Source organism: Thermococcus sp. JCM 11816 (assembly GCF_055396515.1).
Genome location: NZ_AP043741.1, coordinates 1,523,340 through 1,581,010, shown reverse-complemented (window position 1 = coordinate 1,581,010; position 57,671 = coordinate 1,523,340). Strand labels below are relative to the sequence as shown.

53 protein-coding genes and 1 other RNA gene (2 of these 54 cut by a window edge) are annotated in these 57,671 nt (G+C 47.5%); 21 read left to right on the top strand and 33 right to left on the bottom strand.

Annotation, left to right across the window (positions count from 1 at the left end; translation table 11 throughout):
* Nucleotides 1-34, top strand: partial view of a UPF0146 family protein gene (locus ACZ5TN_RS08865; RefSeq protein WP_464916536.1) — the end only. It extends 368 nt beyond the left edge of the window; 34 of the gene's 402 nt are visible here — the last part of the coding sequence; the start codon falls outside the window, past its left edge; the stop codon is at nucleotides 32-34.
* A 29-nt stretch (nucleotides 35-63) separates the two neighbouring features.
* Complete coding sequence (gene glmM, locus ACZ5TN_RS08860; RefSeq protein ID WP_464916535.1) at nucleotides 64-1,416, top strand: phosphoglucosamine mutase; 1,353 nt, start codon at nucleotides 64-66, stop codon at nucleotides 1,414-1,416.
* Between the two features lie 4 nt (nucleotides 1,417-1,420).
* Here the strand turns inward: glmM and ACZ5TN_RS08855 are convergent, their stop codons facing one another.
* A complete protein-coding gene (locus ACZ5TN_RS08855) occupies nucleotides 1,421-2,236 on the bottom strand; it encodes an MBL fold metallo-hydrolase (RefSeq protein WP_464916534.1) in 816 nt (271 codons plus the stop codon).
* Between the two features lie 211 nt (nucleotides 2,237-2,447).
* Between ACZ5TN_RS08855 and ACZ5TN_RS08850 the strand changes: the two genes are divergently transcribed.
* The 4 genes from ACZ5TN_RS08850 (at nucleotide 2,448) to ACZ5TN_RS08835 (ending at nucleotide 7,356) form a co-directional block, all read left to right on the top strand.
* Entirely contained in the window at nucleotides 2,448-4,322 is a 1,875-nt protein-coding gene (locus tag ACZ5TN_RS08850; protein ID WP_011250730.1) for an OPT family oligopeptide transporter, read from the top strand.
* A 52-nt stretch (nucleotides 4,323-4,374) separates the two neighbouring features.
* Nucleotides 4,375-4,740, top strand: a complete 366-nt coding sequence (locus ACZ5TN_RS08845) for a PqqD family protein (RefSeq protein ID WP_011250731.1) — start codon at nucleotides 4,375-4,377, stop codon at nucleotides 4,738-4,740.
* Nucleotides 4,724-5,992, top strand: a complete 1,269-nt coding sequence (locus tag ACZ5TN_RS08840; RefSeq protein WP_464916533.1) for a M20 family metallo-hydrolase — start codon at nucleotides 4,724-4,726, stop codon at nucleotides 5,990-5,992. The genes ACZ5TN_RS08845 and ACZ5TN_RS08840 overlap by 17 nt, the downstream gene beginning before the upstream one ends.
* Nucleotides 5,993-6,075: 83 nt before the next feature.
* Nucleotides 6,076-7,356, top strand: a complete 1,281-nt coding sequence (locus tag ACZ5TN_RS08835; protein ID WP_464916532.1) for a serpin family protein — start codon at nucleotides 6,076-6,078, stop codon at nucleotides 7,354-7,356.
* A gap of 183 nt (nucleotides 7,357-7,539) precedes the next feature.
* Here the strand turns inward: ACZ5TN_RS08835 and ACZ5TN_RS08830 are convergent, their stop codons facing one another.
* The gene (locus ACZ5TN_RS08830; RefSeq protein ID WP_464916531.1) at nucleotides 7,540-8,364 is read right to left on the bottom strand and encodes a hypothetical protein; all 825 of its coding nucleotides are present in this window, start codon (nucleotides 8,362-8,364) and stop codon (nucleotides 7,540-7,542) included.
* A gap of 192 nt (nucleotides 8,365-8,556) precedes the next feature.
* Here ACZ5TN_RS08830 and ACZ5TN_RS08825 point away from each other — a divergent pair, with 192 nt between their 5' ends.
* Nucleotides 8,557-9,303: a methyltransferase domain-containing protein gene (locus tag ACZ5TN_RS08825; protein WP_464916530.1), complete on the top strand. Its 747-nt coding sequence runs from the start codon at nucleotides 8,557-8,559 to the stop codon at nucleotides 9,301-9,303.
* A gap of 422 nt (nucleotides 9,304-9,725) precedes the next feature.
* On the opposite strand, the gene ACZ5TN_RS08820 is transcribed toward ACZ5TN_RS08825, so the two are convergent.
* The 9 genes from ACZ5TN_RS08820 to ACZ5TN_RS08780 all read right to left on the bottom strand — a co-directional run bounded on the left by ACZ5TN_RS08820 (nucleotide 9,726) and on the right by ACZ5TN_RS08780 (nucleotide 20,905).
* Nucleotides 9,726-10,136, bottom strand: coding sequence for a hypothetical protein (locus tag ACZ5TN_RS08820; protein WP_367884810.1), 411 nt, complete (start codon nucleotides 10,134-10,136; stop codon nucleotides 9,726-9,728).
* A gap of 218 nt (nucleotides 10,137-10,354) precedes the next feature.
* A complete protein-coding gene (locus ACZ5TN_RS08815; RefSeq protein WP_367884809.1) occupies nucleotides 10,355-10,651 on the bottom strand; it encodes a hypothetical protein in 297 nt (98 codons plus the stop codon).
* A gap of 46 nt (nucleotides 10,652-10,697) precedes the next feature.
* A complete protein-coding gene (locus ACZ5TN_RS08810; protein WP_464916529.1) occupies nucleotides 10,698-11,411 on the bottom strand; it encodes a M48 family metallopeptidase in 714 nt (237 codons plus the stop codon).
* Nucleotides 11,408-14,443: a type I restriction endonuclease subunit R gene (locus tag ACZ5TN_RS08805; RefSeq protein WP_464916528.1), complete on the bottom strand. Its 3,036-nt coding sequence runs from the start codon at nucleotides 14,441-14,443 to the stop codon at nucleotides 11,408-11,410. The genes ACZ5TN_RS08810 and ACZ5TN_RS08805 overlap by 4 nt, the downstream gene beginning before the upstream one ends.
* Nucleotides 14,400-16,277: a GmrSD restriction endonuclease domain-containing protein gene (locus ACZ5TN_RS08800; RefSeq protein WP_464916527.1), complete on the bottom strand. Its 1,878-nt coding sequence runs from the start codon at nucleotides 16,275-16,277 to the stop codon at nucleotides 14,400-14,402. The genes ACZ5TN_RS08805 and ACZ5TN_RS08800 overlap by 44 nt, the downstream gene beginning before the upstream one ends.
* Nucleotides 16,270-17,460: a restriction endonuclease subunit S gene (locus tag ACZ5TN_RS08795; protein ID WP_464916526.1), complete on the bottom strand. Its 1,191-nt coding sequence runs from the start codon at nucleotides 17,458-17,460 to the stop codon at nucleotides 16,270-16,272. Before ACZ5TN_RS08795 ends, ACZ5TN_RS08800 begins: the two co-directional genes overlap by 8 nt.
* Nucleotides 17,457-18,617 (bottom strand): Kiwa anti-phage protein KwaB-like domain-containing protein, encoded by a 1,161-nt coding sequence (locus tag ACZ5TN_RS08790; protein WP_464916525.1) that lies wholly within the window; start codon nucleotides 18,615-18,617, stop codon nucleotides 17,457-17,459. The genes ACZ5TN_RS08795 and ACZ5TN_RS08790 overlap by 4 nt, the downstream gene beginning before the upstream one ends.
* A complete protein-coding gene (locus ACZ5TN_RS08785) occupies nucleotides 18,617-19,195 on the bottom strand; it encodes a hypothetical protein (RefSeq protein ID WP_464916524.1) in 579 nt (192 codons plus the stop codon). Before ACZ5TN_RS08785 ends, ACZ5TN_RS08790 begins: the two co-directional genes overlap by 1 nt.
* A gap of 84 nt (nucleotides 19,196-19,279) precedes the next feature.
* A complete protein-coding gene (locus ACZ5TN_RS08780) occupies nucleotides 19,280-20,905 on the bottom strand; it encodes a class I SAM-dependent DNA methyltransferase (RefSeq protein ID WP_464916523.1) in 1,626 nt (541 codons plus the stop codon).
* Nucleotides 20,906-21,002: 97 nt separating this feature from the next.
* On the opposite strand from ACZ5TN_RS08780, the gene ACZ5TN_RS08775 reads away from it, so the two are divergent.
* Complete coding sequence (locus tag ACZ5TN_RS08775) at nucleotides 21,003-21,335, top strand: hypothetical protein (RefSeq protein WP_464916522.1); 333 nt, start codon at nucleotides 21,003-21,005, stop codon at nucleotides 21,333-21,335.
* A gap of 511 nt (nucleotides 21,336-21,846) precedes the next feature.
* Here the strand turns inward: ACZ5TN_RS08775 and ACZ5TN_RS08770 are convergent.
* The 4 genes from ACZ5TN_RS08770 to ACZ5TN_RS08755 form a co-directional block, all read right to left on the bottom strand.
* Nucleotides 21,847-25,014, bottom strand: a complete 3,168-nt coding sequence (locus ACZ5TN_RS08770; protein WP_464916521.1) for a hypothetical protein — start codon at nucleotides 25,012-25,014, stop codon at nucleotides 21,847-21,849.
* Nucleotides 25,015-25,035: 21 nt separating this feature from the next.
* Nucleotides 25,036-25,452, bottom strand: coding sequence for a hypothetical protein (locus ACZ5TN_RS08765; RefSeq protein ID WP_464916520.1), 417 nt, complete (start codon nucleotides 25,450-25,452; stop codon nucleotides 25,036-25,038).
* 273 nt (nucleotides 25,453-25,725) lie between these two features.
* Nucleotides 25,726-26,928, bottom strand: a complete 1,203-nt coding sequence (locus ACZ5TN_RS08760) for a tyrosine-type recombinase/integrase (protein ID WP_054840348.1) — start codon at nucleotides 26,926-26,928, stop codon at nucleotides 25,726-25,728.
* 214 nt (nucleotides 26,929-27,142) lie between these two features.
* The gene (locus ACZ5TN_RS08755; protein ID WP_464917594.1) at nucleotides 27,143-28,333 is read right to left on the bottom strand and encodes a class I SAM-dependent rRNA methyltransferase; all 1,191 of its coding nucleotides are present in this window, start codon (nucleotides 28,331-28,333) and stop codon (nucleotides 27,143-27,145) included.
* A 144-nt stretch (nucleotides 28,334-28,477) separates the two neighbouring features.
* Here ACZ5TN_RS08755 and ACZ5TN_RS08750 point away from each other — a divergent pair, with 144 nt between their 5' ends.
* On the top strand, nucleotides 28,478-28,786 hold the full coding sequence (locus tag ACZ5TN_RS08750) for a DUF5748 family protein (protein WP_011250737.1): 309 nt from the start codon (nucleotides 28,478-28,480) through the stop codon (nucleotides 28,784-28,786).
* A 36-nt stretch (nucleotides 28,787-28,822) separates the two neighbouring features.
* On the opposite strand, the gene ACZ5TN_RS08745 is transcribed toward ACZ5TN_RS08750, so the two are convergent.
* The 3 genes from ACZ5TN_RS08745 to ACZ5TN_RS08735 form a co-directional block, all read right to left on the bottom strand.
* Nucleotides 28,823-29,947 (bottom strand): tripartite tricarboxylate transporter permease, encoded by a 1,125-nt coding sequence (locus tag ACZ5TN_RS08745; RefSeq protein WP_464916519.1) that lies wholly within the window; start codon nucleotides 29,945-29,947, stop codon nucleotides 28,823-28,825.
* Nucleotides 29,926-31,056, bottom strand: coding sequence for a hypothetical protein (locus ACZ5TN_RS08740; protein ID WP_464916518.1), 1,131 nt, complete (start codon nucleotides 31,054-31,056; stop codon nucleotides 29,926-29,928). Before ACZ5TN_RS08740 ends, ACZ5TN_RS08745 begins: the two co-directional genes overlap by 22 nt.
* A gap of 155 nt (nucleotides 31,057-31,211) precedes the next feature.
* Nucleotides 31,212-31,961, bottom strand: coding sequence for an ATPase domain-containing protein (locus ACZ5TN_RS08735; protein WP_464916517.1), 750 nt, complete (start codon nucleotides 31,959-31,961; stop codon nucleotides 31,212-31,214).
* 199 nt (nucleotides 31,962-32,160) lie between these two features.
* On the opposite strand from ACZ5TN_RS08735, the gene priL reads away from it, so the two are divergent.
* From priL to ACZ5TN_RS08720, 3 genes are read left to right on the top strand one after another with little or no spacing between them, the layout of a single operon-like run.
* On the top strand, nucleotides 32,161-33,363 hold the full coding sequence (gene priL / locus ACZ5TN_RS08730) for a DNA primase large subunit PriL (RefSeq protein WP_464916516.1): 1,203 nt from the start codon (nucleotides 32,161-32,163) through the stop codon (nucleotides 33,361-33,363).
* Entirely contained in the window at nucleotides 33,356-34,396 is a 1,041-nt protein-coding gene (priS, locus tag ACZ5TN_RS08725; RefSeq protein WP_464916515.1) for a DNA primase catalytic subunit PriS, read from the top strand. Before priL ends, priS begins: the two co-directional genes overlap by 8 nt.
* A complete protein-coding gene (locus ACZ5TN_RS08720; RefSeq protein WP_464916514.1) occupies nucleotides 34,393-35,238 on the top strand; it encodes a DMT family transporter in 846 nt (281 codons plus the stop codon). The genes priS and ACZ5TN_RS08720 overlap by 4 nt, the downstream gene beginning before the upstream one ends.
* Before the next feature lies 1 nt (nucleotide 35,239).
* Here the strand turns inward: ACZ5TN_RS08720 and rnpB are convergent.
* The 4 genes from rnpB to ACZ5TN_RS08700 form a co-directional block, all read right to left on the bottom strand.
* An RNA gene (gene rnpB, locus ACZ5TN_RS08715) (RNase P RNA component) lies at nucleotides 35,240-35,561 on the bottom strand.
* A gap of 38 nt (nucleotides 35,562-35,599) precedes the next feature.
* Nucleotides 35,600-37,234, bottom strand: coding sequence for a hypothetical protein (locus ACZ5TN_RS08710; RefSeq protein WP_464916513.1), 1,635 nt, complete (start codon nucleotides 37,232-37,234; stop codon nucleotides 35,600-35,602).
* A gap of 32 nt (nucleotides 37,235-37,266) precedes the next feature.
* The gene (locus ACZ5TN_RS08705; RefSeq protein ID WP_464916512.1) at nucleotides 37,267-37,548 is read right to left on the bottom strand and encodes a hypothetical protein; all 282 of its coding nucleotides are present in this window, start codon (nucleotides 37,546-37,548) and stop codon (nucleotides 37,267-37,269) included.
* On the bottom strand, nucleotides 37,548-37,955 hold the full coding sequence (locus tag ACZ5TN_RS08700) for a DUF61 family protein (RefSeq protein WP_464916511.1): 408 nt from the start codon (nucleotides 37,953-37,955) through the stop codon (nucleotides 37,548-37,550). The genes ACZ5TN_RS08705 and ACZ5TN_RS08700 overlap by 1 nt, the downstream gene beginning before the upstream one ends.
* A 221-nt stretch (nucleotides 37,956-38,176) precedes the next feature.
* On the opposite strand from ACZ5TN_RS08700, the gene glnA reads away from it, so the two are divergent.
* Entirely contained in the window at nucleotides 38,177-39,508 is a 1,332-nt protein-coding gene (gene glnA, locus ACZ5TN_RS08695; protein ID WP_464916510.1) for a type I glutamate--ammonia ligase, read from the top strand.
* On the opposite strand, the gene ACZ5TN_RS08690 is transcribed toward glnA, so the two are convergent.
* The 8 genes from ACZ5TN_RS08690 to ACZ5TN_RS08655 form a co-directional block, all read right to left on the bottom strand.
* The gene (locus ACZ5TN_RS08690) at nucleotides 39,499-40,362 is read right to left on the bottom strand and encodes a DMT family transporter (protein WP_464916509.1); all 864 of its coding nucleotides are present in this window, start codon (nucleotides 40,360-40,362) and stop codon (nucleotides 39,499-39,501) included. The genes glnA and ACZ5TN_RS08690 overlap by 10 nt on opposite strands.
* 9 nt (nucleotides 40,363-40,371) lie before the next feature.
* The gene (locus ACZ5TN_RS08685) at nucleotides 40,372-41,136 is read right to left on the bottom strand and encodes an NAD+ synthase (protein ID WP_464916508.1); all 765 of its coding nucleotides are present in this window, start codon (nucleotides 41,134-41,136) and stop codon (nucleotides 40,372-40,374) included.
* Entirely contained in the window at nucleotides 41,133-41,639 is a 507-nt protein-coding gene (locus ACZ5TN_RS08680) for a hypothetical protein (protein ID WP_464916507.1), read from the bottom strand. The genes ACZ5TN_RS08685 and ACZ5TN_RS08680 overlap by 4 nt, the downstream gene beginning before the upstream one ends.
* A 34-nt stretch (nucleotides 41,640-41,673) precedes the next feature.
* Nucleotides 41,674-42,681, bottom strand: a complete 1,008-nt coding sequence (locus ACZ5TN_RS08675; protein WP_011250751.1) for an ABC transporter ATP-binding protein — start codon at nucleotides 42,679-42,681, stop codon at nucleotides 41,674-41,676.
* A 10-nt stretch (nucleotides 42,682-42,691) separates the two neighbouring features.
* Nucleotides 42,692-43,651, bottom strand: a complete 960-nt coding sequence (locus ACZ5TN_RS08670; protein WP_011250752.1) for an ABC transporter ATP-binding protein — start codon at nucleotides 43,649-43,651, stop codon at nucleotides 42,692-42,694.
* Nucleotides 43,652-43,662: 11 nt separating this feature from the next.
* Nucleotides 43,663-45,084, bottom strand: a complete 1,422-nt coding sequence (locus tag ACZ5TN_RS08665; RefSeq protein WP_011250753.1) for an ABC transporter permease — start codon at nucleotides 45,082-45,084, stop codon at nucleotides 43,663-43,665.
* 11 nt (nucleotides 45,085-45,095) lie between these two features.
* A complete protein-coding gene (locus tag ACZ5TN_RS08660; protein ID WP_011250754.1) occupies nucleotides 45,096-46,145 on the bottom strand; it encodes an ABC transporter permease in 1,050 nt (349 codons plus the stop codon).
* 185 nt (nucleotides 46,146-46,330) lie between these two features.
* Nucleotides 46,331-48,778, bottom strand: a complete 2,448-nt coding sequence (locus ACZ5TN_RS08655; protein ID WP_464916506.1) for an ABC transporter substrate-binding protein — start codon at nucleotides 48,776-48,778, stop codon at nucleotides 46,331-46,333.
* A gap of 340 nt (nucleotides 48,779-49,118) precedes the next feature.
* Between ACZ5TN_RS08655 and ACZ5TN_RS08650 the strand changes: the two genes are divergently transcribed.
* From ACZ5TN_RS08650 to ACZ5TN_RS08630, 5 genes are all read left to right on the top strand, one after another.
* A complete protein-coding gene (locus ACZ5TN_RS08650; protein WP_464916505.1) occupies nucleotides 49,119-50,348 on the top strand; it encodes a dihydroorotase in 1,230 nt (409 codons plus the stop codon).
* A complete protein-coding gene (locus tag ACZ5TN_RS08645; protein WP_464916504.1) occupies nucleotides 50,326-51,027 on the top strand; it encodes a dihydroorotate dehydrogenase electron transfer subunit in 702 nt (233 codons plus the stop codon). Before ACZ5TN_RS08650 ends, ACZ5TN_RS08645 begins: the two co-directional genes overlap by 23 nt.
* 47 nt (nucleotides 51,028-51,074) lie before the next feature.
* The gene (locus tag ACZ5TN_RS08640) at nucleotides 51,075-51,983 is read left to right on the top strand and encodes a radical SAM protein (protein ID WP_011250758.1); all 909 of its coding nucleotides are present in this window, start codon (nucleotides 51,075-51,077) and stop codon (nucleotides 51,981-51,983) included.
* Between the two features lie 242 nt (nucleotides 51,984-52,225).
* Entirely contained in the window at nucleotides 52,226-52,615 is a 390-nt protein-coding gene (locus ACZ5TN_RS08635) for a hypothetical protein (RefSeq protein WP_464916503.1), read from the top strand.
* A complete protein-coding gene (locus ACZ5TN_RS08630; protein WP_464916502.1) occupies nucleotides 52,612-52,740 on the top strand; it encodes a hypothetical protein in 129 nt (42 codons plus the stop codon). The genes ACZ5TN_RS08635 and ACZ5TN_RS08630 overlap by 4 nt, the downstream gene beginning before the upstream one ends.
* Here ACZ5TN_RS08630 and ACZ5TN_RS08625 read toward each other — a convergent pair.
* The 3 genes from ACZ5TN_RS08625 to ACZ5TN_RS08615 form a co-directional block, all read right to left on the bottom strand.
* Nucleotides 52,727-54,688, bottom strand: coding sequence for an alpha-amylase/4-alpha-glucanotransferase domain-containing protein (locus ACZ5TN_RS08625; RefSeq protein WP_011250760.1), 1,962 nt, complete (start codon nucleotides 54,686-54,688; stop codon nucleotides 52,727-52,729). The genes ACZ5TN_RS08630 and ACZ5TN_RS08625 overlap by 14 nt on opposite strands.
* A gap of 80 nt (nucleotides 54,689-54,768) precedes the next feature.
* On the bottom strand, nucleotides 54,769-55,398 hold the full coding sequence (locus ACZ5TN_RS08620) for a diacylglycerol/polyprenol kinase family protein (protein ID WP_011250761.1): 630 nt from the start codon (nucleotides 55,396-55,398) through the stop codon (nucleotides 54,769-54,771).
* On the bottom strand, nucleotides 55,370-56,065 hold the full coding sequence (locus ACZ5TN_RS08615) for an HAD family hydrolase (RefSeq protein ID WP_464916501.1): 696 nt from the start codon (nucleotides 56,063-56,065) through the stop codon (nucleotides 55,370-55,372). The genes ACZ5TN_RS08620 and ACZ5TN_RS08615 overlap by 29 nt, the downstream gene beginning before the upstream one ends.
* A 74-nt stretch (nucleotides 56,066-56,139) precedes the next feature.
* Here ACZ5TN_RS08615 and ACZ5TN_RS08610 point away from each other — a divergent pair, with 74 nt between their 5' ends.
* The 3 genes in view from ACZ5TN_RS08610 to mfnA are tightly spaced (at most 20 nt apart) and all read left to right on the top strand, a layout consistent with a single transcriptional unit that may run on beyond the window.
* Nucleotides 56,140-56,385, top strand: a complete 246-nt coding sequence (locus ACZ5TN_RS08610; RefSeq protein ID WP_011250763.1) for a TIGR00304 family membrane protein — start codon at nucleotides 56,140-56,142, stop codon at nucleotides 56,383-56,385.
* A 1-nt stretch (nucleotide 56,386) separates the two neighbouring features.
* A complete protein-coding gene (locus ACZ5TN_RS08605; protein WP_464916500.1) occupies nucleotides 56,387-57,577 on the top strand; it encodes a cation:proton antiporter in 1,191 nt (396 codons plus the stop codon).
* A 20-nt stretch (nucleotides 57,578-57,597) separates the two neighbouring features.
* Nucleotides 57,598-57,671 carry the 5' portion of a tyrosine decarboxylase MfnA gene (gene mfnA, locus ACZ5TN_RS08600; protein ID WP_464916499.1) on the top strand. It continues 1,081 nt past the right edge of the window, so the window shows 74 of its 1,155 coding nt (coding positions 1-74); the start codon lies at nucleotides 57,598-57,600; its stop codon lies off the right edge, out of view.

Below are 57,671 nucleotides of genomic sequence, written 5' to 3'. Positions count from 1 at the left end.
CCGAGGCCTGGCCATATACGTGAAAGATATTTAAGGTTCGTCTCAACTCCCTACGGTGGTGGTATGAGGCTCTTTGGAACAGCGGGGATACGCGGAACCCTCTGGGAGAAAGTTACGCCAGAGCTCGCCATGAAGGTTGGAATGGCAGTCGGGACCTACAAGAGCGGGAAGGCCCTCGTCGGGAGGGACGGAAGAACTTCTAGTGTGATGCTGAAAAACGCCATGGTCTCTGGTCTTCTGAGCACTGGGATGGAAGTCCTCGACGCGGACTTGATTCCCACTCCCGCACTAGCGTGGGGAACGAGGAAGCTCGCGGATGCTGGGGTTATGATAACGGCCAGCCACAACCCTCCTACGGACAACGGGGTAAAGGTCTTCAACGGCGATGGGACGGAGTTCTACGTCGAGCAGGAGAGGGAGCTTGAGGAGATAATCTTCTCCGGGAACTTCAGAAAGGCAAGGTGGGACGAGATAAAGCCCGTTAGGAATGTGGAGGTTATCCCTGACTACATAAACGCGGTTCTGGACTTTGTTGGCCATGAAACGAACCTTAAAGTCCTCTACGACGGTGCCAACGGCGCTGGAAGTCTCGTAGCTCCCTACCTCCTGCGCGAGATGGGGGCAAAGGTCTTCAGCGTCAACGCCCACGTGGACGGCCACTTCCCGGGCAGGAAGCCGGAGCCGAGGTACGAGAACATAGCCTACCTCGGAAAGCTGGTGAGGGAGCTGGGCGTTGACCTCGCGATAGCCCAGGACGGGGACGCTGATAGAATAGCCGTCTTCGACGAGAAGGGGAACTACGTTGACGAGGACACCGTTATAGCGCTCTTCGCCAAGCTCTACGTTGAGGAGCACGGCGGCGGAACGGTAGTCGTCTCCATAGACACGGGCTCAAGGATAGACGCGGTAGTTGAAAGGGCAGGGGGAAGGGTCGTGAGGATTCCACTCGGACAGCCCCACGACGGCATAAAGCGATATAAAGCCATCTTCGCCGCCGAGCCCTGGAAGCTCGTCCACCCGAAGTTCGGCCCGTGGATAGACCCGTTCGTAACTATGGGCCTCCTCATAAAGCTCATAGACGAGAACGGCCCGCTGAGCGAGCTCGTCAAGGAGATTCCAACCTACTACCTGAAAAAGGCTAACGTCCTCTGCCCCGATGAATACAAGGCCGAGGTCGTTAGAAAGGCCTCCGAAGAGGTCGAGAAGAAGCTTTCCGGCGAGATAAAGGAAGTTTTAACTATATCGGGCTTCAGGATTGCCCTCACTGACGGCTCGTGGATTCTGATAAGGCCGAGCGGAACTGAGCCGAAGATAAGGGTCGTGGCTGAGGCTCCAACCGAGAAGAGAAAGGACGAGCTGTTCGAGATGGCTTATTCAACAGTTTCTAGGATTGTAAAGGAAGCCGAAAAGAAATAAAGACTCAGACGAACCTCGCGGGCCTCAAGGTTCTCACCGCTATTTCCTTTTTGTTAACAGTTATCCTGAAGCCTTCCTTGGCGACGTACGTCTTTACGCCGGTTACGTTCTCGATGTACTTTGCCTCCTTGTAGGGGTTGGCGAAGTGCATCTTCATCCCGATGTGGCTCATCACGAGGACTTCCGGCTTTTTCTCCATGCTCTTGAGCATCTCAACGGCGTCGTCAGTGCTCAGGTGGTAAGGAATGCCCATGTCCCTAGGTCTCGTTATTGCCGCTATCAGGACCCTAGCCCCATCATGCCAGCGGACGAGGTCGTCGAAGTACGCCGTGTCTGGAATGTAGGAGATATCACCGAGGGCCGTCCTCATCCTGAAGCCTATTGTTGTTGGGTCGGAGTGCTTGCTCGGGGTTATCAGTAGCTCCTCGTCTCCGATCGAAATCTTGCTTCCAGGTTCCGGAATGTGCACGCTCTCAAGGACGTTTATGTGATACTGGCTTATCGCCGGCGTGTGTTCCTCGTCGCCGTAGACAACGCTCTTCGATGCTATCAAAACACCCCTCTTCTTCAGCGCTCCGCCGGTCATTGCCTCGACCATGACCTCAAGGTCGTTGCAGTGGTCGACGTGCCTGTGGGAGACGAAGATTGCATCCAGCTTCCTGGGGTCGAGCTTGTAGCGCCAGCTCCTGACCAGTGCTCCTGGCCCTGGGTCAACGTAGATGTTCCTGCTGGCCGCTATGTGGAATCCTCCCGTGGAGCGGAACTGGGTTATGGTGATGAACCTCCCCCCTCCGCTCCCGAGGAACGTAATCTCTATCAAAGGGACACCTCCCAGTTCTTTTGCAGACGTAAGAGTATTGCCTAGGGGGTATATAAGACATTGCCTACAGTCACGTCCATCAGCCCGCAATGGGGGAACCCGCCACTGCAACACAAGTTCGACGTCAAACCAGAAAACATCTGACAATACAAAACGTTTTTATAAACCGGAGTACAAAGTGATATGCCATTTACTACAGGGGGTGCAACCCATGGAGTTCAAACCATATATTCCCCCAGAGAAATCCCTGCCTGAATATACCGTAAAGGCGTTTGTTCTGGGCGTCCTTCTATCGATAGTGATGGGTGCTGCCAACGCCTACCTCGGAATGTACGCAGGAATGACCGTCAGTGCAAGCATTCCCGCAGCGGTTATCTCAATGGCGATACTCTTGGCTTTCAAGGACAGGAACATCCTTGAGAACAACATGGTTCAGACGGCGGCCTCCGCAGGCGAATCGCTCGCTGCTGGAGTCATATTCACCTTCCCTGCCCTAGTAGTTCTCGAGTACTACACCACGTTCCCATACTACATCGTGACAATCATAGCAGCGCTCGGTGGCTCCCTCGGTGCACTCTTCACGGTCGTACTGAGAAGGGCTTTTATAGTCGAGGAGAAGCTCCCCTATCCAGAAGGTACCGCCTGTGCCGAAGTTCTTATAGCCGGCGATAAGGGTGGAAGCCACGCCAAACCGATATTCTACGGTGGAATCTTCGGCGGCATCTACAAGCTCCTGGGCCAGACGGGCCTGTGGAGCGGAACAGTTGAGACCGCCAAGATGATAGGTTCCCGCGTCTACTACTTCGGAAGCGACCTCTCCGCGGCCCTCGTTGCCGTCGGTTACATTGTTGGTCTCAACATAGCGTTCCTGGTATTCCTCGGTGGTGCAATAGCATGGTTCATAGCGATACCCCTCTATGCGGGCCAGATGGGTTCAACCGACATGAGTGCCCTCGACCTTGCCTGGACGATATGGAGTACCAAGATCCGCTACATGGGTGTCGGTGCGATGGTCGTCGGCGGCCTGTGGAGCCTCATCAAGCTCAGGGGGCCGATAACCAGGGGCATCAAGGCGGGTCTTGAGGCTGCAAAGAGAAGGCAGGCTGGAGAGGCAGTTCTTAGAACTGAAGAAGACCTTCCGCTCAACTACGTTCTTATCCTTATAGCAGCCTTTGCAATACCGCTGTTCCTGCTCTACTACCACATCATAGGCTCAATCGGAATTGCCGCAGTTATGGCCGTGATACTCCTTATCGTCGGCTTCCTTGGAAGCGCGATAGCTGGCTACCTCGCGGGTGTCGTCGGGTCATCAAACAATCCAGTTTCAGGAATCACCATAATGAGCCTTCTCTTCACGGCCCTTGTGCTAAAAGCCCTTGGCCTCTCCGGAACTGAGGGCATGGTGGCCACGATCCTCGTCGCGGCGGTTATCTGTACCGCAGCTGCCATAGCAGGCGACACGATGCAGGATCTCGCAACAGGTTACCTCGTTGGAGCGACGCCGAAGAGACAGCAGGTCTTTGAAATCATTGGAACGTTTGCCGCGGCCCTCGTTATGGCTCCCGTGCTCAACCTCCTCATAGAGGCCTACGGAATAGCCGGAACACCAACAGCCAAAGAAAACGCCCTCGCGGCACCCCAAGCCTTCCTCATGGCCAAGGTCACCGAGGGTGTCTTCACCGGAAACCTGGAGTGGAAGATGGTCTACATAGGTGCAGGCATTGCAATAGCCCTCATAATCGTTGATGAGATACTCGCAATGAAGAAGGCAAAGTTCAGGACTCCCGTCATGCCCGTTGCGGTCGGTATCTACCTGCCGCTCAGCCTTGGTGTCCCAATATTCATAGGCGGTCTGATAAGGCACTTCGCCAGCAAAGCCAAGGGCAACGGTGGAGAGGACATGACCGACGCTGGAGTCCTCGGTGCGGCAGGACTAATAGCCGGTGAGGCCCTAATGGGCATTATCTTCGCGGCCCTCATCGTTGCCAACGTAGCGCCGAGCGTCGGGTTCACCAGCAACGTCCTTGGAGTCCTCCTCCTAGCCGGAATTGTTATCTGGCTCTACATGATGGGCAAGAAGAAGTGATTTCTCTTTTCCACTTCTTCTTTGATTTAATTTTGCACCCGGAGGAATAACCATGGAGGAGTACCTGAATTTAATTCCAGTAAGAAACGAGAAGATCAAGCTGAGGAAGATTGACGGAAAATATTACCTCCTCATCCCCATGGACTCGATGCTTGACTTTCTCGCGAGAAAACTCCATGGGGATTACCGAAGAATAGAACTCGACGAAGTGGGTGCGTACATATGGGAGCTCTGCGACGGGCGGAGAACGGTCAGGGAAATCGGAAAGGCCCTCAAGACCCGCTTTGGGGACGAAGTCGAACCCCTCTACGAGCGTCTCCTTGTTTTCCTTCTCAACCTCCACAAAAGGTATCTGATTACGTTTATTAAGCCCAATGAAGAAATCGAAAATGGTGATTACCATGAGCGAAGTTCTTGAAAAAGTCTCTCTAGAGATCGACAGGCTCCGGGACGAGATGGTGAATACACTCGTCGAACTCATCAAAATTCCGGCCATAAGCCCTGATTACGGCGGCGAGGGAGAGTACGACAAGGCCCAGAAGCTCCTCGAGATAATAAAGGACTGGCCCTTTGACAGGGTTGAGGTTTACGAGGCCCCCGATGAGAGAGCAAAGAACGGCGTTAGGCCGAGCATTCTAGCTTATTATTACGGAGAAGAGGGCGAAAAAAGCCCGCGCCTCTGGATTCTGACTCACCTCGACGTTGTCCCACCCGGAGACCTGAGCAAGTGGACTGTGACGGAGCCGTTCAAGCCCGTCGTCAAGGACGGAAAGGTCTACGGCAGGGGATCAGAGGACAACGGACAGAGCCTCGTCGCTTCCCTTTACGCGGTCAGAGCCATGATGAACCTAGGAATAAGGCCGAAGAGGACTGTAATACTGGCCTTTGTCAGCGATGAAGAGACGGGAAGCCACTACGGAGTTGAGTGGCTGATAAAGAACCACCCAGAGCTCTTCAGGAAGGATGACCTCGTCCTCGTCCCGGACGGTGGAAACGAGGATGGAACCTTCATTGAGGTAGCTGAGAAGAGCATCCTCTGGTTCAAGCTGAAGGTTAGGGGGAAGCAGGTTCACGCAAGTATGCCCGACAAGGGACTGAACGCCCACCGCGTCGCCCTTGACTTAGCGTACCACCTCGACAAGCTCCTCCACGAGAAGTACAACAAAAAAGACGAGCTGTTTGAGCCTCCGGAGAGCACCTTTGAGCCAACGATGGTCAAAAACCCAGCCGATTCCCCGAACATAGCCCCAGGAGAACATGAGGTCGTCTTCGACTGCAGGGTTCTGCCGGATTACAGCCTCGATGACATTCTCAACGATGTTAAGGCCCTCGCCGACGAGGTTAAAGAAAGGCACAAGAGGGAGATAGAAGGCAAAGTTCTGCCCGAGATAGACGTTGAAATCCTCCAGAGGCTCGACGCTCCAGCTCCAACCGACCCAAACAGCGAGATAGTTGTTCTCCTGAAGGAAGCCATCAAAAAGCTCCGCGGAAAGGAGGCCAAGGTTGGAGGAATCGGCGGTGGAACCTTCGCGGCCTTCTTCAGGAAGCTTGGGGTTCCTGCGGTGGTCTGGGCTACGCTCGACGAGACCGCCCACCAGCCCAACGAGTACGCCAAAATAGACAACATGGTGGAAGACGCGAAAGTCATGGCAGCGCTGGCGCTTCTCTGATGTTCTTTTCCTTCAACTTTAACCGCGGTTGAAACAATCGAGATGTATTTATACTCCCAACCCATAGTAATCTTGGTGATCGCATGAGGCGTACAGTTCTGCTTGTTATAGTTCTTCTCGTTTTCATTGGGGGATGCCTCGGTCAGATGGAGAATCCCAGGCCCACAAATAACCCATCAACATCACATCCATCGGACTCTTACTCCACCTTACCCACAACAAAGTACGACGTCCTGAAAGAGGGGCAGGAAAAGCCTGTGGTTAACGCGATCAACTCCTTCACCTTTGGCATATACAAAGAGCTGGCAGGGAACAATAACAACGTCTTCTTCTCGCCCTTCAGCATCGAGACGGCCCTTGCCATGGCATATGAGGGAGCAAGAGGAAAGACCGCAGAAGAGATGGAGAGGGTCCTACATCTTCCTGAAGACGATGATGCGAGGTGGACAGGTTTCAGGTATCTTCTACTTTCCCTGAAAAGTCCCGAAGGCTCGCCTTTCATCCTCAGGAGCGTCAATGCACTCTGGGTTCAGAGAGGGTATTCCCTACGGGAGGAGTATCTGGGAATTGTGAAGGAGTTCTACCTCGGGGAGGCAAAGGAAGTAGACTTTCAGGGCAATCCCGCGGAAGCGGCGAGGGAAATAAATGAGTGGGTTGAGGAACAGACGAACGGCAGGATAAAGGACATCGTATCGGGTTTAAGCCCCCAGACAAGGCTCGTGATAACGAACGCGGTTTACTTTAAGGCAAACTGGTCGAGCAGATTCAGGGCAAGCGACACGAGAAACGAAACCTTCCACGCTCCCAACGGGACAGTTATCGTCCCTATGATGCACCAGACTGGAGAATTCCCTTATTTTGAAAACGACGATCTTCAGGCCCTCGAACTTCCCTACGAGGGTGAAAGGCTGGGCATGCTGATAATCCTGCCCAAAGAAGGGAAGTTCGAAAAGGTGGAAGGCAACCTGAGCGCTGGCTCCATAGAGAACATCCTGAAAAACATGCGCGAGGAAAAGGTGAAAGTTGCCCTACCGAAATTCAGGTTCGAGGCTTCGTACAAGCTCAGGGACGTTCTCATGGACATGGGAATGAAAAGAGCATTTCTGGTGCCGGATTTCTCTGGGATCTCCAACGGGGAAAACCTAGCGATAGAGGATGTCGTCCACAAGAGCTTCATCAGCGTGGCCGAAAACGGAACCGAGGCGGCCGCGACGACGGCAGTTACGCTAACGATGAACGCCCCTATGCAGGAGAAAGAACCAAAAATCTTCAAGGCCGACCACCCGTTCATCTTCTTCATCTACGACAGAGAGACTGGAACAATACTCTTCATGGGGCGCATGATGAACCCAAAGGATGGATAGTCCCCTACTTTCTTTTCCAAGCAAGCCACACGACGAGGACAAAGATAACGACCAGAGACCAAAACCAGCATAAATCGGACTGATCCGTAGTTTTTAAATCCCCACAGGAGAATGTATTCCCATAAGATACAACTGGGGCTGCAAGGTTTGAGTAGTGGAAACGCGGGGCAACTAGAACACGCGTCAGGTTACCATCATTAACGGTAGCGGTTGAATACTCAAGCTGAACTTTACCGGTTTCAAAAGCATGAAGAGTACCGTGCATTGTCCTGTGTAGAAAAATACGTAGATCGGTCTTTCGAGGAGGCTGAGGAGTCCAGCCTGATCGAGGACTTCACTTTTAATGGTCGAGCGCTTCCAAGTTGTCCCCGAGTTCCTGGTGTAATATGTAACGTTGTAGAGTTGTTTGAATCGAACGGACACCGCGCCCTCCCCCGGAATACAGTCCACGCACTTAACGTCAGCTCCAGTTATCTCTATGGTCACTGCGGGAAAGAACACCAAACTCCCGTTGAGGCGGTAGCCGGAGAGATAGTCAATCCAGCCCTCATCCCAGAGATACGGCAATATCTCAGAAAGGGATACTTTGTAGCTCTCATTTCCAAAATCGAAGCCGAGAAAGCCGTTTTCATGAAGCCCACTGACTAGTCTGCCCTTTGACTTAAAGCGTGCCAGGTTGTCTGAAACGTTCAAACTTAACCTGGGACACATAACGTACATTGGATTGTAGCACTCCGCCCCAAGAAAGTGCAGTCCGGAGGAGTTCAAATAATAGTACCAGTAAATTTCCGTGTCCGGGTGCACCAACACGTCGTTGTGAGCATCGATCTCCCCCGTTGAGATTAATATTATATTCGAGTTTGGGAGGGTTCCAATGGAAATGTGAATTCCCTCCGTTGGAAGAACTCCTTGAGTTATGACCTCAATGTCGGAGGATGCCGTAGGGGATGCAAAAACAAGGAGAGAAATAGACAAAGCTATTAATCTGAAAAGGGGAATTTTAGACATACCCTTTCACCTTTTCACCCCAATTTTCTGGCAAATCCAACATCTATCCAGGATGCATTCCCTTCTCAGTCCATCCCGCTTGACTATTACGCTTATCATCAGTACGTAATTGCTTGCATAATTTAAAACTTTTCTCAATAAATACAAGTGATAAACCACAAAGGTTGAAAACTCCCAATACTAACTTCCCCCATGCCCACTTGGAAGGACGGTAAGCTCGGACTGCCAGTTAAAGAGGCCCTCAAAGTCTTTCCCGAACTTGGGAAATATATCGACGAAAGTGGGAGACTCGACTTTTCAAACAGAGAAGCCAGAATACTCTACAACAAGGCCATAGCAAAGGCCATCTTCGGGCTGGATGTAGAGTATCACCCAAAAGGCCTCGTGACAACTCCAATCTCGCGCTACCTCTTCTTGAAGACTTTTCTTAGGGGAGGCGAAAAAGTCCTCGAAATAGGAACAGGACACACGGCTATGATGTCCCTCATGGCGGAAAGGCTTTTCAACTGCGACGTTACCGCGACTGAGCTTGACGAGGAATTCTTTGAATACGCAAAGAGAAACATAGAGAAGAACGGGGCAAATGTGAAGCTCATCAAGAGCAACGGCGGAATCATCAGAGGTGTCGTTCCCAAGGGAGAGAGGTTCGACGTCATCTTCTCTGCGCCACCCTACTACGAGACTCCGACTAAAGGGGTCTTAACGGAGAAAGAGGGTGTCGGTGGAGGAAGATACGGCGAGGCGTTTTCCGTAAGGCTCATTGAGGAGGCACTCGAATATCTCAACCCAGGGGGCAAAGTCGCCCTCTTCCTTCCGGACAAGGAGCCGCTGATAGAGGCTATCGCGGAAAAGGGAAAAGAGCTCGGCTACTCCGTTAGGGACGTTAAGTTCAAGGCCGGAACGAGATGGAGGCACAGCCTCCTGCTACATAAGTCCTAAGAAAGCCCATCATTTGGTCATTTGAATGACCAATATAGACGAATTTTGGTCAGCTAAATGACCATGATAAAGGGAAGGGACTCAGACCGTGGGCGTCTCAGCACTCACGCCGGTCTCAGAGGAGGTGCTTTCTCATCACCGTTCACCTAAATTTTTGTGCATCAATGCACAACTTTTTTGCAAATAAGCCCTCTACGGGCTTACACACTCAAGTTGTGCGAGCGCACCTCACCAGCTCCACTCATGCCTACATTTGTAAACCTTAAAAACCTTACGCCATCACCCTCATTTTCATAAAAGAATACTTATAAACTTTTAATAACATCCGCACAGAAAAGAAAAACGGATTATTCACCAGCTCCACTACTATCCGAATTCCGAACCATTTGAAATCTCAACCTTAAAAATTATAAACAATTAAATCAGTCGGCAATTCTAAGTCTGTATATATAGACTGTTGATTTACTGACTTTGAAGTTTCCGAGAAACTTAATGTCGACTTTGCCAATTAGACCTGCATTATCAATTATACTATTGATGATTTTCTCACTGTCTTCTTCAATGTTTTTTAGGGATATGTTTTCATTAAGATACACTTTCTCATCAGTTTTGACTTCTCTCTTTTCCAGCAAAACCGGTAGATAATAGAGTATATTGTTTGTGATATTGCGGACATTATACTGGGTAACAAGGTCGCAAAGTTCGCAATCTTTGTCAATAAATTTGTTCAGAGCATTGCTAACTATGTTGAACTCTTCCTCCGACAACAGTTTCATGTAGTCATCAAACACATCAACTCCATAAATCACATAGTATGTCTGCATAGTTATCACCAATATCATATAACTAACACTACTTATATAAGCTTTTTCAGCACTTTTATGATTCATCTACATACATTAATATCAGATTTATGATTCCATTTTGTCATGCATTTTGGTGATAAACACTATATAAATTATGGTAAGGAGCGTGGTGATATTGGATAATTGCCGATAGATATTTCACAAATTAACTCAATCCCTTCCGATAGTTAAGGAGAGGAAAAAGGTCAAGACTTAAGGAGTTCAATGTATTTGGATATATCCACTTTGGTCTCTTCCTTAATGTTTTTTCTCTCAGCGAGTTTCTTCTGATAGACTCCAATTAGATCATCAAACATTTCCTTCTCTGCGACTAGTGTGATAAGAGCGTCGATGACCGCTGAATTGTCAGCCCTTCTACCTGTCACTTTTGTAATTGCCTCTTTGAGGGTTTTATACTTGTTGAATGCCTTATCATCAAGAAAGACACTATGTTTTGCTCGCCTCTCAGTTTTCTTCTTTGTCGACTTTGCCATATTCATCACCAACCAGAAATCACATCAGAAATATAAAAACATTGCCTAATAAATCTCAATCCTCTGGAATAGCTAGTATTTTTCTCCAGATCTCATTATTCCAAATAATTAGCCAATGCTCTTCTAGAATTTTTTCATGTCTTTTGTAGTCTGGAACCAATGAACCAACAATAAGCCAGAATTTTTTAGTGTGCTTTTTCTCAATCAAATGGACAAGCTCATGTACGACAGCATACCTTAGGGTATCCTCTGGGAGAGATAAAAGAGCCAGATTAAAGTTAAGGTTATTTTTGTTTGAACAACTACCCCACTTACTCTTGTGCTTCTTTATTGAGACTCTATTGTATTTGACTCCTAGAAGTTTTGAATATTGGGTCAAAATCACATTCAACTTATTTCTGAGTATTTTTCTAAGCTCCTTCTCAAGAACACTAATTTCCTGTCCTCTCCTAGATTCAGAGATGAACAAAATAACCTTGTTATTTAGAACAACCAACTTGCTACCCCAACTATTATGATACTTGAAATCTAATCTAACGGGTTTCCCAAAGAGATAAAAGTTCTCACTCAACGCGATTTTCTTATACTGCTCTATTTGTGAGATATGCTGAAGAATCCATTCTCTCTTGGTGGATAATAGTTGCTCCACATCATATCCCGGAGGAACCACAACCCTCACAATGCCATCTGGCCTAATTATTATCCTAGCTAACTTGACGTCTTTGACTTCAATTAGAATTGGAAGAGAGGAGAAAGTCTCTGCACTCACTTCCAGCCCTCATCAAAGTTCTCTACCAGCAGTTCAAAGAACTCCTTGTGAATCGAATCTAGTTTTTTCTCAATTTCGCTGGGCTCTAAATTCATTTCGGCCAGTTTAACCAATAAGAACAGCCTGACGCTCTGCTCGACCTCAGCCTTAGCGCTCTCTCTAGTAGTCCATCCCTCGAACATCTTGTCTTTTAGCTCTTCTTTCAGTTCGAGTACATACTTCTTCGCTGTCTGCTTATCAACACCCAATTTTTCATGAAGGAATGACATTAGAAGGAACTCTTCAGAACTAAGACCATATTTCACGGGCTCCTTCTCAATTTCAATAACTTCCTGAGATACTTCATGAAGTTGCTTAGTGAATTCCTTTATCTTCTCGGCGTTTTCATAGATTCTTTTTATTAGTTTTTCAATTCTCTCAGATAACTTTTGGTATGCAGGCCCTTTGTTTTTGTTTCTCTCAGACCAGCTCTTTAATACCACCGCAAGATCAATAAGTTTTGAATCATCTGCTTCCCCATTCTCAATTTTTGATGATAGCTTTTCTAAGTACTCAACATCAAATTTGATTAAGGGGAATTTATCCTCAATCTCTTTGGCTTCTACGCTTCTCTCAATTATCTTTTCAGTTTTCTTATAATACTCCCTGAATTTTCTGTCTTTCTTTCCTTTGTATTTTCTCACATAGGCCTTATAGATGGCAGTTATTTTCTTATAAGTGTCAAGATACGGTACCAAGAAGGGATCTGGGGAAATAAACTCAAACAATTTTGCAAGTTGCTGATATTTCTCCTCAAAGAATTTGCCCTTAGCTGGATCTCTTAGGTAGCCAATGACATAATAATCGAGGGTGTTTTTATTAATCTGGTCAATACCACCCAAAAATTCAACAAGTTCATTATACAAGTTCTTGAAGCCTTCTTTTAGAGAGTCATAATTATATGCTACTCCCTTGATATCCTCCTGATAGAAATTAAGAACCTTCTCCAGATTCTCGAACACCCCACTGTAATCAACTATCAGTCCGAACTCTTTTCTAGGTGCAGGCCTGTTTACTCTGGCAATAGCTTGTAACAAATTATGGTCTCTCAAAGGTTTATCTAAATACATGACTTGATTTACTGGAGCATCAAATCCCGTTAATAGCATGTTTGTCACAATGAGGAGCTTGGGAGTATCTCCATGCCTGAACTTCTCAACAATTTCTTCAATCTTTTCCTTGCTCTTATGGTATTTTCTTAGCTCCTCTGGATCATCATCCCTAGGTGAAAACACTACTTCGCTCCACTCAGGAGGAAGATATTTATCCAGTTCTTCTTTGTAATAGGCACAAGCCCATCTGTTCACTGCAACCACTTGTCCCTTAAAGCCCAGAGGTTCTATGTATTTTTGATAGTGCTCTGCAATGTCCTTAGCAACAAGCTCAATTCTTTTCCTAAGCTTAAGTAAGAGTTTCCTGTCAACTTTCTTTTGGAGTTTCTTCTTGGTCTCTTCATCTAGCATCCAGAACTCTGATTCAAATAACTTGTCAGCTAACTCCTTGTCCACCTTGTACTTGACCCCTCTGTACTGATAGTAAATTGGGACTGTGAATCCATCCCGTATTGACTCCTCAATTGAATACCTGTCCAAATACAATTCGCCCGGAGGGTTGAATTTTTCAAAAGTATTCCTCTCATCCTTTGCTACTGGTGTACCAGTAAAACCAAAAATGAATGCATTTGAAAGTATAGCTCTCATGTTTATGGCCAACACACCGTATTGACTCCTATGACTCTCATCCGTTAAAATTATAACATTCTGTCTCTTGTTTATTGGTCTGCTTCCACTCTTTAAGGCCTCGAACATTTCCCTGTACCTTCTTGTCCTCTGCTTATCCCTCGATTCCCTAGGCTCTTGGAACTTCTGAACCGTAGTTAGTATTATGCCTCTTTCATCATTGTACAACATCTCGATTAATTTTGTTATCGAGGAGGCCCTTTTGACATTGAACTTGTGTTTTTGGAAGGTCTCAAACATCTGCTGTTCTAGATTATCCCTGTCAACAACTATTACAATAGTGGGATTATCAAGTTCCTCTGTTCTGTACAATTTCCACGCTGTGAAAAACATTGTCAAACTTTTTCCTGAACCTTGGGTGTGCCATATGAGTCCCGTCTTTTTATTGTCCTCACCAATATAAGTCCGGAGAACTCTATTATGGATTTTGTTTGTGGCTCTGAATTGCATGTATCTCGCAATTATTTTTACAAGCTTATTTTTCTCATATCTAAAGAATATGAAGTTCCTGATTATGTCAATGAGATTTTCCTTTGATAGCATACCATAAGCGCTTACTCTAATGGGATCTTCCTCATAGGTTACATCAAGTTTGTAGGGATAAGGGTCTTTCCATTTTCCCCACATGTCCAAAGGAGCATCTGAAAAGGTTGGGGCATAAAGAACTTCAGTCCAATCGGAGATAATGTTGAACTGATTGAAGACAAATAGCTTGGGAACAGCGGACTCATAATCTTTTATTTGGTAGTATGCGACTTCAAGGGTTTCAGTTTCAGTAGTGGGACTTTTGACTTCAATCACCACAACTGGAATCCCATTGATGAACAGAACAATATCTGGTCTTCTCCTATTCTCACCTTCTTTAATATAGAACTGCCTAGTCACCAAGAATTCATTATTTTTGAGGTTATCATAATCAATTAACCACACCGTCTTGTGGAATTTCGAGCCTTTAGGCTTGAAAGAGAGGCCATTTTTCAAAATCTCCAGAAAATCCCTGTTTCCCTCTATAGTGTGAGGGAGATATTCTAACTTTTTAATTATCTGCTCTGCATCTTCCTCGCTTATCTTCCCAGCGTTTATCCTAAGGAGAGCCCTTATCAACCTGTCTTTAAGGAGAGCTGAATTGTAATCCCGTTCCTTTTTCAATTCTGAAGGAGGCACATACTCCCAGCCAAGTTCATTTGAGAGAATATTGACAAAGGGACACTCAGATATCCGCTCCTCCGGTGTTGGCATTCTCCCCTCCCCCACCTATGAGTTCTTGCACTTTATTTAGAATAAGTGTTTTCCTTCTCTCTAGGAACTTATCATAATCATTCTTCCTCATCGCATCAATGCACTCTGAGTCAATAAAGTGGGGTTTGAGAACCTCTTCTACATCGCCGGGGATCCAGTTGATGTACTCTTTTGGAGATGTTGCCGAAATCCTTCTATTGGTTTCATCACTGATGAGGGTTCTATTGAGTATGGTGTTAATCTTTGACTTATCTTTGTCTCCAAGGCCTTGCTTTCTTAGAAATGCCTGTGGGAAGATGTGGTGGTCCTCTAGGTTATGAAATTCTATTGCGTCAACTTGCAAGAAGTCCCGTGCATGGTTTAGCGCAATCAGATTCATGATGCCCTTGTAAATTGCGCTTCCACTTCTTGAGACTGCATATAAATTCAATGATGGTACTCTTGTTCTAGCTTCATTGATCATTGAGGGTACAAACTCAGGCTCTTTGAAAGCTCTTATCAGTTCTAATGTATCACTCTGAGACGTTGACTCAACGGCACTACTGTATCTCTCGGTGAATACCGAACTCCAGTACCATTGCTTTATCAGTGTGTAAGCTCTGCTCTTTTCCATTGGAGATAATTCTTTGGTGCCCTCCACATAATATAGGAGTGTTGCCAAAACTGGAAGCATGGGTTTGTATGGAACCCACTTTGGCAGAAATGCCCCAAACCCATCTTGATTGGTGCTCATAACTCTCTCAATTGCTCTGTTAAAGTATTCTGCTATAGTCCACCAATCTTCTTCAAAATTCGCTGGTGACAGATTAATTAGAGACCTGTTTTTAACATCACTAATCTCCTTCTCGCCCTTGTCTTTATCCTTGTCCCTAAGCACCCTCATGAGACCTAATGCCCTAAGTAACAACACTTTAAAGAGATCCGGGTTGTCCTCGGACAACTTTCTGATACTCTCAAACGAATCAACAGTATCCTGCCATATTTTATGAAGATCAATATCATCTTTGTACAGTCTGGCCGTCAAGAGATCAAAGACTGATAGCTTAACTCCAGTACTGTTCATCTTCTCGAATATTGTACAGACCTCACCGAGTTTTTGTTTATCATTTGCCTCAATTTTTGGTAAGTACAAAACTGGAACCTTAAACTCAAAGAGCTTGTTAATGTAATTCTCCCATTTTTTAACTCTCTCTTCGATCTCATACTCAATCCTGTCCAGTTCTTGCAAAATTACATCAACATCATTAGTTCTCTGTCTTGCTATCTTTTTTTGTTTCTCCCGGTGATATTTCTTAAATTTCTCGATCCAGTTCTTCCACTTCAGCTTGCTTGAAAGCTCCGTGAAGGGCACTATTTTGTTTTCAAACTGGTAATTTTTATTTATATACCCGTATTTCTTAGCATCATCTTCATTCACACTGAACACAGCATCCTCAACATTGCCCCTCTCCAATTCTTCAAGCTTTAAGAAGAAGAGATACCTTCTGCTAGTATATTTCGGTGTAACAACTTCTTTTGGCGGTGCATAGAATACATAGTAAAGAGAGGTTATCCTCTGCTGGCCATCGAGGATCATACCCTCTGGCTCTGCAATGTACTTCCCATCTCTGTCAACTGGTAGAGTAACACCTTGGATTGGCCTCCACGTGAATGGGGGGTTGGTAGGATCCGTTCTAAGGAAGAGGAAGGTACCTATAAAGTAACCATTGAGAAGTGAGACCAGCAAGTCCTTAATGTTCTGTTTTGACCATACAAAGTCCCTTTGGAACTGGGGAAGGACTAATTTCCCTTCTTCGGCCTGTTTTAATATCTCAAGCAGATTCTCCATTTTCGGGTCGAGCTTATCCACTTTTCTCACCCACCTTAACCCTAACTTTTCCCGTGAGAAGTTTGTCCATCATACCTAGCTTGAGTTTCTCAAGCTCCTCTTTTGTCTTTATCTCAGCCTCAATTTTATTATCAATTGTCATAAGAATCTGGGCTATTTTCTTTTGTTCATCAAGTGGTGGTAGGGGTACTAGGAATTTCTTCAGATTGGTGGCATTAATATTAGCTTGGCTTACTCCCCTAGTTGCAATTTGCCTTAGCCTGTCTTGAGACAGTATCAGGTAATATGTCAAAAAGGCCGAGTCAACAATATCTTTCTTGGGCCGAAGTCTAATGAGATATGAAGCAAAAACATAGTCTCCCTCAAGCATGAAGATCCCCGTCTTGCCAACAAGCTCATAACTGTTTGTCCTATTGACCAATATATCTCCTTTTTCCAATTTAAATTTGTTGAATGTTTCTTCATCTAAATCCACATATTTTAGATTTACAGGCATGACTTTTCCATTGATTATGCTATCCATTTTAACAATAGGATACTGCCCTTCATCATACATCTTTATTGAGAGTCCATACTGGGCAAATTCAATTATATCCCCAATCTTAACAACATCCCACTCAGCAGGAATTTGCCCTAAGGGACTTGGCTTGAATTTTGTATGCCCAATCCCCTCGCTGAACAGTTTTTGCATTAAGGCATTCTTGAGTTGCTGGTAGTGATGGATTAAGGCATCAGTTTTCTCGATTGCCTTGTCAATTGTGGACAGTATTTCGGCTATTTTCTTCTGCTCTGGGAGTGGGGGATAGATCACATAATAATGTTCTAAAAACTCCCTCTTAAGACTTGGAAGCGTTGTTTGGGCATGGGTTCCAGATAATTTGAAGAAACTCATGTGGTAATAAAGGTATTTAATATCAATATCCTTCTTAAATTCCAAGTAAAAGGTAGTATCTGATGGCCAAGAGGGAACTTCTACTAAATGTACTGCTCCCGCAGTTCCTTTTCTTCCTATCACTAATGTTGGAAATTCAACTAAGGGTCTGTCTGTCCAAGCATAAATGCCACTGGAACCAATAACAGGAATCTCTCCTCCTTTTTTAGGAATAGCCTTTCCATATTTTACATTTGCGATTTCTTTTAACTCAAAGACGTTCCACTCCTTAGGTATCTTCCCAATTGGTGTCTCCTTGAATTCACCAGTCATGAAGACTCACCCTCTGATTTTGCCCGTAACCATGCATCAAGGGGGACTTGCTTAAGTTCCTTCACGCCACCCTTAACTTCATAAAATCTTACTACCCCACTCCGTTTACCGACACTTGCTATGTACTTCTCTTGACATATCTCTATGAACTGCTTCAGGCCCTTTTTGTCCTCAATCTTAATTTTGATGTGTTCCCCATCTTCAGTTACCTTAAGGTTCGGCCTCTCCTTTGCCTTAAGAACATCCAGCTGGTCTAGCAAATCATTGACAAAATTTTTGTATCTTTCTGAATCTGTGTCAATTCCGTCATCTGTTATGAAGCTGAAAAACTTGCTCTTTTGGAGTTGTGTTAGTGTTCTAAATATTGTCACAGTACTGAGAGCATACTTCATAATCTTCTCCTCATTTTCAAATTCGATAAGGCCAGACTCCCTGAGTTTTGATATTGTTTCCTGAGTAATTTGCTTGTAGTGCTCATAGTACTTGAAGAATGATTCAAAGTATCTTGTGTTCAACACCAGCAACCATCCATCATTGTCACTATCTGGGAACTCAAAGTATATTGAATCAATTGCTAGGGGGATAGAGGTATAATCATCAGTTGCTATTGATAACTGTTTTCTAAACAATCCCACCATTATGCTGTTCTTCTTGAGAATGAATGACCTTCTATTCTTTACAAAAAAGGCGACCCTACCCCCCTCCTTGAACTGTATATCAAGAACATAACCAACAATGGATTTCACACTCCTAGCTGATGTCGAAGATACAGAACCCCCTTGCTTTATCTGGTTCCATATTACCCCAAATCCGGGAATATGGGAAGGTTCAATATATCTGACAACTCCCCCTGAAAAGGGCCTGTTATAGTCAAAAAAGTTTGTAAACTCGGTCTCATCTTTTGATACTTTGTTGATAACTCTCGAGAATCTCTGGTTGAATAACTTTACAATTTTTCTCTTGTAATTATTGGGGAGAACTAGATTGTGTGTTTTAAACCAAGCTCTTGGGTCTTTTGTTCTTTTACCGGTATTTTCCACAAGATACACATCAACTGTCATGTCTCTAACTTCATTAATCCGTGAGTGGAATTTCTTTAGAGTTATGATTGTCGATCCTCTGGCAAGAGCCCAGCTCTTCTCACTCTCATCACCCATCAGTCTTCGACCTCCAGATATATATTACCTGACAGGCTTGATACACAAATTCTCTCTGGGTTAGTTTTATCCGCAAGTAGTATTTTGTCTTTTCTAGTTATTAATATTACCCAATGATCCGATTCTCTGTTCTTTACTTTAAACAGATTATACCCTAATGCACCCAGCACGGGATTTGCATAGATGAGATTTGCCCTAAGGTAAAACGTGAACACCATGAACATAAACACTAGAAAAGTCAGGACATTTCTTACTCCTTGATCTTTCGGGATAAAGGCCATCATAGAGACAACGTACGTGATCAGATATTCTAGGTATATATGATTCATTTCCTGATATTCATCGATAACAATAAAATCATCGCAAATCCTCTCACTTCCACCAACATTTAGTTTCCGCCTTGCCACTCTTAAAAAGAGAAGCAGTGAGAATAGGGAAAATACAGTCAGCGAACCAAAAAATATTGTGTGAAGTCCTGTTATTCCATCATATGTCTGAATTAGCAGTATAAGCCATAAGGGTATGTATGAACTAAGGAAAAGCCACAGGCTTGTGAGTAATGTTGGTTTCTCTTCCATCCTAGTATCACCTTTTAGGGGATCCCTAATGCGATGAAAGATTCAAGATAAATAAAATGTGAATAATATCAAAAAATCCACACATTAAATCACCTGAAGCTCCTTAAGGTATTCTTCTATCTTTGCCTTAAGTGAACTTCTCTCCTTTTCGAGGGCCTCAAGTTTGTTCCACACATGCCTTATATCAACTTCATCCCTCTCAATGATAGGTGTCACGTACAGAGTGACGTTCAGGTTATAGTCATTGTTCCTTACTTCTTCTAGACTGACAACCCTTGCATACCCCTCGATGTCTTTGAAGTCATTATATGCGTTCACAATCTTGTCAATGTCCTGAGTTCTAAGCTTGTTCTGTCTCTTACCTTCTTCATAATCTTGACTGGCATTAATGAATAGTATCTTGCCCTTTCTCTCCTCAGGCTTGTTCTTTCTAAATATTATCAAAACCCCGGGAGCTCCAGTATTGTAAAACAACTTTTCAGGAAGCGCAATTATAGTGTCTATCCAGTCTTTTTCCACAATCTCCGCCCTAATGTCTCTCTCCTTCCCCCCTCTAAAGAGGGCACCATTGTCAATTACCACACCCACTCTCCCAGTATCATCCCTCGCACTTGCAAGCATGTGCTGAATCCACAGCCAGTCCGCTGAGGTCCCCAGTGGGGGTATCCCAAAGGGAAACCTCTCTGCACTGAAGGGAACTTTCTTAATTTCCTCTTCTAAACCCTTAAGGTTCTTGTCATTCCAAGGAGGGTTAGCCAATACCACATCGAACTTCTTTAGCCGTCCACCCTCAGTGAATTTGGGTTCAAAGAATGTGTCCCCGTGCCTTATGTCAGCATTCTTGATATCATGGACAACAATATTCACTCTTGCAATTACATAAGTCATGTCATTGACTTCCTGCCCGTAGAACTTTGCCTTTTTGATATCGCCGCCGTTCTCTTTTATGTGATAGTAGGCAGTTATTAACATGCCCCCAGTCCCACATGCAGGGTCATAAATTTCCTCATAATCCTTGGGGTCAAGAATTCTAACAAGGACTTTAACAACTTCTTTGGGAGTGAAGAATTCCCCACCCTTCTTTCCGCTAGTCATAGCAAACTGCTCAATAAGGTATTCATAAGCCTCACCAAGAATGTCGGGGCTGACATTTTTTCCAATCCTGTATTTATCAAAGTGGTCAATCAATTGTCTAAGTTTTTGATCTGGGAGTACGTCTTTCTTGTTGAAATCTACTCTGGTCAGAAGTCCCCTAAGGCTTTCATTGTGTTCTTCAATTTTCATAAGAACCTCATTCAATTTCTCACCAATGTTTACAGGAGTGTTCTTGACCTTTTCCCAAAGGCAATCCTCTGGTATCTGATACTTGTGCCAACTCTTTTTCTTAGCTTCGATCTCAGCAATCTTCTTGGCTTTTTCCTCGCCAAGCTTGTCTTTCATCTGATTAAAGATCCTCTCATAGACCTCCCAGTACTCATCTTCATATACGTCTGACAGTCTCTTGTAGAACAGAAGGGTTAATATGTACGGCATATAATCAACTCTATTCCTTAAAATATTCGCTGCATCCCAGAGCCAAGTTTTTAATTGCTCTTTATCCGTCAAGTCTGCCGCTGTGTTAACTCTTTTTTCTGTTTTAGTTTCATCTGATTTTGATTTTCCAGAATTAGGTTTTTTGATGAAGGTAGTTAAGGGGACTTCCTTGTTCATTATACTCCACCACCCTATGAGTGTAATAAGGTAAGTAAATAACCTTTTCTAATGCCTTAAGTCATTTTAGTGTTCTATTACTAATGGTGGTGACCTTATGGGAAAAAAGGAATACAAAAAATTGAATGTTCTCATGCATGTTGAAACATACAGGTCACTAAAGGAGTACTCAGAGAAAAATGACATTGCAATGATTAAGGTGATTATTAAGGCTTTGAACTTTTCAATAAAACATTTAGACAAATTTAAGAAGTTTTTACGGCAGTATGCTGACTTTATATCTGGTGATGTTACAACACTAAGAACTTTTTCAGTGAGCGAGATGAATCATGAAAGGATAAAGGCATGGGCAGAAAAACTTGACCTTAGCGTGAGCAAGTGGGTGGATAGTGCTGTGGCTTTCTATTTAGCGAAGAGACAGAAAATGTAAAGAATGTTTCCAGTGGAAAACTTTTAGCAACAGAGTATACTAAGTTATGAATCAGGTTACATCTCAAAGGTTGCACAGGTTACAATTCCTCGCAGGCCTTCTTTTCTGAGAAAGAAGCCACCGGATATCCCCAAACTGAACTGATCAAACAGAAGTTTTTTAGTCAAATATTGTGATGATAAATGCATAATAATGTAAAACACACATTAAAACTTATCAACCTGAAAATTGAGTGAATATGGTACTATAACAGGAAAATAAATGCATATTGCCTCTGTAACTTTTGTAACCAATGTAACCTGAAAATCTTCTGCTCATGATTAAAGTATATTGATGTATATAAAGATATAACACTGCCATATCGATAGTTTAAAAATTGTAATTTTTTATTATCATTAAAATTACCGGGTTACAAAAGTTACAAAATAATAGGATCTATATCGCTTTATTTGGCGAAAAAAGGCATTAGATGGCTTGTAACTTTTGTAACCTCTGTAACCGGAGTAACCTATTAGATGTTCCTGACTTTGAAGACTATGTTCTCGGAATTCGAATCAAGGGTCTTGCCCTCTATTTCAATGTGTTTTCTGAATTTTGTTAGCAGTAACTCCCTAACCCTACCTTCAATCTCTTCTCTTTCTTCCATATGACCAAAACGCTCAATTAATATTTCTGTGAACTGGCTGATGTTTATGTTCTGTCCCTTTAGGTCTTTTAGGGTCTGATATACTTCTTCTGCGAGGGCATCGGGGACCTCAAGCCCGTTGTCTATTTTCCTATATCGGCCAAGTTTTATTAGGTCAATTTCTACACCCTTGACCGTTTGCCCGTTGATGCGGTTTGATTTGTATTTTGCCACACCCGGATACCTTTTATTGATAAACTTTACAAGCTGGGTTGTATAATAGACATTATCTAAGATTGGGGTTGTTTGTTTAAGTAGTTTGAATGCTGTTGTTGTAACAAAAGGATTCCCCCTTGCTGTTCTCGGAATAAAGTCAGCGTTAAGCACTTTATCAAGTATCTTGTCAATGTAGATTGTTATGTCATCTGACTCTGTTGCATTTTGTATGTCCTCAATACTTTTTATGACGTCCGCAATGTTACTGAGTATGTTGGTGATTTTGTTTGAGAGTTTTTTGACACCGTATGCCCTAGCTATCTCTCTTAATATTGCTAATGCCCCCGCAAATTGGGTGTAAAGCTCGGCTCTCCTGTAACTTATCTGAATGTCGGCCTCTGCGAGAATCTGGCGTAACGTGTTCACGTTCAATTTTATCATTTCAGTAAAGGTTATCTTTTGTTCATTCAAGATCTCTGTTATATTGTCAGCGATTTTGAAGCCTATTCCCTCTTTCATATAGCGTATGCTGGTTGCGTCTTGTTCAGTTTCGAAGATATACTCATCATCGGGAACTTTTAACTGAATAATCCTGTCGAGCACACCTGTATCAACAAATGAGCCATCCATAAAGGCGGCGTTGAATTCTTTATTGCTTGTGATTAGTAGTGATGCCTTCAAATTGTAGATGATCTGCTCCAAATTCGCTTTACCCCTTGTAACGCTTGTTGCATCGCCACTGAGGTAACTCTTGATAAAGCCCAATATGTTCTTATCCAGCGTTACAACGTCGTCAATTGATACAAGTAAGTGCCCCACCGACAGTAGTTTCAGCATTCTGAAGGCTGATTCTGCCTCACTTGCTGATAACTTCTTTATGCCCCAAGCTTTGGTTGTGAGGAGTGTCGCCAACGTCGATTTGCCTATCGAAACCGCTGGAGACCACAACCAGATTAAAGGCCTTTTAATATTCTTCTCATTATTGAATAACGCTGAAATCATTGCTCCAACGCTAACAAAGAATATTTTATCATCTTTGATTGCGCTGAGCGTTTCTAAGAATTTTCTGACATCATCATCTGTAATCCTCTCCCTATAATCCCGTGTATCCTCAACAGAGTATACTTGATTAAAGAATTTGGCTGCATTGTGCGTATACTTGTTGCTGTTAATATCAACGTAAAACTTGAAGCTTTCTGACTCGTATATCTTTCGGATATTGTAATAATCCCGTAAGATGTTGAGTATCTGTTGAAGGGCGCTTTCGAGTGTGTTCTTTGAAGCAACTGACGCCAATGTTGTCCCTGCTAACCAGCGGGCGACTTCATTAAGGGGCTTTCTAACAATTGTATGCCTCTGTCCGTCCTTCAAATCAGTCACAACAAGTGTGTAACGCCACTCCTCCATTCCCGTTTCATCCTCTTTTATCACAATTTCCTTCAACTCCATTTTGGCGTTGAGGAGTTTTTCTCTTGAGACGAGGGTGAACTGACCATCATCAGTAACTTTGTACGTCGCTATCTGTATCTTGTCCCGGTACACTTCAATTGCTTTCAATGAGCGCATTCCTGTGCGGAAGAACGCCCGCCCAATAAAGTTCTTGTTGAATTTTTCACCGTATCTACCAATAATGCCCAATATATCTAAGATAATCTTTCTAATTGTTTCTTTTGCTTCTTCGGGGCTCATATTGTTGGTTTGGGCGAATTGGGATAGTCTCCTGTCCTCAATTATGTTGCCGTTTTCATCCTCGACAAAGAAGAATGAGACGGTTGCTATGCTCTCTCTTCCGCTTGAACGCTCCTGTTGAACCAGACTTTTCACAATGCTAAGCCGTTGTTTCTGTTCTTCATCATCGAGGAGTTCTAAGAGTTTTTCTGCAAATAATCTAAGCTCATCTGTGTCAATTTTAGTGTATTTGTAGACGGTTGCGAGGGTAAGGAAGAATAAGTTGTGCCTTGTGCCTTTCTTATAATAGTTCTTGATAACCAAATAGACTTCTTTTGCCATCTCCGCTATTTTTTCTTCTGTGAGGTTTTGATCAGGGGTTCTTAGGTCATAGACAACATCTTTTGAGTAGAGTTTCTCTGTCCTCTTTCTCTTCTGTTCAACCTCAATCTCATTGATGAGTTGTATTAGCTTTTCTTTTTCAGTTACCGTATCCGTTTCTTTCACTATATTAGCTTGAAGCCCTGAATTTTGATTGAGCGAGTATGGAAGTCGGATTATGCGAGCGAAGTCATAAATGTTATCTGCGTTGTATTCTGTGTTTTCGAAAATGTATGTGAGTAAGGCCATTTTCCTCCATTCCTGCTCGCTGAGGGGCTTGTCGAGGACTATCTTTATGTGAAGCCCTCTTCCCGATGAGATTAGCGAGTAGTTGATCCCGTATCTGTCGAAGTATTTCTGAACAATCTCTTCGACCTTTTTGAAGTCTTCTTCTGTCATCAAACTGTGTCCTTTTTTGTCAATGTCCAGATAAACAACTCTTGTCTCTTTTACTGCGAATTCATCTTTTCTTTTTGCTTTGTTGTAAATAAAGATGGTGTGGTAGAGGTTGAATGTTTCAACATTGTTCATTATCCAGTTCTTTACCTTAACGGGGTTATCTCTTAGCTCTTTGAGTGTGAAGTAGAACTCTTTCTTTATTTCATTATTTACTTTTTGATCGGGGTGTAACCGAGTAATCACAAAGTAGTAATCATCTTTGTCAGTCCACTTCTGCTCTTTAAAGTAATATGTGTGTATGTATTTGATAACATTGTCTGCTATCTCTTTCTTGTTGAGTTTATGTGCAAGTCCTAAGTAGTTTTTGTCTTTATTACTTGATGGAACCATCACAGACTTGGCGCACATTAATCAATCCCCCCTCATCATTAAGCCCGCAACTTTGTCAACGTATTTCTCTAAGTCATATACCACATTTCTAATATTAACGTCATTTTGAATGATGTATATTATGTTGTCTTTAATGATTATATTCACATCAACTGTCCTGCCTTCCAAGTAAACTCTTGCAATTGGGAGTGGGATTTTATAGCGGATTATGTTTTTGTGTTTGAATGTATTTGTTTTGAATCTAACAACGCCTTTCTTAGTAATGAGAACCGCGTTATAGTCTGTTTTCAAGACTATGTTTGATGGAAGCGTCCTTTTATGTATAACAAGCTCCGCAGACTTCTTATCACTAATATTATAGATTTTTGCCTTGCATTTTACAGTGTACATCTCATCACAGGACATTATATAAGGGATCTTGGAATTGATTTCTATCATCCTGATCACCTCTTTATTATATCATTAATACCAAATTCACTTAGGGTTTCTATAAATATAGAACATTCAGTTTTTATAAACTTGTGCATAATTTCAAACAAAAAAGTGATCAAAAATAAAATTAGTAACTGTTAATTTTCTCCAAAACTTCATCAAAGACACTCCAAGTTGTACAACAAAGCGGATATGGAGGTTTTAATTTACTTTTCATTTATTTTGACTTCAAAGATTGAAAAATGATAAATTGGGGGCTTACCCTGATTTACTCGTTTATTAGCTCTTTTGAAAGTGCAAAAAGAAATCCCTCGGGAGTAACTTGACGTCCTTGAACGCCTTATACCACATCGACCTAAGCTCTTCCCTCAATCCAGCGTCGCTATGAGGATAGCGGTTAAGATAATGCTCATATATTGTCTTTTGCACAGGGACAGGCACATCTTTGCGACGGTGGTGGGTGAGAAGCGATATGTGCGGTTCTGATACTCCTTTTGCGAGCAGGCGATTAGCATAAGCCTTCTTACAGAACTTGAGTTGCAACGGATAAAGCTTTTTGACAATAGTGTTGTTTGTGATGTACGCCATCGCCAACGTTTGCGGTGTATAGAGCTTCTTACGGGTCTTTCTGAGCTGTTCATCTAATCTGACAAACTGGAAGAGCTTATCATCATTGTTGAGACCATACCAGTTAATGTAGAATTTGATTAACTCTGTAGCCTCATCTGTTAAAAAATAGATTTCTGGAAGCCCGATTTTTGTGTTTTGCCCCCAGATGACCTTTTCTTTGAAATCAATGTCAGAGACTTTGACTTGTTGCAAATCATTAAACCTCATACCCGTTGTACTTAAAACAACATAAGCAAGGGCTGATGACAGGGTAAAGTTGTCTGTAACCAGCTCATTTAGATAAAGCTGGAATATGACCTCGATCGACTTCTTGATGTCTTCCAGCGAGACATCCTTCAACGTCCTAGCTTCCCGCTCTGCTCTCAGTTTGTTGGGAGATACAAGCTTACGGGGACTGAAATTCTTCTTCATCGCTTTGAGAAATATTGCATTCTCCGCTTCAACGTCACTAACTGTTTCAATAAAAGCTGTATAGAAGTCGAGGAAGTCGAAGAACATATGGTAATACTTTTCATAACTACTGTAACTGTACTTTCTGAATAAATGTCGCAAAAAGTTCACAATGAGATTTCTTGTAATGACAATGTAACGCTCATCATACTGTCTCCGAATGAGGTCTGGATAGTTCTCTTCGACGTAGTTGATGAAATCAACCTTAAAAAAGCGTTCAATCTTCCTGAGCCAGTTTGCCGTTATTCCTTTATCCCTCTTGAACTCGACAAAGCGGTCAAAGTCACTCTCAAAGACTGTGATATACCTGACGCCTGCATTCTGTCGCACTAATTGAGTGTCGAGCATCTGCTGTTTTAATCTTCTCAACTCATCTGCAACGTAAACATCTTCTCTCATCATCTTTATCACCCATGTTTTCGGAGCAGGTGAGGTGACTATTACTCACAGCGGCGTTGCTTCTTTTAAAGATAACCATATGTTCTGTTTTCGAACCTGAAAAACGGCTGTTTTTGGCGGTCTCTACTGTAACTTTCCAATACAAAAATTTATAAAGGTGGGGACTTTTTGCGTTGTGCTTTCTCCTCATCGTCCCCAAAGCCATACATAGAGCCCCTCACTTCATGTCCTCAACGTAGAGGAAGAGAGCCTTTAAGTATTCAGTATCCTTTGAAGCCATCAATATTGGGTGATCAGGAGCCTGCGTCCTGTACGGTTCCAGCATCTTGAGGAACTTGCCGGCCTTTGCCGCAGCCGCTATGACCATGTCCTTGAAGGTCTGCAGGTCAACGTGCTGGGAGCAGGAGGCGGTAACCAGTATTCCGCCCTCCTTGACCAGCTGAAGTCCTGCATAGTTAACGTTGAAGTAGGCCCTGAGTCCGCGCTTTAGGTCTTTCTCGTGCTGGACGAAGGCAGGAGGATCGAGGATAACGATGTCGAACTTCTCACCCCTCTTTATCATCTCCTCCATGACAGGGAAGGCCGAGCCTACGATATACTTCATCTTATCCTCGACGCCGTTCAGCTTCGCGTTCTCCTTCACCATGTTGATAGCCCACGGTGATTTGTCAACTGCCACAACTTCATCAGCTCCCGCAACCGCTGCGTGGATGGCAAAGCCGCCCGTGTACGTGAAAACGTCTAAAACCCTCATGCCAGGCTTGACGTACTTCTCAAGGGCTATCCTGTTCTCCCTCTGGTCGAGGAAGAAACCCGTTTTCTGGCCGCGCATGTCAACTATGAACTTCGCCCTGCCCTCCTCTATTATCGTCCTGTACTTCTCCTTCCCGAGGAGGACGCGCTCTATTTCGGGGAGGCCCTCCCTTCTCCTGCTCCTGCCGGTGTTCTTCTCGAAGACAGTCTCGATCTCGGGTTCGGCCTCCATTATCGCCTCAGCCAGGTCGAGCTTGAACCTCTCCATTCCGACGCTTGAAATCTGGATCGAAGCGATCTCGTTGAAGCGGTCAACTATTAGGCCCGGGAGATAATCCGCCTCGCCGTAGACCATGCGGTAGGCTTTGTCGTAGCCGAGGACATTCTTCCTGTACTCGTTGGCCTTCCTTATCCTCTCGCGGAAGAGCTCCTTGTTTATCTCGGTGTCCTTATCCTTTGTGACGAGCCTGACCATGATGTTTGAGTTCGGGTTGGCAAAACCTTTCCCAAGGAACTTGCCACCCCTTGTGTAAACCTCAACGATATCTCCAGGGTTTATCTCGCCCTCGGTTCTCACGACACCCTTCTTGAAGACTATCATCGCACCCTTTCCTATTGCCCTCGCTGCTTGAGCATCAACTATAACTCTCGCCATTCTCACCACCACCTGCGTTAAAAGGCAAGGGCTTTAAAAACTGTTGCTTTTCATTGCTGGATTTCTAAGCCCTTCAAAACCTTCCAACACGGCCGAGCGATAGGTATTTAACCATTGCCACTCTATAATCTCAAGGGTGATTCTATGCACTTCGAGGTAGTCAAGGAGTTTCTGGAGGACATCGGAGCCGACTGGATTGAGATTGAGGGGGAGATACACCTCGACCCCGAGGTCTTCTATGAGGTCTGGAAGTACGTCGGCCAGCCCGAGCTTAAGACGTACGTTATTGAAGACGAGGTCGTCGAGCCAGGTTCTTACGACCCTCCCGAGATGAAGTATACAGACGTTAAGAAGGTCAAGATCAAGAAAGTCTATTTCGAGACCCTTGACGGCAAGAAGATAGTTACCGACTACTCCGAATTCCAGAAGCTCGTGAAGGAGAAGTCAGCCTGATTATCCTTTCACTTCTCTACTCTTTTTTCTTTGAATCTAACCCAAGAGTACTGGCACCATCAGAGCCCCCATGCAGTTGGTCCGCTTAACGCCGAGCAGAACCGCCAGAATGCCAACGATGGAGGAGGCAGCGAGGGCCATGATTCCAGCGGCTCCGTCAAAGTACACTGAGAGGACAACAAGGAATAAAAGCACTCCAATGTTGAGGGCTCTGTACGGAATTTTGAAAACGACCGATGCAAGGATTTTCGATATGACTTCACCGTAGAGCATTACCAAAATCCCAACGAAGAGTGAAGCGAGGATAAAGGTGTAAAGGGTCGAAAGACCCATTGGGGACATCCTCATCACGATCCCGTTTCTAGCCCTCCCGGTTTCGAGAAAGTTAACCAGAGAAAAGAGGAAGTTTGCCGTGTTTGTGGAGTAGACAACCGCCAGAAAAGAGCGCTCGTCCTTTGAGAAAAACGACCCTATAAGCGCCGCCTGAGATGATGTGAACGCGGGAACCAAAGAAGCGACCATACCGAGAAGCGTTCCCATAAAAGAAAATAACACGAGAGATTTAGTGTCCATCTCCAGTTCAGCACTTCCGGGCGATACCTCGGACGTCTCGTAAAACAACGCAATGAGGATAACTGGAACTCCGAACAGACCCGTCAAAAGATGATAAAGCGGTTCGTTGAGGGAAATTCTGAGGATCATAAGTCCGACCAGTCCAGAAAGGATTACTATGGACGCCGCCCAGAGCTTTTTTGTGCCCTTTTCCGTTAACACCAGCAGAATCATCAGGAGCAAAACGACCGCCTTGCCAATAGTGAAAGTGTACATGGGCGCTATCGCGAGATACAGTGGAACCAGAGGGGTGAAAAACAGCGTCCCCAGAAAGCTCGAATACAGCGCTATTCTTATGACTTCCATTCCCTTCCCAGCAAGGACGAGTCTGTGTGCAGGCAGAATGCTGAGGGCCGTTCCCTCATCCGGAATTCCAAGGAAAGTTGAGGGAAACGCGTCGAGGTATGTGTGGGTGAGCCCCATCGCAAACAGCGTGAGTGAAGGCAACAGTGCACCATTGAGCAGAACTGCTAGAGTGTTGACGTGGATTCCCGGCGTTAAGCCAGTAAAAGTTCCAAAGAGCACCCCTAGCAGGAGCTCCCTGAGCATAAATCCTCACCCGATTGAATTTCAAATGCTGGCTTTTCTCGGTAAGTCGTGAAAAAGCCGTAGGCAGTTACGTTCTCTCCAGAAGCCACAGATATCCCAAGGGACTTGGGGAGCTTGAGCAAAACCCAGCAGTTTCCGTCGGTAACGTTGGCCAGCCCGAAGCCGTTGCGATACCTCTTCACCCAGGTAACGGTTCCAGAAATCTTGGCGAAGTTCCCGGGCGAGTACTCACAGAGCTCATTTGGGAGCTTTTCTCTAGGCTGGACAACTGAGCAGTTTATACACAGGAAAGAAGACTTTCTCCTCAGAGCCCTGATGTGAACAACATCTCCCACCCTAGCTTTGAATCCGTAGAGTCTCAGGTCAGTGCAGTTGAGCTTTAGTGTGCTTCTCGAATCCAAAACGAGGCACTTCGCTTCAACGATATCGCCGATGGACGAATTCCAGAGAGGTTTAAGCTTCGAATACCCTAGAAGTGCTATATCCTTGGGTTCTGAAGGATAAAGGTAGATGTAATCTCTAACTTTGACAATACCAGCTACTCGAACCCTCTGGCCAGGAGAAACTTCCACGCCCCTTAACTTCAAAACTTTGAACTCCTCACTCCCGTTCCAGATTGATATGTATCGGCCAACAGACATGACCACTCCCTCAACCACAAATGGAAACCCGTTCTTGGGAGATGCAGAAAATCCGCGCCTATGGACTTCAAGAGGATAGAACTTACTGCCATACCCCAGACCCCTCACTAAAACCAGCTCGCCCTTGGATGCGTTGATTGGAGTTGCCAGATACACCCTATCAGGTGTTAAAAGGTAAGGACTTCCTTCTGTCCAGTACGCTCCCTCAATTGAGTCCAGTGGAAAGTCGGGAAGTGAGGTTTCAAACGATGAAACGTCCATCCACAGGCCCCGGTTGGTCTTCCTTAAACGGCCGTGAACCGTGTAAACCCTCCCAACTTCCAGGGATTTACCAACGGCAACGGTCTGACTTCCGTTGTAGAGGATGGAGAAGCTGGGCGAAGAATATACACACAACCCGGTAAACGTATCCCCGCTGGGTGGAGAGAGCCGAATAAGCGCAAGAGAAACTATTGTTAATGATATCAACAAAACAATAACTAATCTAGACTTCATAACTCTTCAAAAAAGTAATCACTCGAAAGTTTAAAAAGTTTTTGAAAAAAGGAAGCACTAGCTAGAACAAAACACAGACTAACCGGCTAAAACGTTACGCGAAAGGGAAGCTCTTCACTGGAGACGGCTCAGTATATCTCACCGCTCGGGTACACAACGAGTCCGTCGCTCATTATTTCGAACGGGTACTTCTTCATTGAGTGCTTGGTCTCACGCATCTTCCTTATCAGGAGATACCTCTTCAGCTCAACCTCACGCTCTATGAAGTCAAGGAGAACAACACCCCTAGCAATGTACTCCTCAATTCCATACCTGCTGATTTTCCCCCTGGATGGTTCGGGGGCCTCAGTAGTCAGGATAGAAGTCACGCCCATCTCAAGAAGTATCGTGTTCAGCTGGAGCAGAACCTCCCTGATTTCTTCCTCTTTCTTTAACCTGAACGCGATGGATGGAATCGAATCTATTACAAGCCTTTTGGCATCTATGGCCTTAACAACGCGGTATATGTACCTGAGGAAGTCCTCGGTGTTAAGGTTGCCCTCAAGTACATACTGCTCCTCGGAGGGGAGGCCAACAACGGCGCTGACACCGTCTATGATTGCTATTTTACCCTCTTTTTCGTATTTCTCTATGTCCCATCCGAACGCGCGCATCTCCCTTCTGAGATCGACTGCACGCTCCTCAAGTGTCACAATGACACCAGGCTCGTTGTAAAGCTCAACACCCTTATAGACAAACTGGACTGCAAAGGTGGTCTTACCGCTACCCGTTGGGCCAGTTACAAGAACAGTTGTACCCTTGGGGAACCCGCCGTTTACAAGCTCATCGAACCCAGGAATCCCGCTTTTTACTCTGGGAACAGTCCATTCACCGGTCATTCCAATCACCGCGATATTGCTATGATTACATTCTGATAAGTCCTCGCTAACTGCTAGGTATTAGAAACTATCACAATATAAAACTTTTGGATGTTCAGACACCATGGAGAATTTTATTGTCTTCACAGTACATTATTGTGCACCTCCCAAAAAGGAAACCGTTTTATTGTTGATTATGTCACCCATATTAGGTGGGAGTATGCTTGACCCCTTTGGAAAAAGAGCGGAGAGCCTCATAAGGGAAGAATTTGGGGACCTGCTGGCCCTTCTGGAGCGAGTACCCTCCGCCATTTCAGTTGAGGAACCGATAAGTCTAGTAAGCTGGATGCTTGAATCAGAAAATCCACCGCAAGAACTTGTTGAGGTAGACAACCTAGAGGAACTCCGTGATCTGTTCAAGTTTTATGCTCTCCTCGGAGCGGCTTCTATATCCCCCTACGGGCTTGATGCCGAGGTCGTCAAGAGGGCTACCCTGCGGCTGTATTCCGAGAGAATAAAGGCCTCTAAAAATCTCAGTGAAACCATGTTGCCCGTTGTCCCCGTGGGAGAAAATGAAATTCCCCATAATGACCTGAACATCCTTGAAAGGAGAATGGACAGGAATTTATCCCCCGAGGAAAAGGAGAAGCTGAAAATAAAATACAAGATACCCATAAAGGACTTTCTAAACCTGTGGGGAAGCTCTCTGAAGGAGGTGTACATAAGAAACGGATACGCCTACCTCAGATGGGAAACCGCCCTGAAGATGTGGGAAAAAGCCTTTGAGAAGAGGTTCGAGAGGGCCGTTAACATCCTCTACGATTACAGGGATGAACTCCCAGAATTCTACCACAGGCTCAGGGAGAAACTCGAAGAAATAGCTGAGGAGTACTTCAGAGAGAGGGGAGAGATGTTCAAGGGGACTGCATCACCGCTAAGGTTCGACCTCTTCCCGCCGTGCGTTAAAGAAGCGCTCAAGGGAGTGCCCGCGGGCATGAGAAACTATGCCATAACCGTGCTTCTGACGAGTTTCCTCAGCTACGCGAGAATCTGTCCCAACCCACCCAGAAAAGACGTCAGGATAAAGGACTGCATTAACGACCTCAAGATCATCGAAGAAGAGATACTCCCTGTCATAATAGAGGCTGGAAACCGCTGTAAACCGCCGCTCTTCGAAGACCAGCCCCATGAGATAAAGAACATCTGGTACCACCTCGGCTTTGGTCTGACCGACAGCCCAACAATGGAGGACAGTGGAAACTCAACGTGGTACTTTCCTCCAAACTGCGACAAGATCCGGGCAAACGCACCCCAGCTGTGCAAACCGGACAAGTACTGCCGCGGAATAAAGAACCCGTTGAGCTACTACCTCAAGAGGCTCTACCTTGAGGGAAAGAAGAAGGAAGGTGAGACCGGTGAGTGAGCTGTTGAGGGAAGTAACGCCCGAAGAAAGGAGGCTCTACTACTCAGGGGAATGGGACGCCAAGAAGCTGCCAGAGTTCATAGTGGAGAGCATTGAACGGAGAGAATTCGGCTTTGACCACACGGGTGAGGGTCCAAGTGACAGAAAGAACGCATTCTCAGATGTCAGAGACCTCGAGGATTACATAAGGGCGACCGCTCCATATGCCGCGTATTCCAGCGTTGCCTTTTACAGGAATCCACAGGAAATGGAGGGCTGGCTCGGCGCTGAACTCGTCTTTGACATAGACGCCAAAGACCTCCCGCTCAGACGCTGCCAGAACGAGCATCCCTCCGGCCAAGTGTGCCCAATCTGCCTCGAAGATGCAAAGGAGCTCGCCAGAGATACACTGATCATTCTAAAGGAGGACTTCGGGTTTGAGAATATCCACGTGGTATACTCCGGCAGGGGATATCACATCAGGGTGATCGATGAGTGGGCGCTCAAGCTCGACTCCAAAGCCCGCGAGAGGATACTCTCCTACGTCAGCGCGGCAGAGGAGGTAACTTTTGACGACATCCAGAAGAGGTACATAATGCTGTCAAGCGGCTATTTCAGGGTTTTCAGGCTGAGGTTCGGGTACTTTATCCAGAGAATAAACGAAAACCACCTCAAAAACATTGGGCTTAAGAGATCAACGGTCGAAAAGCTCCTTGATGAAAAGACCAGACAGGATATCGTTGAAAAGTTCGTCAACAAAGGCTTGCTTGCCGCATTTCCAGAGGGTGTTGGATACAGGACGTTGCTGAGACTGTTCGGGCTCTCAACGACGTTTTCAAAGGCTTATTTCGATGGTAGGGTCACAGTTGACCTGAAGAGAATACTCCGCCTTCCCTCAACTCTCCACTCCAAAGTTGGGCTGGTCGCGACTTACATCGGAAGCGATGAAAAGAGACTTGAAAAGTTCGACCCCTTTAAGGATGCAGTGCCAGAGTTCAGAAAAGAGGAAGTGCAAAAAGCTTATCAAGAATGGAAGGAGCTACATGAGGGATGAACGGAAGGGCAAAAGTAGTAGTTTCCATGCTCATATGGGGCAGTGTTGGAATATTCGGAAGATTATCCGGCCTAAGTGGTCTTGGAGTCGCTTTTGCCAGGGTTTTCCTGGGTGCTTTGGTTCTGTTTATGGTTATTGGGTTAACCAGAATGGAGTTGCTAAGGGAGCTCCCCATGATTTTCCGAAGCAACTGGAAACCGCTGCTTGGCCTTGGTACAGCCCTGGCTCTCAACTGGGCGTTCCTGTTCACGGCCTTCAACTACACAACCATAGCAAATGCCGTAATGGTATATTACATCGCACCCATTCTTGCCACTCTCATGTCCTGGCGTTTTCTTGGGGAAACTATAGACAGGAAAACACTGAGCCTTATCATTCTAGCATTTTTAGGCCTCCTCCTGATAATGAGCGGCCAGGAAATAAGTTTCAAAAACCGGGACTTCGTTGGAATCCTGCTCGCGTTCACGGCGGCGTTCTTCTACGCTATGATACCCAACCTCGGGAGGTTCTTGAAGGAAGTTGACGGAAAAATCTTAACGCTCAGCCAGCTGGGAATTGCTTCTTTCGTCCTCCTCCCCTTTGTCATCCTCCAGGACGTTGGAAAGCCAGTCTGGTGGGCGGTTCTTGTGCTCGTGCTCATCCATACGGTTTTCGCGCTGTTTCTTTACATGGAGGGCCTCAAGGAAGTGGAAGTGAAGGACGCGGCTCTTTTGAGCTATCTTGACCCGGCGAGTGCTGTAGTTTATGCCTTCCTCGTCTTTGGTGAAGTGCCTGGAACGAGAACGGTAATCGGTGGAGTGCTTATACTTCTTGCCTCGGCTTTGGATGCTCTGAGAAGATGAGGCGAGGGGGCCGTAGCCCGCCTTCTGTATCAAGGGGGCATTCGACTGAGCGGCCTACCACGGGGCTCACACCGGGAACTCATCGCCCCTCCCTCGGCCTTGCACCCCGCGGGACGGCCGTTTCACCGCATCCCCCCGGGTCGTCTGCGGGTTAGCTCGGGCACCGTCGCCGGGCCCTTCACCGCTTTCATCCCCATATCCGGGGGGCCGTGTCGTTTCTGCGCCGTTGCCCGGCCTCTCGGCCGGTGCCTTGCGGCACCGCGGCCCCGGTGCGGTGGGCGGAACTTCCTCGGGAGTACCCCGAGAGCCCCCGACCCCCTCGCCTGAAGAACGTTAAAAGGGTGGAAATAAAAAGGTTTGGTCACCTTTTCTTCGGAAGCGATTTAAAGCTCTTGAATTTTGGCGGTTTGGGCCTCTTGAACCTTCCTAGGGGAGAACGGCGCTTTGGATTTGGTCTCTTTTTCCTTTTGCTCTTCGAGCTGAACTCCCGTTGCCACACGACCCAGATAAATGAGGCAACAAGAATAATAACCAAAAGAACTGCCGTCCAAAACGCGCTGCCGCGGGTAGAGGAGGTTTCTTCAATAGATGAACTCGATTCTGGAGTTGGAGTAGTGCTGGTGATGGGTTTGGATGACGTTGTGGTAGTGGGAGTGTTTGTTTCTTCAGGCGCAGGAAAGACCCAAACCCCAGAATATGAAGAGGTGTACTCAAGAACCTTCAGTGTGAAATTGTATGCAACGTACCCAGCGGTATCTAGCGGAATGGTAAGAACTACCAACCCGCTTCCTGGCGGTATATCAACAATAGTAGAACCTGAGTAAGAAACTGTTCCATCAATTGTTACATTGTAGAGAAGAACTCCCGATTTTTTAGAATCTGAATTATACGTCCGAATGTTGAACACTATTCCCTTCTTATCTCTGACAACACTGACGTTCGAAATGCTTGGAGGACTCAGAACAGTGTAATGAACTTCACCACCCCCAATACCGACACCAAAGAAGTACACCTGGTATCTAAGTGTATAGTTCCCCGGAATCTCAGTCAGCAACGGAACCCTAACGACCTGGGTACCTTCCGCCGCAGTTACTGGGATAGTCGTATTTTTCACAAACCGATTCTCATTATAATAACTTGCAACGAGGGTTAGATTTGCATTTCTCACGGACATCAGAGTTATGTACAGATGTCCAGTGTCATTTAAATAGAGATGATCTTTTTCAAGGGAGACGGAAACTACCGAAACACCAAGAAGAACCTTAAACTTCCTTAGCCGTGAGACTGAAGTAGTGGAGCACCTGACAGCAAGCTCAACCGTGTACTCCCCCTCGGAATACTTTGAGTCAATAGGAATCTCAAAAACCAGCGATGAATAGCCTGGAGCAACGACCATGCTTTTGGACACGGAATAGAGCTCTTTAACACCCTTAACTGAAAGACTGACATTGATGCTTACATTTTTGTGACCCAGATTGGATATTGGGGAATAGACTACTAAAGAATCCCCTATGAAGACTGTCCCGTCTTCAGGCTGAATACTCAATTGTCCAACGCTTATTGGGACCGAAAGAACTTCCAGGGGAACTGCTACAACGAACGTCCTCAAACTGCCGGAAGGGAGAGTCGCAAGAAAACGAAGCTTCAAACTGTAGTTTCCAGCGGGAACCTGCTCGGAGCAATTTATATAGTATGAAAATTCAACGACCTCATCTCTGTTCCAGCCCCCAAGAATTAATGGGGTAACCGTTACGTTGATACCCTCAACCTGACTGCCGTTCTGAGACTCAACCCAGAGAGCACGAAGGTATGTCCGCCCATAGGCCACCCCGGTTGGATTCATAATCGGTATTACACCCTTAGAATAGTCACCGGAAACAACGATTATACGCACGTCGGAAGAAGACTCGGAGAGCACAGGGGGAACATAAGGGATAATGAGTATAGCAATGACCACCAGTGAAATTATAGACGCCTTAATGGTCATGACAATCACCCGGGAGTATTAGAGGCTTTTAATATAAAACATTAGCGCACGTTTAGCAAAATTAAAACGCCTCCGCCAACGAGGAATAGTGTTATACTGAGAAAAATCTTGTAGAGGAGAGATTTTGAGAAATGGTCTTTAACTACTGCCGCTAAGATCATCAAAATAGTACCATACACAAGAGAGAATATCCCAGCGGCTACCTCTGGTCTCACTTTAAGCACCAGCAGGACTCCCAGCAATGCCCCAGCGAGGACAGTGGCGTGCGGCACGGTGAACATAAGGTACCTGAGAAAAACCTTCTCCTCTTCGTCCATGGCCATCACTCCATTATGAACGCGTAGGTGGTCGTCGTTGGAAGGACTCTCCTTATCCTAGGAAGGAGATACCTGGGATACCTGCCCTCCGATTTCTCTTCTAACGGATCGAACTGCCCAAGGATGGTTTCTATTACCTTCACTTCAATCTTTCCCCTAACCCTGAAGTAACCCCTATCCACAGTGCTAATCTCCAGGATTATCGGTAGTTTGAGCTTCTCTCGCTCATCATCCTCAAGGATGTCGGATAGGTATTCAAGCTCAGACGACCTAAAATAGTGCATGCTTCCGTCCCGTAGTATGACGTACCCGTCCCCATTTCTAAGGGCTTCTTTAAGGCTTACCCTCTGTCTCGGCAGATGAAGGTTGACTCTCATTATTTCTTTGTTCAGCAGGTCTTCGGCCGTGGGCATGTTTGAGGATAAGGGCGGCATCCTCAAAAACGTTGGTTAACATTTAAATGTTAAACACTTGGCATTTTTTCAATTGTTATTGACATCCCAACGTAAAAAGTGGAGCCGCGGGAGTTCATTTTGTCATCGTGACAAGCAATCATCAGAAAAAGTTAAATTTGAAAGAACAACCATTAAACCGTGTTAATATTGGACTAATGTTCACAAAATAGGTGATAAAAATGAACGAAATTAAGGGAATTGAGAGGGCGGTACAAGTCGAAGTCCCAAGGCCGAGGTTCCTTCTGCTGGCATTCACGGATATCAACGGGTCGCTAAAGGGCATGGAAATACCAATGGAGCGCTATGAGGAGGCAGTTGAGGATGGGGTATCCTTCGACGGTTCCTCGATACCTGGATTCGAAGGAATAGAAGACAGCGACCTTATATTCAAGGCGGATCCCAGCACCTACGCCGAAATACCGTGGGAGGGCATTGGAAGAGTTTACGGTTACATCTATAAAGGAGATGAACCCTACCAAGCCGATCCCAGGGGGATTCTGAAGAGAGTCCTTGAAAGGCTGGAGAAGGAAGGACTAAAAGCTCACATCGGCCCCGAGCCAGAGTTCTACATCTTCAAGAAGAACGGCACATGGGAACTTCATATCCCCGACAGCGGCGGATATTTTGACCTGGTTGGCTTGGACAAAGCCAGGGAGATAAGAAGGGAGATTGCACTCTACATGCCGTATCTCGGCCTCAAACCGGAGGTTCTGCACCATGAGGTCGGGAAGGCCCAGCACGAAATAGATTTCCGCTACGACGAAGCCCTTAGAACCGCCGACAACATAGTAAGCTTCAAGCACGTCGTTAAAGCGGTGGCAGAGCTCCACGGCTACTACGCCACATTCATGCCCAAACCCATCTACGACTTTCCCGGTAACGGAATGCACCTCCACATAAGCCTGTGGAAAGACGGTGAGAACGTTTTCATTGGAGAAGACGGCCTGAGCGACACGGCGCTACACTTCATCGGGGGAATCCTTAAGCATGCTAAGGCCCTTGCAGCCCTTACCAACCCAACCGTCAACAGCTACAAGAGGCTCGTGCCGGGTTATGAAGCACCGGTTTACATCAGCTGGGGTTATAGAAACAGGAGCGCCCTCATCAGAGTACCAGCTTTCAAGGGAAGTGGTGCGAGAATAGAGTACCGCTGTCCAGACCCGAGCGCAAACCCCTACCTCGCCCTCGCTGGAATTCTTATGGCAGGACTGGACGGAATAAAGAAGAAGGTCGAGCCAGACTCGTACGTCGAGACCAACGTTTACGAGATGGACGATGCCGAGAGAGAAAGACTAGGAATAGATACCCTCCCAGGAAGCCTTGGAGAGGCACTGGAGGAGCTGAAGAAAGATAAGACAGTCAGAGAAGCACTCGGCGGAGCCTACAAGAACTTCATCGATTACAAGGAGAGGGAGTGGGAAGAATACATTGAATACCTGAGCTCAAGAGACATTCCAGCCGACACCAAGAAGGTTACGGAGTGGGAGCTTGAGAGGTATTTCTACGTTTGATGGGCTCCCTCAGGCCCTTCTTTTTCTCCCATGTGCACTACGATGGAACCCCCTATTATGAGCGCCGCACCGAGTAGCTGAACCAGACTTAACTTCTCCCCAAAGAGGAGGAAAGCCAGAAAAATCGCCACGACGGGCTCCACAGTTGCCACTATACTGGCCCTGCTAACTTCCACCTCTTTGAGGGCGTGGTTGTAGAGAACGTAGCCAAGAAACGTCGGAAAGAGTGCCAAGGCAAAGAGATAAGGGATTGCCCCAGTGGGCACGCTGAAATCAGAGAAGGGGGCGAGGAATATCATACCAAACAGCAGTGTGTAGAAGAGCGCCTTTTCAGGCTCTTCTTTCCTAACCGCGAACTTGGCCAGGATGCCGTAGAGGGCATAAGTAAAGCCCGAAAGGAGACCAAAGACCAGGGCTTTGGTCGAGAATGAAGCACCAGATCCGTTAACAAAAAGCACGCCAAGGGTGACCATAACCAGCGCCGTTAACTTCTCTTTCGTTATTTTTTCGTTGAAGATCAGCCTGCCGAGGATTATTGAGTACATAGGCGCGGTATAAAGCAGGAGGACGGCGAAGGAAACGGAGGATATCGTAACGGTGTAAAAGTAGAGGGTATAGAACAGAAAGATGCTGAAGAAGCCGTAGAGGGCGTAGAACCTGAGCCTTGAGCGCTCGATTGAAAAGCCGATACCCTTCAGCTTGATATATGTACCGAGGAGAAGAAGGGCAAAAACGACGCGGTAGAAGACCATCGTAAATGGCGTCAGCCCAAAGCCATCCAAATACTTGGCGAAGATGCCGAGTGTCCCCCACATCGAAGCTGCCAGAAAAACAAAGAGATAGCCCTTCTTCATGATTTCACCTCAAAACTCCGGCCCCACAGGAAGCCTCCGCTTGTGCTCGCTCCTCCTTACAAGGCCCTCAACGTATTCGACCCGCTCAACGCCTATTCCAAGCTCCTCCGCTATCTCCTCCTTCGGCATCTTGAGGTCAACGAGGCGCCAGAGTATCTCGTCAAGAAGGCGGTAGCTTATTCCCAGCTCATCCTCATCAGTCTGTCCTTCCCATAGGCCCGCCGTGGGCTTCTTCTGGATTATTCGTTCTGGTACGCCGAGCAGCTTTGCTATCTCCCAGACTTCGGTCTTGTAGAGGTTTATCAGCGGCGCGTAGTCGCTCGCCCCGTCGCCCCACTTCGTAAAGTAGCCAGTTAGAAACTCGCTCCTGTTGCTGGTCCCAAGGACGAGTCTGTTGAGCTGGTTTGCATGAGCGTACAGAAGAATCATCCTTGTTCTGGACATGATGTTTCCCAGAGAGCGTTTGTCTGGCTGAAAGCCGAGCTGAGAGACGAAAGACTCAACGATCGGTTTGATGTTTATGACCTCGTAGTCTATCCCGAGGCTTTCGCAGACGAGCTTTGCATCTTCGACGTCGTTGTTCTCGTAGTAGGGCATTATGAGGCCCAGAACATTTTCTGTTCCAACCGCCTTCGCAGCAAGGTAAGCAGCTGTCGCACTGTCAATCCCGCCGCTTATCCCAATCACAAACCCACCACTGCCACTCTCTTCGAGCTTTTCTGAAAGGAAGCTGGTTATAGTCTCAATGGCGGCACGATAGTCAAGGGCTCTCATTTTTTTGCATCCCCCTTCTGCTTCTTCATATCTTCCTTCAGGGTCTCAAGGAAGCTGATATATCCCCTAAACGCAAACACACCGCCAATTATCATCAAAAAGAACGCGGGATAAGTAAGGTACGAATAGGGGTAGTCGAACCAGTAGACCACATACTCATACTCCAGATCCCCATCGAGAACCGTTATTTGGGGCGCTGATTGAACGTCCACGCTAACGTTTCCATTATTTAAAACGTACTCAAGGTCTTCTCCACCAAGGGACAGAAGCACTGACGCATTATCAGACCACATCACTAGGGTTCGATTAACGACATCGTAGGAGTACAAATTCCCCTCCTCGATTGTATGGTTACCCGGGCCAAGAACACCATGCCATTCGCTTTTTTCTAGGGTTCTATAAGATGCCGCAAACGACATGATGAGAGCGAGGAACAGCAAAATCAGACCGGCTAGTATTGGGGGGTAAGTTATACCTTTTTTGAATGTAGTCACGAGCCTCACCGAGAAGGAATAATGAAGAAGATATAAAAAGATTTCAATACTTGCCAACGAGGTGGCACTCGGCGAAGTGGTTGTGCTCGTACTCTATGAGCTGCGGCTGTTTGGCATCACAGAGGCCCTTCTGAGCGTAGATACACCTCGGGTGGAAGCGGCATCCCGGCGGTATGTTGACGGCGCTCGGAACCTCACCCTTGATCGGCAGTTCCTTGATGACGTTTCTCCTCTCCGGCTTTGGTTCGGGAACCGCTGCCAACAAGGCCCTGGTGTACGGATGAAGCGGGTTGTCAATGACCTTCTCGGCTGGGCCCATTTCGACGATTCTTCCGAGGTACATCACCGCCATCCAGTCGGCGAAGTACCTTGCAGTTGACATATCGTGCGTGATGTAGAGGTAGGTGACGCCAGTCTTCTCCTTGAGTTCCTTCATGAGCTCAAGAACCTCTGCACGGATCGAAACGTCGAGCATCGAGACTGGCTCATCTGCAACGATAAAGGTCGGATTCAGTATTAGCGCACGGGCGATTGCAACACGCTGCCTCTGACCACCGGAAAGCATGTGCGGGAACCTTCCGACGTAGTCCTCAGGCGGGGTTATCTTAACCATCTCGAGGGCTTTGTATATCAACTCCTCGCGCTCTGCCCTAGTTTCGCCGATGCCATGGATTAGGAGGGGCTCTTCAAGAACATCGAAGATCCTGAACCTTGGATTCATTGAACTAAATGGATCCTGGAATATCATCTGAACCTTTCTCCTGTACGCCAGGATTTCTTCCTTGGTCTTGATGTCAGTAACGTCCCTGCCCTCCAGGTATATCTTCCCATCGGTCGGTTCTAAGAGCTTTACGATGAGCTTTCCAGTTGTGGACTTACCACAGCCGCTCTCACCTACGAGTGCAAAGACTTGCTGTTTGTATATCTCAAAGCTCACTCCATCAACAGCGTGAACGAATCTCTGTGGGGCTCCCTTCAGGCTCTCAATGAAACCCCTCTTGATCGGGAAGTACTTTTTCAGGTTCTCAACTTTAAGTACCGGCTCCGCCATCTTTCACACCTCACAGCAGCCAGCATGCGGCATAGTGATCCTTATCAATCTCCTTCATTCCGGGCTCCTGCTCCCTACAAACGTCCATTGCATACGGGCACCTCGGGTGGAAGCGGCATCCCTTCGGCGGGTTGATGAGATTGGGCGGCTGACCTGGTATGAACTCGAGCCTGTCGACGTCCTCGTGGAGTCTCGGGATGGCTGCAAGGAGCTTCTGGGTATACGGATGGGCCGGCTCATAGTATATTTTCTCGCTGTCGCCGATCTCCACAATCTTACCGGCGTACATTATGGCAACACGGTCGCTAATCTCTGCGAGGATGCTGAGGTCGTGGGTAATGAATATCATAGAGAGACCGAGCTCCTTCTTCAGTTTCTTCATGAGGTTTATGATCTGAGCCTGAACTATAACGTCGAGTGCAGTGGTTGGCTCGTCAGCGATGACAACTGACGGGTTCATGAGGAGAGCCGTCGCAATTATAACGCGCTGCTTCATACCACCACTGAGCTCGTGGGGATAGCGGTAGACTATCTCTGGATCAAGACCGACGAGCTCAAGATACTTCTGTGCTACATCTAGGGCCTCCTCTTTCTCCATCCCCTTGTGGTATATCAGCGGCTCTATCATCTGGTAGCCTACAGTGTACACTGGATTGAGGGCGTTCATTGCACCCTGGAATATCATTGAAATCTTCTGCCAGCGGATCTCCCTTCTCAACACATCCTCCGGGAGACCCACGATTTCCCTTCCATCGATCTTTATGCTCCCATCGACGATCTTGCCGGGAGGAGTGGGCATTCCCATAAGGGTAAAACCAAGGGAGGACTTGCCGCAACCGCTCTCACCGGCAAGTCCCAGCACCTCACCCTTCCTGAGCTCAAAGCTGATATCGTCAACTGCCCTGACAACTCCGCGGTTCGTGAAGTAGTACATTTTGAGGTTCTTAACTTCAAGGACAGTTTTTGCCATTGTCTATCACCTCACATCCTCCTCAACCTCGGGTTGAGGACTCTATCGAGTGCCGTACCGATCATAACGAACGTGAAGCCCACGAGGGCTATCGCCAGTCCGGGCGGAAGAACCCACCACCAGTAACCGTTCGTTGCGGCTCCTGCGGCCTGAGCATCGTGGAGTATCTGTCCCCAAGTGACAGCAGTTGGGTCACCAAGACCAAGGAAGCTCAGGGAAGCCTCTGAAAGCACCGCACCCGGAACTCCAAGTGCCATGCTTGCGAAGGCGTAGGGGAGCAGCTGTGGCACCATGTGCTTGAAGATTATCCTGCCTGTGCTCGCACCTAGAACTCTGGCCGCCTCAACGTAAGTCTGCTCCTTGATCTGGAGGGCCATACTTCTCGCAACCCTGGCGACTCCAACCCATCCGAACACGACCAGCAGTAGTACTATCTGCCATAGCGAAATGTGGCCTCCAAAGTACGTACCCATGAGGATGAGGATCGGCAGGCTCGGGATTGAAGCCATGAACTCCTGGAATCTCATCATCATCTCATCCGTCCATCCACCAAAGTAGGCACTGGTAACCCCGTAGAATATACCAATGAGCACACTGAACACTGCAACGGACACACCTATGGCAAGGGAGACTCTTGAACCCCAGATGATACCCGCCAATAGGTCTCTGCCCTTGAAGTCAGTTCCAAGCCACCCGTAGGTTCTTCCAGTGAATATAATCTTCGCGTTGTCTAGGTCGACACTTGCATCTTTCGGAACATTAATTTCAAATATGAACGTGTAAGTCCCCTGGAGAGGCTCGGGCTTTTCAAGGATGTTCTCATTGAGCTTTCCAAAGATAACCCTTGTGGCATCCATGAGGGTCTTGTACTGGAACTCCTTGGTGGGATCAATTTGAATACCCTGGCTCTTAACCCACCTAATAAGGGCGTCCCTAACAGCGGGGTTAGTTCCAAGCTGGATTACCGTATTGCCCGAGAACTTGTAGTTCTGGAGGAGCACTACTTCCGTCCCATCGGGTCTCTTCACTTTAACGGTAAGGGTTGGCTTTCTAATACCCTCGGACTTACCGACAACATCTTTAAAGACTATGTCCTGGGGGGGAACGTCGTATTCATTATTGTACGGAATTTCAATAACGTATCCAGAGTCAGTCTGCTTCAAGTACTTCTGAAGTTCACTCCCCTCGAGGACGAGGTGGGGTGCCAGCTTCTGACTGGAGAAAACATTAACCCAAGTAGGCGGGACGTTCTTCGGGTTGTCAAGCCAGAACGTCTTCCATTTCTCTGGGATATCAGGGGAAGTAAGTATTGGTGCAGCCAATGCCGTGAATATCAAGAGGGCAAGCAGGAAGATACCGAGTAACCCAGTCTTCTGCCTCTTAAAGTCAGCCCAAAATTCAGACAAAGACTCCTTGAAGTCTACCCAGCGCATTGTTTCTCACCTCACACATTCTGGGATGCACCAACCTTGACTCTCGGGTCGAGGAAGCCGTACGTAAGGTCGGCGAGTATAACCCCCGCGAGGTAAAGAATAACGTTAACGAACGTAAGTCCCATGATAAGGTTCGTCTCGTTGGTCTCAAGGGCTATCCAGTAGACCCTACCCATGCCAGGCCACGTAAATACGCTCTCAGTGATTATTGCACCTCCCAGTGAACCGAGAAGGCTCATGATAATCATGGTCACGACAGGGGGAGCGGCGGCTCTAAGGGCATGCCCGTAGATTACCTTTCTCTCTGGAACACCCTTTGCCCTGGCAGCCATGATGAAGTCTTCCTGCATGGTACCGATCATGATGTTTCTTATAACCCATGCCCAGGCTCCAAAGGACACAAAGACTATTGTGGCAACCGGCAGGACCATGCGCTTCAGCATGTCAACTATGTGGGCCCATCCAGTCAGATTGGGGTCTGGGATCGACCTCGCCGGGAACCAGCCGAGCTCAAACGCGAAGATAAGGAGCATGATCATTCCAAACCACCACATTGGGATACTGCTGGTCACTAAGGCGAGAACTGAAAGGGCCCTATCAAAGGCACTCCCAACCTTCTGAGCAGCCTTAACACCCAGAAGGATTCCGAGGAAGATTATGATTATCTGCGCCGTTGTAAACAGCTGTATGGTTCTCGGTATGGCCCTCTTTAGGATTGCCTTAACGTCCCTCTCAGAACCGAAGACGGGGTTCCTAGTGTTTCCGAAGTCAAACGTTATAGTGCGCTTGAAGTAGTACATAACTCTCCATGCGTAAGACCGGTCAAGCTTATATTCGTGCCTATAATAAGCGATTCTCTCGGCCCTCCACTGATCGGGATTTTCCGGGGCTCTTCCCTGCTTCTGAAGGGCCTGGAATTCGGCGTTCACCTGCTCGATTATACGGTTCTGAAGGTCTTTCTCAGCGACTTTCACGAATAGGGCAGACATGACTAGAGTAACCAGCGTCAGGACGATCAGTGCATTCAATATTCTGATCAGCACGTACCTACCAAATCCCATGGAGTTCCCTCCTTAGCGGTTTTGGACGCTAGGACTCATTTTTAGTCATCGTCTTTTTCAGCTTTGTAAAGCTTCTTTATAAATATTTTGTGAATGCCCAATGAAGTTCAGAGAAAAGCCCATCACGGAGAAGGTGGAAATTTAAAGAGAAACTAAAAAGGGGAAACTAAAGAGAGCGAGCCCCTTTACCTTCTCCTCCTGAGGAGGAGTGGCACGACTGCAAGGCCGACGAGGAATGCTGGACCGCAGATTCCACCGCCTTCCTCGCTGGACTCAGTCGTTGTGGTCTGGGTCCCAGTCTCGGAGGTAGTCTGGGTGGAGGTCTCGGTCTGGGAGGTAGTAGTTGTGGTCTGGGTCTCAGTCTTAGTCTCGCCAACGGGGCGAGCACTCCTTATAGCCCAGTCAGAGGCGAGGCCCGCGACCGGGTCAACGAGCTTAATCTCGATATCCTTGCTGGCGACGTAGAACTCCCAGCTCTCGTAGAGGAATGTCCTGTAACCCTCGTATATTCCAATGGCAGTTCCGAGCCTGTTGAAGTCCCAGTACTTATCCTCACTGTCCATCTTAACGCCGTTGGCCTCGCCAGAGTATATTACAAGGGCGAAGTCATCAGCGGTCCAGTTGAGGAGCGGCTGAATCTTGTCAACGGTGTTGTAGTAGCTGAGTCCAAGGCTGTCGAGTCCAGCCTTAATGTCGCCGTCGCCGAGGAACTTGAGAACCTCCTCAAGTGTAACCCTCTGGGTGTTCTCCGGAGTCCACTTCCAGCCAACGCCACCCGGAGCGTACCAGTAGCTCGAGTAGTACTGGACGATCCTGGTCGTTGAGAACTTCACGTTGCTTGAGGAGAGCCAACCCTCTGTGTAGAAGTTCCACTGGTAGGAGCTCGGGTCGCTGGTGTAGACCGTACCGCTAGCAGTCCTTCTGTCAACTATCTTGGCCTCAGCGTCAAAGCCGAGCTTCTTAAGGACATCCTCAACTATGTAAGTGGCAACGTCCTTCCTCGCGTCCTCAACACGTCCGAGACCAACGATCTTTATCGGCTCTCCGTTGAAGTACCACTTGCCGTCGTCGCCCTTCTTGAGCTCATAGCCCATCTTGGCAAGCTCCTGAGCAGCCTCCTGCATGCCCTCCTCGAACAGCTTCATAGCGAGATCCTCGTCGGACTGCTCGGTGAGGCCAAAGGCATCAACGACCGGCTTAATGTATTCAAAGCCGGTCTCGGTTGATGTCCATGGGGCAAACATCGGACCGGCACTTCCCTGGAAGATGTTCTGGGTTATGTAAGCCCTGTTAACGAGGTACTGGATGGCGAACCTGACCTTCCTGACGGCGAACGGGTTGAAGTACTTCTTGTCACCAACGGTAATAACGTACGGGTTGTCCTTGTCATGAACCGGGTTCCAGACGATGTCACCAAACCCTGAAGTGCTCCTGTAGAGCTTTATGTTGGCCCTCTGCTCGTCGCTCAGGCCAGTGAACTTGTAAGCCAGGAATGAGTACCAGAGAATGTCGTAGTGGCCGTTGGCAACTTCGAGGATTGCAGTGTCCTCGTTCTGGATACCGTAAACCTCAATGGTCTTGTAGTATGGATCAACCTGGTACTCTGGCTCGGCGAAGGCCGGGATGGTCCACTTGTCGAACTTCTTGATCCTAACGAAGAGGTTCTCTGGCTGGTACTCGTCAACGTAGTACGGACCCTGGCCGATGACGGCGTGATTGTGCTCGTCAATGAATTTAGCTATTGAGTCGTAAGCGGCGATAGCGGCGTTCTCGTCCTCAATGTACGGCTTGAGGAACTCAGGAATCGGCTTGCTCTGTTTGAGCTCGAGAAGCTTCTCCTTTATGGCCTGAGCGTGGCTCGGGTTAATCTGGTCAAGCTGCTCGACGTCCTCGCTGGACTCACTCCAGGAGTACTTGGGGTTGTGGGCGACGAGCTCGCTCATCGCATACCAGAGCTGCCAGGGGGTTCCGGTGAACGGAACAACGTAAGCGGCAGTCATTATCTCGCTGGCCGGGAAGTAGTAGTTGTGGTAAACGTCGAAGACCATCCTGTCATCGGTCTGCTCGACGAGCTTGATACCGAGAATGGTGTTCATGTACTCGCCACTCCAGTCGGCCTCACTGGCGTCGTAGTATGGGTCGTCGTCGCCGTCCTGGGTAGTCCACTCCCAGCTCCAAGCAAAGCTGTACATCACATCGGCCGCGCTGAGCTTGTGGCCGTCGTGGAAGTACGGCCTGTCACACTCAATTCTAGCGTAGGTCTTAGCAGTTTCGCCGGCGTGAGCGGCAACCCATGTGTCCGTGGTTGAGTTAAAGATGACCGCATCCTCCGGAACGGTCACGTCAGACTTGTAGTCAACAACGTGGCAGTGATACGGGTGCGGGACACCATCAATTCCGTAGGGGAAACCGCTGTCGAAGACAAGGTCGGCAATCCTCCTGGAGTAGGTATCACTGTAACCTGAAGAACTCGGGTTCCAGACGCCCATGAACAGAGCGCCGCTTGAAGAGTATATGACTGTCTTCAGAACACTGTCGCTGTCTGCCGCAGCCACTGGCTTCACACTTGGCACCACGGCCAAGCTAAACAGCATCAGGCCCATAACGAACAGGCCTAGGACTTTCCTACTCATATTCCACTGCCTCCTTCAAATTTATAGCAGCATTTGCCATATACGGCGTGTAATGGCATGATGCTATACATTCGAGACCTATTTAAGGGTTACGTTAGAAACTTTGAGCGGATAGAAAAACTGGCTGAAAAAAGCCCCGCAATCGCATATTTCGAACAAGGACGCTTTATAATACAATTGCGCCACATATTTTCCATTAAAAGCATTTTCAAAACTCTGTAATTCAATCTACAGGCAAAAAGGAACTAAACTTCCTGAAGAAAACTAGAAAAAGGGTATGAACGGAGAAATCCGAGCAAAAAACTTAAAACTTGGGAAGGTTAAGCCCGCGTGGGCACTCATGCACGAGCTGGTTCTGTCCGGAAGGTTTGTACTGAACGGTGAGATAGTCGGGGGGAGCATCGGTATAGACAACGGCCTTATAACAGAAATCTCCAGGAGAGAGGTTAAAGGTGAAGAAGTCATAGCTTTCAAGAGCGAGATTATACTACCAGGATTGATAGACACCCACGTCCACCTGAGGGATTTCGAACAGAAGGAAAAGGAGACCGTGGAAAGCGGTACTAAGGCGGCCCTTCACGGGGGCATAACGGCGGTCTTTGACATGCCGAACACAAAGCCTCCCATCATGGACGTTAAAACTTTCGAAAAGAGGTTGAGTATCCTTGAGAAACACGCCTATTCAGACTACGCGGCAAGCTTTCTCCTCGCCGGAAACTGTGGGGAAGCATCCCGGGCGAGGGCGGATTTCTACAAGATATTCATGGGTACCTCGACGGGGGGGATTTTCTCGGAGAACTTTGAAAGCGACTACTCATGCGCCCCTGGAATCGTCAGCGTTCATGCCGAAGACCCAGAGACCATAAGGGAAAACCCTGAGCGACCTCCCAAGGCGGAAATTCGGGCAATAAAGAAAGCCCTGACTGCCGCTGAAAAGCTGAGGAAGCCCCTAAACGTATGCCACGTATCAACCGCAGGTGGAATTGAGGCAATAATCGAAAAGAGCCTTCCCTGGGTGAGCTTCGAGGTAACTCCCCATCATCTCTTTTTAACTTCAAAAGACTTTGAGAGGAACCCCTTGCTAAAGGTCTACCCGCCGCTGAGAAGTGAAGAGCACCGAAAAGCCCTCTGGAGAAACTTTTCCAGGATACCAATAATAGCAAGCGATCATGCCCCGCACACAATTGAGGACAAAGAAGCAGGCGCAGCGGGAATCCCCGGCCTGGAGACTGAGGTGGCGCTCCTTCTGGACGCCGCGAACAGGGGACTTATAACAATATTTGACATCGTTGAGAAGATGCACGACAACCCCGTGAGGTTCTTTGGGATCAAGGGAAGGGATTTTGAACCCGGCAACGAGGCGACCTTCACAATAGTTAATCCAAAGAAGGAGTGGGAAGTCAAGCCCGAGGAGTTCTACACAAAGGCGAAATGGAGCCCATGGGAAGGGAAAAAACTGAAGGGAAAGGTCGTGATGACCGTTCTCCATGGAAAAGTCGTTATGGAAGGGGACGAAATCATTGAGGGGCCGAAGGGGGTAAGGCTGGATGTACAGGGTGGTAACCATTGAAGAAGTATGGGACGTGGCAAAGGACGTGAAGGCTTTCAGGTTCAACGAGAACATTGAGTTCGCGCCCGGGCAGTTCATTATGGCCTGGCTTCCGGGGGTAGGAGAGAAGCCCTTCAGCCTGGCATGGGAAGACATGATAGTCGTGAAGCGCGTGGGACCCTTCACGACCAAGCTGTTTGAGCTGAAAGAAGGGGATAGACTTTGGATCAGGGGGCCCTACGGCCATGGATTCATTAAGAGGGGCGAAAAAGTAGCCCTCGTCGGCGGGGGAATAGGGATTCCGCCCCTGTATGCTTTCGCAAAGAAGAACCAGGGGAAATTCAGGCAGATGACCCTCATATACGGCGCCCGCTCAAAGGACGAACTTTCCCTCCTAGACATTGAGAACTACGTGGACGAGGTTGTAATAACGACCGACGACGGCTCCGCTGGGAGGAAGGGCTTTCCAACCGAAGTGCTCGCCGAGAGAAGGGAAGAGTTCGACCAGGTCTACGCCTGCGGCCCGGAGCCGATGTTGAAGGCGGTGCTGAAAGTAATGAACTACAAAAACGTCCAGATATCGGCGGAAAGGTATATGAAGTGCGGCATAGGCGTCTGCGGCTCCTGCAACCTCGGGAAATATCTCGTCTGCAGGGATGGACCCGTCTTTGAGGGAGAGAAGCTCGTTGGACTTCTGTGACCAATTACCTTTTTAAACCCACTTTTTCTGCTCTTCCCGGTGAGAAGATGGGCATAAAAATGAGGTGGGAAGATTTTGCGAGGAGCATGGGTGTCGAGCCCCAGATACTCGAGAACAAAGAGGCGAGACTCCTAAAACAGTTCGTGATGGATTTGAAGTTTCCAACTCACTGCCAGGGCTGCCAGGGTCTTGATTTAAATAACCCTAATCCAGTTCACCATCCGAGCTATGAGCTGACTCCCGCATGCAACCACGACTGTATCTTCTGCTATTCAAACGTCGCAGTGAAGCTCGGGAAGGCACCGAAGCCGGGCTACTACGGGTGGGAAAACCCTTACGCGATAACCGTCTCCCAGTATGGAGAACCGCTGATAAGCCCGCGCATAGTCGAAGTTAACAGGATGCTCCGCGAGAAGTTTCCGAATGCGAGGTTAGACCTCCAGACCAACGGCTCCCTCCTGACCGAGGAGCTGTGGGCAAAGCTTGACTTTGACCTAGTCATGATAAGCCTCGACGCCGCGAGCAGAGAGAAGCACCTCAAGATTACAAACGCGGACACTTTCGAGGCTGTTGTCAACGCCCTCAGGATCGTTGGTTCGGACAAGTCCGTCCGCTCGGTTGTGAGGACCATCTTCATGCCGGGCATAAACGACGAGGACATACCGAAGATAGCGGAGCTCGCCGCTTCCCTCGGAATAGACGAGATGATGCTCCAGCCGCTAACCATTCACGAGCTTAACGTTGAGAGACTGAAGAAAGCCGGTCTGGACTTCGAGAGAGCAGAGAGCATAAGGGAGTTTCTCAAGGCGGCTATGGAAGCCAAAAAGCATATAGACGTGAGGATAAGCGGCTGCCAGCTTGCGATATACAGGACGATGGACCCATTGACGCTTTTCAGCGCGAAGAGAGTCGCTAGAGAAGTGGCACCTGTAGTTAAGAGGGAGAGGCTCCTGTGAGGGAGATGCGTTTCAGGATTGACCCTAAAACTCAGTCACCTTAGACTGTGAGCAACATCTATGGGCGAAAATTTATTTTCAGCACTCCTAAACATACAAGCGGTGGACTTAATGGACATCTGGACGCTGGTGGCGGTTTATATCTTGATACTCCCCCCTCGTGAACATCTTCATCAAGCCAATCCTTTTTGCAAAGCGGATGGCTGGCAAAGTTCTGAAGAAGCTCCTACGCATCCAAGTTCATGAAAAACCAAAAGAAAAGTTTGGAGAGATTATACACTCCAATCTGGGTCCTCATTGGGCTCTGGGCCTTTTTCAAGCTGAAAGATGCAAGCCTGCTCGGCGCGGTCTTCGGTCTTTTAGCCTTCCGGAGCGGGGCGAACATAGCGAGGCTCCTGGTCTACTCCAGCCACGATGGAGAGATTCTCAAGGAGATGGCAGAGGGAAGGGTTTTGGGCATCCTTGAAAAAGCCGTCAGGATTTCTTTAATACTCGAAGCGGCGTTCCCATTTGCCATGTTGCTGGCGTACAAGACTCTAAGTGCTGTAACGATTTCGCACGGGAGCGTGGAAAGTTCCTCCTGGAGCTTTGGGTCGCCGGGGCGATTTTCGGGCTGGTATTTGGATACTTGATAGCGAAGGACAACAGGGGTCTGCTCCTTGAAGACAGTGTTGAGGCTCTAACATTTATGATAGCACTGAAAGGGAAGCAGAAGGCGGAAAAGGCAGAGGAGAGAATAAAGTTCAGAGCTCCCTGAAGCGGAGTCTGAACCTGAGCTCCCCTTCGACAGGGAACAGAACGGTGTAACTGACGCCCTGCTGGATGAAGTCCCATCCACTCTCACTCTGGCTGAGGGTCTTTATTGGGTACTTCCAGACTTTTGCCCTTCTGTCGAGCTCTATCTCGACCTTTCCGATGCCGTAGGGGTCGTTCACCTCGAACTTCTCTGCCTCGAACTCGGCCGGCTCCTCCATAACGCTGTGGACTGCCAGGTTGAGCTCGACGCCGAAGAGGGCTCTGGCATCGCTTCTGACGGTGTAGTCCACTATGAAACCGTCCTCGGTGAGCCTAACCGACTTTTCCACACGTGCTGGCCTCTTAGCAACGCTTCCATCGCGCTCAAGGGTTATTCCGTTCTCAATAAGGCTGAAGTTGTAAGCACCGGTGAGGAAGTCCCCAAGCTCGATGTAGCGGCTCAGCCTGTACTCATCGAGCGTCGTCTCTGGCTCAAGGAAGTGGTCCTGCAGAATTGCCCTTAGATGGCTGTCGTAGGCAAGCTCACGCCTTATCTCGTCGGGAATCTGCTTTCCAAGCTCGTGGATGCTGGCGACTCCTTCACCACCTTCTTCCGGTGTAGCGGCCTCTGGAACCTCGTGGTAGTGCTCCCAGCGCCTCGCGAGAACGTCGTTGTAGTTGACCGCCTTTCTCTTGGAGGAGAGCTCGAAGAGGGCTCCGCCGTATGCTGGTTTGAAGACGGCGTAGAAGTTCTCGTTCTCGATGAAGACCTCGTCCCTGCCGTCGAAGTCGATGTCCCTCACGAAATTCCCCGTCTTAACGTGGCTCTGAGCCTTTATTATGTTCTCCCAGACAGCCCTGCGGAGGTGCGGGAGGTAGACACCGCCGAAGACGCCGTGCCAGTAGGCGTCGTTGCACTGGGCCCTGAGGATGAATTCCCTCGCCTCGGGGTTGTTTCTCACGGCCTTACTCACCATCAGCATGCGCTTGTGCATGTAGTTGCTCTCCGGGTACTTGAAGAAGAAGTTCTTCCAGATTCCGCCGCGGACGAAGACGCGATAGCGGTCGAACTTGTTCTCTTTCTTTAGCTCTTCGACGAACTCCACGAAGAGCTTGGCCTGCCTCGCCGGGAGGCTCCACTCGCTCATCTCGAAGTATGAAGCTATCGGGAGGTAAACCAGACCGCGCGGCCTGAACCTCTGGAGGTATTCAGAGTAGAGCATGAGGTTTATCCTCTCGTCGCTTGAAACCCTATCGAAGAACTCCCTGAGCCAGCCCTTCTCGTAGACCCACTCGTAGGTTCCGGGCCAGACCCCGAACTTCTCACCGTCATCGTGGAAGACCGCAACCTTGCTCTCATCACCATCATCGAGGGAGTGTAGGTATTCGAGGGTCTTATCAACGGGGCGGAAGGGGATCAAATACCTGAGCTTCTCGTCTATCGGGAAAACCGTTATGACTTCACCGCCATCCTCGGTGTAGTACGGCCAGAACAGCTCATCCTTTGAGAGGCCCGCGCTCATGAAGTGGTAGTCGTCAACTATGACGTAATCTATTCCAGCAGCGCGGAGGCTTTTCACGAGCTCCGGCTGCCAGACCCTCTCAGTGAGCCAGACGCCCCTCGCTTCGTAGCCGAGATTCCTGGCGAACTCCTTGAGCTTCTCGATCTGGACTATCCTATCTTCCTTCGGAATCGAGGCAAGAACGGGCTCGTAGAAGCCAGCCACCACTATCTCAAGCTGTCCCCTCTTGACGAGCGAGCGGAGCAAATCGAGGTGTTCTGGCTTGTTGTCGCGTATCCACTCAAGGAGCGGGCCGGAGTAATGAACGGCCACCTTCATGTTAGGGTACTCCTCAAGGGTCTCCATGAAGGGCCTATAGGACCTCTCGTAGGCGCTCTCCATAACCCATCCAAAGTTTCCAAGGGGCTGATGGTTGTGGATACCAAATATGAAGTTCACCATCTCCATCACCGACAAGCTTTGTTATCACTGGAGGTGATATGGTAAAGAAAGGCATATAAACCTTTTCTTCAGGACTCAGTGGAAGATCAGGAGACAAGGAAAACCAAATACACGGCAACTGCTACTGCCAGCTGGTTTGAGAAGTTGTCGTCGGGCGGGACGTTGTAGAACTCCACAATAGTGCCGATGACTGCACCAGCTAAAGCGGGAGCAAAACTCACAAGGGGGATTAAAACCAGCAGAGCCGTAAGGAAGTATGCCAAGCTCCCCTCAAGGCTCTTACCGCTTGAGAATCTGTGTCTCCCAAGGCTCTTCCCGATTATAGCGGCCAGGGCATCCCCCAGGGTTGCCACAGTTATGGCACCCACCGCCACCTTCATCGGGAAGAAATATACTACTATGAACGAAGCGGCCGCAAAGTAAATGTGAGCTGCAACTCTCTCACGCTCGTGAGGTCTAGTTATGGCCTCGATATGGTTTTCTATAAGCTCAATGCTCCTACCCAGCTCAGGGGAAGGGTACATATTCAGGAGGCGGTACTTTATCCTATCCCTCCACTCTTCGATTATCCTGAATGGTTCAAGCACGACGAAGAGGACAAAGGCCAGACCTATGAAGGCGAGCGTTGTGGTCTTGCCACAGCAGAGATAAATGGCAGGCACAGTAAGTCCCGTGAGGTGGAGTGCTTTACGCTTCAACTCGCTTCTTATGCTCACGCTTTATCACCTCCAGGGCCTCAAGAAGGTTATTCACAACGTAATCGGCAAACCTGACTTTTCGGGACTTGAAATAGCCCCTGCGAACCAGTATGGTAGTGGCCCCAATCGCCCTACCTCCACGCATGTCAGTCTCGTCGCGGTCACCAACAACGTAGACCTCGCTGGAAGAGAACTTTTGAAGGGCAAGCTTGAAGTTGTGATCTTCAAGCTTGCTGTGGCCTGTTTCACCGCTTATGATGACGCCATCAAAGTAATTGGAGACGCCGAGAACTTCAAGCTTTTTCCTTTGCCACTCCGTCGATGAGTCCGTCACGAGAACTATTTTTGCCCCAAGCTTCTTCAGACCGGAGAGAAACGGCAGGGCATCAGGGAAAAGGCGTAAGTGTTCGAAAAAGGCGCGCTCAACAAAGGACACAACTTCCCGGATTTCATCGTCAGAGGCATCTGGGTAAACGTCCCTAAAGACGGTTTCAACAAGCTCGTCCAAATCCATCAGGTGGACTTCCTCAGAGCTTTCAAAACGACGGTACTTTTTTAGCAAGAAGTACGCTATGGCCCGGAACTTTCTTCTCCTGATCAGGAACAAGAGAGTTCTCAAGAGGGTCTTTTTTCCCGCCTCCCACGTATTGCAGAGGGTATCGTCGAGGTCGGTGATTACCAGCATATTGGTATTATTCCCCTGGGGCTTTTTAAAGGATAATGCAAAGCTTTTAAAGACGGTAAACGAGTTCTGGATTGATGAGAGGCGAAGAACTCGTACTGGCGGGAATAGCCCTGATATTCCTGGGGTTCATCCTGGTGTTCATCGGGACCCTGCTATCTGCCTTCAGCGGTGAGGCGGACGTTGAAGGCGGCGGAGTAATAATGATAGGCCCAATTCCAATAGTCTTTGGAACAGGAAGGGGTGTCACCCTGGCCATGATCCTGGCGGTGCTCCTGATGGTTCTGTGGATAATAGGTACTCTTCTCGCAAGGAGGGGATGACGTGGAGTTCCTCGGCTATCTTGCAGTCCTTCTAGTTGTGGCAAAGAGCATAGAATGGGCCTTTGAGAAGGCGGAGATACACCCGATCATCGCCCATGTTATAACTGGTATTCTCCTCGGGCCGTTTGCACTCGGAATTGTAAAGCCGGGCAAAGAAATTGAAGTGCTGGCACAGTTTGGACTTATAATGATGATGCTCTACATGGGCCTGACCAGCAACTTCTCTGCAATAGCCCAGAACACGAAGAAAGCCACGTTTGTGGCAGTTCTCGGGGTTGCTTTCTCGTTCATACTGGGCTTTACCACCGTGTACCTCTTTGGAAAGGGGTTCTCCGCGGCGGTGTTCGTTGGCGTAACCCTCGGAAACACGGCAATCGAAGTCACAAGCGGCGTCCTGGTTAAGGAGAGGGTGAACAGAAGAGTCTCGGCCATACTGATGGGGGCGGCGTTCGCGGACGACATACTGGCCGTTTACCTTATAGGCATCATCACCGGCATGGCGAGCGGGAACTTCAACGCCCAGTCCCTCCTCATCCTGACGGGGAAAATCTTTGCCTTCATAGTCGCGACGCTCCTGATTTCGGAGTACATCTTCAAGCGCTCCAGATGGTTCTACAGCGTGGTCAGGAACCTCAACGTCTTCTTTACATTCACCCTAATCCTCACGTTCGCCCTCGCCATAATATCGGAGTGGGTTGGCCTGAACCAGATAATAGGGGCCTACCTGGCGGGTCTGACCATAAGCAGACTCCGCGAGAGAAAAGACCCCCTCGTCGTTACCAGGATAAAGCTCAACGAGCTCATAGGCGACCTTCAGGTTGTCCTCACGGAGTTCTTCATGCCGCTGTTCTTTATCTACGTCGGCCTGATGTTCAATCCCCCCATTAAAGACATTAACATATTCCTCATTTTGGCCCTCTACGCCTCGGCAGTGCTTGGTAAGCTGATCGGCTGCGGTCTTGGTTCAAAGCTGGTTGGTCTCCCCTGGGAAGATTCGATAGCAGTCGGAATTGGAATGGGTGGAAGGGGAAGCCTAGAGCTGGCCATCCTCACGTTCGGCCTCAGCACGGGGTTGATAGACCAGAGCATCTTCGCGAGCGTTATAATGGTCTCAATGCTAACGGCCTTAACAACGCCGATATTCTTCAAGGCGTACCTGAAGAGGCAAAGGCTTAAAGCCGGGGAGAGCTAGTACCGCAAGGCGGTGAGAAAATGTTTCCAGAGAGGGGAGCGAGCGAGGAAGAAGTCCTGAGGGAGCTTGAAGAGAAGACAAGAGAAGATTTAAC

What these genes read in the sequence shown, in the direction of transcription:
- glmM (WP_464916535.1), top strand. Translation starts at nt 64, where the DNA reads ATGAGGCTCTTTGGAACAGCGGGGATACGCGGAACCCTCTGGGAGAAA.
- ACZ5TN_RS08850 (WP_011250730.1), top strand. Translation starts at nt 2,448, where the DNA reads ATGGAGTTCAAACCATATATTCCCCCAGAGAAATCCCTGCCTGAATAT.
- ACZ5TN_RS08845 (WP_011250731.1), top strand. Translation starts at nt 4,375, where the DNA reads ATGGAGGAGTACCTGAATTTAATTCCAGTAAGAAACGAGAAGATCAAG.
- ACZ5TN_RS08840 (WP_464916533.1), top strand. Translation starts at nt 4,724, where the DNA reads ATGAGCGAAGTTCTTGAAAAAGTCTCTCTAGAGATCGACAGGCTCCGG.
- ACZ5TN_RS08835 (WP_464916532.1), top strand. Translation starts at nt 6,076, where the DNA reads ATGAGGCGTACAGTTCTGCTTGTTATAGTTCTTCTCGTTTTCATTGGG.
- ACZ5TN_RS08830 (WP_464916531.1), bottom strand. Translation starts at nt 8,364, where the DNA reads ATGTCTAAAATTCCCCTTTTCAGATTAATAGCTTTGTCTATTTCTCTC.
- ACZ5TN_RS08825 (WP_464916530.1), top strand. Translation starts at nt 8,557, where the DNA reads ATGCCCACTTGGAAGGACGGTAAGCTCGGACTGCCAGTTAAAGAGGCC.
- ACZ5TN_RS08795 (WP_464916526.1), bottom strand. Translation starts at nt 17,460, where the DNA reads ATGACTGGTGAATTCAAGGAGACACCAATTGGGAAGATACCTAAGGAG.
- ACZ5TN_RS08790 (WP_464916525.1), bottom strand. Translation starts at nt 18,617, where the DNA reads ATGGGTGATGAGAGTGAGAAGAGCTGGGCTCTTGCCAGAGGATCGACA.
- ACZ5TN_RS08785 (WP_464916524.1), bottom strand. Translation starts at nt 19,195, where the DNA reads ATGGAAGAGAAACCAACATTACTCACAAGCCTGTGGCTTTTCCTTAGT.
- ACZ5TN_RS08780 (WP_464916523.1), bottom strand. Translation starts at nt 20,905, where the DNA reads ATGAACAAGGAAGTCCCCTTAACTACCTTCATCAAAAAACCTAATTCT.
- ACZ5TN_RS08775 (WP_464916522.1), top strand. Translation starts at nt 21,003, where the DNA reads ATGGGAAAAAAGGAATACAAAAAATTGAATGTTCTCATGCATGTTGAA.
- ACZ5TN_RS08770 (WP_464916521.1), bottom strand. Translation starts at nt 25,014, where the DNA reads ATGGTTCCATCAAGTAATAAAGACAAAAACTACTTAGGACTTGCACAT.
- ACZ5TN_RS08765 (WP_464916520.1), bottom strand. Translation starts at nt 25,452, where the DNA reads ATGATAGAAATCAATTCCAAGATCCCTTATATAATGTCCTGTGATGAG.
- ACZ5TN_RS08760 (WP_054840348.1), bottom strand. Translation starts at nt 26,928, where the DNA reads ATGATGAGAGAAGATGTTTACGTTGCAGATGAGTTGAGAAGATTAAAA.
- ACZ5TN_RS08755 (WP_464917594.1), bottom strand. Translation starts at nt 28,333, where the DNA reads ATGGCGAGAGTTATAGTTGATGCTCAAGCAGCGAGGGCAATAGGAAAG.
- ACZ5TN_RS08750 (WP_011250737.1), top strand. Translation starts at nt 28,478, where the DNA reads ATGCACTTCGAGGTAGTCAAGGAGTTTCTGGAGGACATCGGAGCCGAC.
- ACZ5TN_RS08745 (WP_464916519.1), bottom strand. Translation starts at nt 29,947, where the DNA reads ATGCTCAGGGAGCTCCTGCTAGGGGTGCTCTTTGGAACTTTTACTGGC.
- ACZ5TN_RS08735 (WP_464916517.1), bottom strand. Translation starts at nt 31,961, where the DNA reads ATGACCGGTGAATGGACTGTTCCCAGAGTAAAAAGCGGGATTCCTGGG.
- priL (WP_464916516.1), top strand. Translation starts at nt 32,161, where the DNA reads ATGCTTGACCCCTTTGGAAAAAGAGCGGAGAGCCTCATAAGGGAAGAA.
- ACZ5TN_RS08720 (WP_464916514.1), top strand. Translation starts at nt 34,393, where the DNA reads ATGAACGGAAGGGCAAAAGTAGTAGTTTCCATGCTCATATGGGGCAGT.
- ACZ5TN_RS08705 (WP_464916512.1), bottom strand. Translation starts at nt 37,548, where the DNA reads ATGGCCATGGACGAAGAGGAGAAGGTTTTTCTCAGGTACCTTATGTTC.
- ACZ5TN_RS08700 (WP_464916511.1), bottom strand. Translation starts at nt 37,955, where the DNA reads ATGCCCACGGCCGAAGACCTGCTGAACAAAGAAATAATGAGAGTCAAC.
- glnA (WP_464916510.1), top strand. Translation starts at nt 38,177, where the DNA reads ATGAACGAAATTAAGGGAATTGAGAGGGCGGTACAAGTCGAAGTCCCA.
- ACZ5TN_RS08690 (WP_464916509.1), bottom strand. Translation starts at nt 40,362, where the DNA reads ATGAAGAAGGGCTATCTCTTTGTTTTTCTGGCAGCTTCGATGTGGGGG.
- ACZ5TN_RS08685 (WP_464916508.1), bottom strand. Translation starts at nt 41,136, where the DNA reads ATGAGAGCCCTTGACTATCGTGCCGCCATTGAGACTATAACCAGCTTC.
- ACZ5TN_RS08675 (WP_011250751.1), bottom strand. Translation starts at nt 42,681, where the DNA reads ATGGCGGAGCCGGTACTTAAAGTTGAGAACCTGAAAAAGTACTTCCCG.
- ACZ5TN_RS08670 (WP_011250752.1), bottom strand. Translation starts at nt 43,651, where the DNA reads ATGGCAAAAACTGTCCTTGAAGTTAAGAACCTCAAAATGTACTACTTC.
- ACZ5TN_RS08665 (WP_011250753.1), bottom strand. Translation starts at nt 45,084, where the DNA reads ATGCGCTGGGTAGACTTCAAGGAGTCTTTGTCTGAATTTTGGGCTGAC.
- ACZ5TN_RS08660 (WP_011250754.1), bottom strand. Translation starts at nt 46,145, where the DNA reads ATGGGATTTGGTAGGTACGTGCTGATCAGAATATTGAATGCACTGATC.
- ACZ5TN_RS08655 (WP_464916506.1), bottom strand. Translation starts at nt 48,778, where the DNA reads ATGAGTAGGAAAGTCCTAGGCCTGTTCGTTATGGGCCTGATGCTGTTT.
- ACZ5TN_RS08650 (WP_464916505.1), top strand. Translation starts at nt 49,119, where the DNA reads ATGCACGAGCTGGTTCTGTCCGGAAGGTTTGTACTGAACGGTGAGATA.
- ACZ5TN_RS08645 (WP_464916504.1), top strand. Translation starts at nt 50,326, where the DNA reads ATGTACAGGGTGGTAACCATTGAAGAAGTATGGGACGTGGCAAAGGAC.
- ACZ5TN_RS08640 (WP_011250758.1), top strand. Translation starts at nt 51,075, where the DNA reads ATGGGCATAAAAATGAGGTGGGAAGATTTTGCGAGGAGCATGGGTGTC.
- ACZ5TN_RS08635 (WP_464916503.1), top strand. Translation starts at nt 52,226, where the DNA reads ATGAAAAACCAAAAGAAAAGTTTGGAGAGATTATACACTCCAATCTGG.
- ACZ5TN_RS08625 (WP_011250760.1), bottom strand. Translation starts at nt 54,688, where the DNA reads ATGGAGATGGTGAACTTCATATTTGGTATCCACAACCATCAGCCCCTT.
- ACZ5TN_RS08615 (WP_464916501.1), bottom strand. Translation starts at nt 56,065, where the DNA reads ATGCTGGTAATCACCGACCTCGACGATACCCTCTGCAATACGTGGGAG.
- ACZ5TN_RS08610 (WP_011250763.1), top strand. Translation starts at nt 56,140, where the DNA reads ATGAGAGGCGAAGAACTCGTACTGGCGGGAATAGCCCTGATATTCCTG.